The following is a 56,814-nucleotide window of genomic DNA, read 5'->3' as shown; positions in this document are numbered from 1 at the left end:
CACCGGCACATCGGCGTCACGGTCCCGGCCGGGCGGCTGCTCAGCCTGGAACGGCGGGGCTGGCGACGCGGCACCCCGCAGGACGCCGGCATCCAGAGCTGGCTGGAGCGCGAGGTCCCCGGCGGCCGGGCCGTGGTGATCGACCTCGATCCCGGCATCGCGGTCGGCGTGGTGGACATGTTCCCCGACCAGAAGATCGAGGCGATCTGGGTCAACGACGTGCCCTACGGCGACTGGTACCAGCGCGGCGGCAAGGTCCGCCTCGGCGACCTGGACGACGTCACCGTCTCCGAGGTGCTGCGCGACCTGGCGGAGGTGACCCGGTGACCGCCCTCGACCCGGCCGCCGACCGAGCCCAGCGGCCCCCGGCCGCCGAGCGGGCGCAGCGCCCGCCGGCCGAGGTGCGGTACGCCGACGAGCTGGCCGCGCTGGCCGCCGACGACGGTGACCCGCGCCCGCCGGGCTGGCGGCTGAGCCTGCGTGCCGCGCGGCGGTTCATCCTCGGCGACCCGGCGGCCGGGATCCGGCGCAAGTTCGTCGGCGACCCGTCCCTGATCGACCGGGCCCTGGTGGCACTGGCGACCAGCCGCGGGCTGATGCTCGTCGGCGAGCCCGGCACCGCCAAGTCGCTGCTGTCGGAGCTGCTCGCCGCCGCGGTCAGCGGCGACTCCACGCTCACCATCCAGGGCGGCGCGGCCACCACCGAGGACCAGATCCGCTACTCGTGGAACTACGCGCTGCTGGTCGCGGACGGCCCGACGCCGCGCGCGCTGGTGCCGGCGCCGCTGCTGCGCGGCATGGCGGAGGGGCGGGTGGTCCGGTTCGAGGAGATCACCCGCTGCCCGCTGGAGGTGCAGGACTGCCTGCTCTCCCCGCTGTCGGACCGCGTGCTCGCCATTCCCGAGCTGCCCGGCGCCGACGCCATGGTGTTCGCCCGCGAGGGGTTCAACGTGATCGCCACCGCGAACACCCGCGACCGCGGCGTCAACGAGATGAGCGCCGCGCTCAAGCGGCGGTTCAACTTCGAGACCGTCTTCCCGATCCCCGACCTGGGCACCGAGCTGGAACTGGTCGAGGCGGAGGCGGGCGAGTTGCTGCGCCGTTCCGGCGTGGCCGCGCCGCCCCGGCGCGACCTGCTGGAGGTGCTGGTCACCACGTTCCGGGAGCTGCGGACCGGGATCACCGAACGCGGCGACGCGATGGAGCGGCTGTCGGCGGTGATGAGCACCGCGGAGGCGGTGTCGGTGGCGCACGCGGTCGGGCTGCGCGGCTGGTTCCTGCGCGGCGAACCCGGCGACGCCGCCGACCTGGTCGCCTGCCTGGCCGGCACCGCCGCGAAGGACGACGCCGAGGACCTGGCCCGGCTGCGGCGCTACCTGGAGCAGCAGGTGCCCCGCCGGTCCGGCGCGCAGTGGCGGGCGGTGCACGACGCCCGGCACCTGCTGCCCGGGTGAGCGCCGTCGAGGCGCCCGGCGGCGTCACGTTCCTCGGCGTCCGGCACCACAGTCCGGCCTGCGCCCGGCTGATCGCGGCCACCGTGGCGCGGCTGCGGCCGGCGTACGTGCTGGTGGAGGGGCCGGCGGACCTGAACGGGCGGATGGACGAGCTGCTGGCAGACCACGAGCTGCCGATCGCCGTGTTCACCGCGCACCGCGACGGCACGCGGCGGCACGCCTCCTGGAGCCCGTTCTGCGCGTACTCGCCGGAGTGGGTGGCGCTGACCGCCGGGCGGGAGGTGGGCGCGCAGCTGCGCTTCATCGACCTGCCCGCGTGGCATCCCGCGCTGTCCGACCGGGCCAACCGGTACGCCGACGCCGACCAGCGGTACGCCGAGGCGGTCCGCCGGCTCTGCGCCACGCTCGCCGTGGACAACGTGGACGCGCTCTGGGACCACCTGTTCGAGATCGGCCCGGACGACGGGCTGGCCGAGCGCCTCGACACGTACTTCGACGTGCTGCGCGGCGAGTCGGCGGCCGGGGCCGACGACACCGCCCGGGAGGCGTACATGGCCCGCTGGGTACGCGCCGCCCGGCGCCGCGCCGCCGGCCGCCCGGTGCTGGTGGTGACCGGCGGCTTCCACCGTCCCGCACTGGTCCGGCTGACCGCCGGCGACGACGGGGCGGACGACGACTGGCCGGAGATCCCCGCCCCGGCGCCCGACGCGGTGGCGGGCAGCTACCTCGTGCCGTACTCGTTCCGGCGCCTCGACGCGTTCGTCGGCTACCAGTCCGGCATGCCGTCCCCGGCGTACTACCAGCGGGTCTGGGAGGACGGCCCGCGCCGGGCCGCGGAGGCGCTGACCGAGGCGGTGGCGGCCCGGCTGCGTACCCGGCGGCAGCCCGTCTCCACCGCCGACCTGATCGCCGCCCGGAGCATGGCCGGCGGCCTGGCCCGGCTGCGCGGCCACGCCCACCCGGGCCGGGTCGACGTGCTCGACGGGCTGGTGTCCGCGCTGGTCACCGACGCGCTCGACCAGCCGCTGCCGTGGGCGACCCGGGGCACGCTGGCGCCGGGCGCGCACCCGGTGGTGGTGGAGATGGTGGCCGCGCTCAGCGGCGACCGGGTGGGCCGGCTGCACCCGGACACGCCGCTGCCACCGCTCGTGCACGACGTCGACGCCGAGCTGGCACGGCACCGGATCGATCCGCGCGAGGCGGTCGAGCTGGACCTGACCGACGCCGACGACCTGGGCCGGAGCCGCCTGCTGCACCGGCTGCGGCTGCTCGACGTGCCCGGTCACACCCGGGAGAGCGGCCCGCGGGTGGGCGCGGACGCGCTGCTCACCGAACGCTGGTCGCCCGCGCCGTCGGCGGACCGGCTCGCCCGGGTGATCGAGGCCGGCGGGTACGGCCCGACGGTCCTGGACGCGGTCACCGCCCGGATCGAGGAGCGGGTGACGCTGCTCGGCGCGGACGTGGACGGGCTCGCCACGACGTTGTTCGACACCGCACTGGCCGGGCTGCCCGAGCACTCCACGCGCACGCTCACCGCGATCGGCCGCGCCGCAGGCGGGGTCACCGACCTGCGGGCGCTGGGCCGGGCGCTCGCCGTGGCACTGGCCCTGTGGCGGCACGACCGGCTGCTCGGCAGCGCCGGGACCGCACCGCTGGGCGCGCTGATCACCGCCGCCGTACGCCGGGCGCTCTGGCTCGTCGAGGGCGTGCGGGCCACGGCCGCGCCGGCCGACCCGGGCCGGCTGACCGCGCTCGTCGCGGTCCGGGACGCGCTCCGCCACGCCGGGCCGACGCTGGGGCTCGACCGGGACGGCGCGCTTGCCGTGTCCGGCCGGGTGGCGGCCGACCCGGCGGCTCCGCCGGACCTGCGCGGCGCCGCGCTGGGCCTGGCCTGGTCGCTGGGGGACGTGCCGGACGCCGCCCGCGCGGTCCGGGCCGTGGCCGCTCCGGACACGCTCGGCGACTGGCTTGGCGGGCTGTTCGCGCTGGCCCGGGAGGAGGTGGTGTCCGGCGACGCGGCGCTGCTCACAGTCGTGGACGAGCTGCTCGCCTCGATGGGCGCGCACGAGTTCCTGGTGGCCTTGCCGGCGCTGCGGCAGGCGTTCGGCTGGTTCCCGCCCCGGGAGCGGGCCGAGGTGGCCCGGCACGTGCAGGCGCTGCACGGCGGTGACATGCCGCCCGGTGACCTGCTGCGGCTGGACGCCGACCCGCTGCTGGTGGCCGCCGCCCGTGCGGTGGAGGAGCGGGTCGACGAGCTGCTGGCCCGGGAAGGGCTGTGGGAGGGGGACGGGGCGTGAGCGACCCGATGCGGGAACGCTGGCGGCTGGTGCTCGGCGACGCCGCGCAGGACAGCCTGGGCGGCCTGTCGGCCGAGGCGGCCGGCCGGGACGCGGCGCTGGACTGGCTCTACGGCCGCGACGCCGACCTCGGCCGCCGCGACGTGCGGCGCGGCGGGTCCGCGCCATCCGCGCTGACCACCGTGGACTGGCTGGACGGGATCACCAGACTGTTCCCGAAGGAGACGGTGCAGCGGCTGGAACGCGACGCGGTCGAGCGGTACGGCATCCACGAGGTCGTCACCGACCCGGCGGTGCTGGCCCGGGTAGAGCCGAACCCGGCGCTGCTGCGCGCGGTGCTGCGCACCAAGCACCTGATGGACCCGCAGGTGCTGGGGCTGGCCCGCAAGCTCGTCGAGACTGTGGTGCGGCAACTGGTCGAGCGGCTCGCCGCCGACGTCCGGCAGTCGTTCTCCGGGCCCCGGGCGCGCCGCCCCAGCCGGTTCCGGCAGGCCCGCAACTTCGACGTCCGGCGCACCATCCGGGCCAACCTGGCGCACTGGCGGCCGGACGAGCGCCGGCTGCACGTACGGCAGCCGCACTTCTTCTCCCGCACCCGCCGCCACCTCGACCGCTGGCAGGTGATCCTGCTGGTGGACCAGTCCGGTTCGATGCTCGGCTCGGTCATCCACGCCGCGGTGACCGCCGCCTGCCTGTGGGGGTTGCCGGGCGTACGGACCCACCTGGTCGCCTTCGACACCGAGGTGGTCGACCTGACCTCCGACGTGGACGACCCGGTGGAGTTGCTGATGAAGGTTCAGCTCGGCGGCGGCACCGACATCGCCCGCGCGGTCGCGTACGGCGCGCAGCTCGTGGAGAACCCGCGCCGGACGATCGTCGCGCTGGTGTCCGACTTCTACGAGGGCGGGGACGCCGGTCGTCTGGTCCGGTCGGTGAAGCACCTCGTGGAGCAGGGCACGCACGTGCTGGCCCTCGCGGCGCTGGACGAGGAGGCCGACCCGGCGTACGACCGGGCCACCGCCCAGCGGCTGGCCGACGTGGGCGCGGCGGTAGGGGCGATGACCCCGGGCGAGCTGGCCGCGTTCGTGGCCGAGCACGTGGGCCGGTAGGAGGACGGATGGCACGTGACGACCTGATCGCGCTGACCCCGGACGTGCTCGCCGCGCTGAGCAACAGGGGCCTGGTGAAGCGCGCCACGAAGGAGGTCGAGGCCGGTGGGCGGCAGACGCTCACCGAGGACGCCGACGGCACGGTGCGTGCCGCGTACCCGGACGGGGTGGCCGTGACGCTGCCCGTGGGTGGCGGCCTCGCGGCTGGGATCTGCTCCTGCCCGGCGCCCGGGGTGTGCCGGCACCTGCTCGCCGTGGTGCTGACGTACCAGCGCGCGCACGCCCAAGCCGCGGGCCGTGTGACCACGCCCGACCTGGACGCCACGCCGGACCGGGACGACGCCGGAGCCGGTGGGGAACCGTGGCGGTGGTCGCCGGGCGACGTCAGCGACGACGAGCTGGCCGCCGCTATCAGCGCGCCCGCGCTCGCCGCCGCGCAGCGGCGCCGGCGGCGCGGCTACACCGCCGTCGTCCACCGGCCGGACGCCGCCGACCCGGTGCCGCGCGTGGAGCTGCCCACCGGCACGGTCCGCTTCCTGGTGCCCCGCCAGATCGGGTACGCGCGCGGCGACGCGGCCGACGACGGCGGTGAGGCGGTCGCGCTCGCGGTGTGGGCGTGCCGGGCGGCCGACCGGGAGCACCCGGACCGCCCCGAGGCCCAGGTGCGCGTCGGCGGACCGGCCACCGTCACGGAGCATCCGGCGCTGGACGCGGCGGTGACGCTGGCCGCCGACGTGCTGCTGACCGGGGCCGCGCACCTGGGCTCCGGCGTGGACGCCCGGCTCGCGGCGGTCCGGCGTGACCTCGACGCGGCCGGTCTGCGCTGGCCGCTGCTGGCGGTGGACGACCTGGCCGGGCAACTGGAGGCGTACGCCGCGCGTGGCGCCCGGTACCGGCCGGAGACGTTCGCCGACCTGCTCGCCGAGCTGCCCGCCCGGCGGCGCGCGGTGGTCAACGCCGGCGCCACGCCACCGGAGCGGGTGCTCGGCACCCACGAGCCGGCGGAGACGCCGCTGCGGCGGGTACGCCTGACCGGCCTCGGCGCCCGGGTCCGCGACAGTGGCGGCGAGGCGGGCGTGGATGTGGTGCTCGCCCACCCGGCGGCCGTCTCGGTGCTCGTGCTGCGCCGCGCCTACCCGGTCACCGACGACGGCCCGCCCACCGGGCACGAGCTGGCCGGGCGGCGAGTCGCCGGCACCACCCTGGGCGCACTGGCCACCGGCAACGTCGTCTCCGAGTCGGCGGTGCGCAGCGCCGCGCACCAGCTCCGGTTCGCCGCCGGGCGGCTCGCCCGCACCACAGTGACCCCCGGCGCGGGGGAGTGGTCCGGGCTGCCGCCCGGCCTGCTCGTCCGTGACCCGGACGCGCTCGCCGCCGAGCTGGCGGGACGGCCACCGCGGCTGCTGCGTCCCCGCACCGCCGCCGAGTCGGTTCGGGTGCTCGCGCTCGGCGCGGTGCGCACCATCGGGTACGCGGCCGGCGACCAGCGCCTCGACGCCACGGTGACCGGGGCCGACGGCGGCACGGCGACGATCAGCGCCACCCACCACGGCGCCGCCCCTGGTGCACTCGACGCGCTCGCGGCGGCGTTGGACGGTACACACGGGCCGCCGCGCTACGTCAGCGGGACGGTACGCCGCGGCGCGGACGGGCTCGTCGTCGAGCCGCTGGCGGTGGTCGCCGACGCGGTGGTCGTACCCGATCTCTCGCCCGGGGTGGGCGACGGCCGGTTGGCCGGTGCGGTCGGCGCCCGGCCCGACCCGGTCGCCGCCGCGCTGGGTACGGCCTCGGCGCTGCTCGCGCAGGCCGCGCACACCGGTCTGCGGCACCTGCCGGCGGGCTTTCCCGACCGGCTGCGCGCGACGGCCGCCGCGCTCGCCGGAGTCGGCCTGGACCGTTGCGGCGCGGCGTTGTCCGGGCTGGCCGGTGCGCTCGGCGCCGACCCCGGCGAACCGGCGGTACGGGCCTGGATGGACACCTGGATCCGGCTGTCGGTGACGGCGGAGTCCCGGTGAGCCGGTCCCCGCGGCCGGGAAGGGTCGCTACCCTGTGGCGGTGGCGACCACGGCGGCGCAGGAGATCCAGGTGGGGGAGCGGCTGGTCCGCGTCTCCAGCCCCGACAAGCCCTACTTTCCGGAGCGCGGGCTGACCAAGCTGGACGTGGTCCGTTACTTCCTGTCCGTCGGCGACGGGATCCTGCGCGCGCTGCGGGATCGGCCGACCATGCTGGAACGGTGGCCGCGCGGCGTGTTCGAGGGTGCCACGGTCGCCACCCGGCAGACGAACAAGGGCGACGCCTTCTACCAGAAGCGGCTCCCGGCCGGCGCGCCCGACTGGGTCCGCACCGCGCACATCACGTTCCCCAGTGGCCGAACCGCCGACGAGGTCGCCCCGGACGAGCTGGCGGTGGTGATCTGGGCGGCCAACCTGGGCACGCTGCGGTTCCACCCGTGGCCGGTGTCGAAGGACGACGTGGAGCACCCCGACCAGCTGCGCATCGACCTCGACCCGATGCCGGGGGTGGACTTCGCGCAGGTGGTGCCGGTGGCGCACGAGGTACGCGCGTTTCTCGCCGAGCTGGGCCTGGAGGGCTTCCCGAAGACCACCGGCGGGCGCGGCATCCACGTCTACGTCTCGATCGAGCCGCGCTGGAGCTTCGGCGAGTGCCGGCGGGCGGTGCTCGCACTGGGCCGGGAGATGCAGCGCCGCCTGCCCGACCTGGTCACCACCACCTGGTGGCGCGACCAGCGGGACCGGCCGGTCTTCGTCGACTACAACCAGATGGCCCGCGACCACACGATGACCTCGGCGTACTCGATCCGGCCGACGCCCGCGGCGCTGGTCTCGGCGCCGCTGGACTGGGCCGAGCTGGACGACGCCCGCCCGGCGGACTTCGACGTGCTGAGCATGCCCGCGCGGTTCGCCGGGCGCGGCGACCCGCACGCCGGGCTGGACGGGCGGCGGTACTCGCTGCGACCGCTGCTGGAGCGGGCCGACGCCGAAGGGCTGGAGTCGCCGCCGGAACGCTGACCGGTCAGTCCCAGGGGCTCTGCGTGCCGTCGAACTCCTCGAACACCAGCCAGGTGCGGGTGGACAGCACCCCGGCGATGCTCTGCACCCGGTCCAGCACCACGTCCCGCAGCGTCGCGTTGTCCGGCGCCCGGACCAGCGCGAGGACGTCGTGCTCGCCGCTGAGCAGTGCCGCGTGCTCGATGTAGCGCACCCGGGCCAGCTCGGCGGAGACCTCCCGCCAGGTGTTCTGCTCGATGGTCAGCGCGATGTACGCCGACGTGCCCAGCCCGGCCGGCTCCGGCGCGACCCGCGCGGTGAACCCGGTCAGCACACCGTCGCGTAGCAGCCGCTCCACCCGGGCGTACGCGTTGGTGCGGGAGACGTGCACCCGTTCGGCGAGCGTACGGATGGACGTCCGGGCGTCGCGGACCAGTTCGCGCAGGATCCGCCGGTCGACCTCGTCCAGCGGCCCGGCCGAACGTCCCGTTCCGCCCGCCGCGCCCGGTGTGGCGCCGGTCTCCTGGCTCACCTCAGCCGCCCTCCCGTGCCATTCGTCCCGCGTTCATCCCGGATGTTGAGTCAATCATCCACGACCGGGAGCATAGGGCCACCACACGTCCAGGAGGTCCCCGCCGTGACGACCACACCCCAGGCGGTCCGCAGGGCATCCCCGCGCACCCGCCGGAAGACCACCCCGGCCGCACCCGACCCGTCGGCCGGCTTCATGCCGCAGCGGGAGCCGGTCCGGCTGCTCGAACCCGACGGGACCCCGCTGCCGGCCCGCGACGACTACCCGGAGCCGCCGGTCGAGGCGCTGCGCGAGATGTACCGGCGGATGGTCGTCGGCCGCCGCTTCGACGTGCAGGCCACCGCGCTCACCAAGCAGGGCCGCCTCGCCGTCTACCCGTCCGCGCGCGGCCAGGAGGCGTGCCAGATCGGCGGTGTCCTCGCGCTGCGCGAGGACGACTGGGTGTTCCCCACCTACCGCGAGTCGATGGCGCTGACCGCGCGTGGCCTCGACCCGGTCGAGGTGCTCACGCTGCTGTGCGGCGACTGGCACTGCGGGTACGACCCGGCCGCCACCCGCACCGCGCCGCAGTGCACCCCGCTCGCGACCCAGTGCGTGCACGCCGCCGGGCTGGCCTACGGCGAGTCGTACCAGGGGCGCGACACGGTGGCGCTGGCGTTCATCGGCGACGGCGCCACCAGCGAGGGCGACTTCCACGAGGGCATCAACTTCGCCGCCGTGTTCAAGGCGCCGGTCGTCTACCTGGTGCAGAACAACAAGTACGCGATCAGCGTGCCGCTGTCCCGGCAGACCGCCGCGCCGAGCCTGGCCTACAAGGGCGTCGGCTACGGCGTACCCAGCGAGCAGGTCGACGGCAACGACCCGGTGGCCGTCCTGGCGGTGCTGGATCGCGCCGTGGCGCACGCCCGTGCCGGCAAGGGCCCCTACCTGGTCGAGGCGCACACGTACCGGATGGAGCCGCACACCAACGCCGACGACCAGACCCGCTACCGCGACGCCGACGAGGTCGAGGCGTGGCGCGACCGCGACCCGATCGCCCGGCTCGAGGCGTACCTGCGGGCCAGGGGCGTGCTGGACGACGCGGCCGTCGCGGCCGTCGCGGAGGAGGCCGAGGAGTACGCCGCGACGCTGCGCCGCCGGATGGACTCCCAGCCGACCGTGGACCCGCTGAGCCTGTTCGACCACGTGTACGCCGAGCCGACGCCGCAACTCGTCGAGCAGCGCGAGATGGTCCGGGCCGAGTTGGCCGCCGACGGGGAGGGGGACGCCTGATGGCCACCATGACCATGGCGAAGGCGCTCAACGCCGCACTCGCCGACGCGATGCTCGACGACGAGCGGGTGGTCGTTTTCGGCGAGGACGTCGGCCAGCTCGGCGGCGTCTTCCGGATCACCGACGGGCTGCAGGCCCGGTTCGGTGACAAGCGCTGCTTCGACACCCCGCTCGCGGAGGCCGGCATCGTCGGGTTCGCGGTCGGCCTGGCCATGTCCGGCCTGCGGCCGGTGGTCGAGATGCAGTTCGACGCGTTCGCGTACCCGGCGTTCGAGCAGATCGCCTCGCACGTGGCGAAGCTGCGAAACCGCACCCGCGGCGCACTCAGCGTGCCGATCGTCATCCGGGTGCCGTACGCCGGTGGCATCGGCGGCGTGGAGCACCATTGCGACTCGTCCGAGGCGTACTACGCGCACACCCCCGGCCTGAAGGTGGTCACGCCGGCGACCGTGGACGACGCGTACTCGCTGCTGCGCGCCGCCGTCGACGACCCCGACCCGGTGGTGTTCCTGGAGCCCAAGAAGCTCTACTTCACCAGCGCCGAGGCCGAGCTGCCCGCCCGCACCGCGCCGATCGGCACCGCCGTGGTGCGTCGCCCCGGCAGCGACGCGACGCTGATCGCGTACGGGCCGGCGGTGCCGGTCGCGCTCGCCGCCGCCGAGGCCGCCCGCGAGGAGGGCTGGGACCTGGAGGTGGTCGACGTGCGCAGCATCGTGCCGTTCGACGACGCCACCGTCACCGCCTCGGTACGCCGTACCGGCCGATGCGTGGTGATCCAGGAGGCGCAGGGCTTCGCCGGTGTCGGCGCGGAGATCGCCGCCCGGGTCCAGGAGCGCTGCTTCCATGCCCTGCACGCGCCGGTGTTGCGGGTGTCCGGGCTGGACATCCCGTACCCGGCGCCGATGCTGGAGCACACCCACCTGCCCTCGGTCGACCGGGTGCTGGACGCCGTGGCCCGCCTGCAGTGGGACGACCAGCCCGACACGCGGTGGGTGGCGGCATGACCGAACGCACCGAGCGGAGCGAGGGCCGTGAGGGCATGCCCGGCCAGAACGGCATGACCGCGGCGGTCGGAACCCGCGACTTCCTCCTGCCCGACCTCGGGGAAGGGCTGAGCGAGGCGGAGATCGTCGAGTGGCGGGTCGCCGTCGGCGACGTGGTCACCGTGGACCAGAGCGTGGTCGAGGTGGAGACCGCCAAGGCCGTCGTCGACGTGCCGTGCCCGTACGCCGGCCGGGTCGTGGCCCTGCACGGCGCGGCCGGTGAGGTCCGCCCGGTGGGCCAGCCCCTCATCACCATCGCGCCGCTCGACGACGCCCCCGACCCGCACGCCACCTACCGTGAGGAGGAGCGGGCCGGGTCCGGCAACGTCCTGATCGGCTACGGCACCGGCCACGGCGGCACGGGCCGGCGGCGGCGCCGCCCGCGACTGGCCCTGACTCCCGGGACCGGCGCACCCGCCTCGGCGGGCCCGGCGGCCGGGACCGGCTCTCCGGCCCCGGCGGGTCCGGCTCCGGCCGTTTCGCCGGTTCCGAGCGGCACGGCCGCGCCGGCGGACCGCACCGCCGAGCGGGCGCAGCCCCACGGACCGTCGGCGCCGCTGGTCATCTCGCCGATCGTGCGGCGGCTGGCGAAGGAGCACGGCATCGACCTGGCGTCGCTGCGCGGCACCGGGCCGGGCGGCGTGATCCGCCGGGCCGACCTGGACGCCGCGGCGGCCGCCCCCGCTCCGGCGGCCCGGCTGGCGGCGGTGCCGGACGTTCCGGCCGCGCACGTCGGGCTCGCCCCGGCCGGCGACGGCGACGCGGTCATCCCGCTCACCGGCATCCGCAAGGTGATCGCCGACAAGCTGTCCCGCAGCCGCCGGGAGATCCCCGAGGTGACCATCTGGGTCGACGTGGACGCCACCGGGCTGCTGGAGACGCGTGCGGCGATCAACGCCGCCACCCCGGACACGCCGGTGAGCATCCTGGCGCTGCTGGCCCGGATCTGCCTGAGTGGCCTGCGGAGGTATCCGCAGCTCAACGCGCACGTCGACACCGAGGGCCAGCGGATCGTCCAGTCCGCGGGCGTGCACCTGGGCATCGCCGCCCAGACCGACCGTGGCCTGGTCGTGCCGGTGCTGCGCGACGCGCAGCGGCTCACCACCCGGGACCTGGCCGCCGCGCTCGCCGAGACCACGGCGGCGGCCCGGGCCGGCACGCTCCCGCCGGCGCGGCTGACCGGTGGGACGTTCACGCTCAACAACTACGGCGTGTTCGGCGTGGACGGCTCCACGCCGATCATCAACCACCCCGAGGCGGCGCTGCTCGGCGTCGGCCGGATCGTGGACAAGCCGTGGGTGGTGGACGGGCAGCTCGCCGTCCGCAAGGTGACCCAGATCAGCCTCACGTTCGACCACCGGGTCTGCGACGGTGGTGTGGCCGGCGGCTTCCTGCGCCACGTCGCCGACTGCGTCGAGCAGCCCGCGCTGCTGGTCGCCAACGTCTGACCCGTCACGTCCGGCCCCGGCCCGCACCACGAGGGCCGGGGCCGCTCGCGTCCCCGCTGCTACCCGTTCGCGATCTTGCACTTGCCGCCCTCGATGCGCCCGATCCTGTGTGTTTGTCGGTCCGGTGCGGCCCCTCGTGCCCTCACGCCCCCTCTCCCAGTCGATCATGAGGTTGGCGGGGACGAATCGGACGCCGGTGCGCTGTCAACTTCATGATCGGCGGACGAGGGGCAGGCAGGCGGGTGGGGTGCGGGGCGCGGGGTGGGCGGGGGTGGGGAACCGGGCGGAGGGGGCGTGGGGCGCAAGCCGGGACGGGAATTACCTGTCCGGCACAATTCGCGCAGCTGTTTCCGAGCAATTCCGCCGAAGGTGCCACGGCGCGATCCCGGGCCTACAGAATGTGGGCGAGAGGGTTCGGAAATGGGGGGCGAAATATGTTTGCGAGGCGCCGATTGACGCTTTTCGCGATGACCGTCGCAGCCGCGCCGCTGGCGGTCGGCGCGTGCACCGCCGGCCCGAAGTCGGTGGCGAAGCGGGCCGAGGCGGCGCCGCCGTCGGTCTCCGTGACGCCGGTCGACCGCACGCGGGACGTGCCGATCAGCGCGGAGGTGGGGACGAAGGTCAGCAACGGTAAGGTGACAGCCGTCAAGCTGACCGACGACAAGGGCAACACCGTGCCGGCCCAGCCGCGTGAGGACGGGTCCGGCTGGGTGCCGGACCGGCCGCTCGCCAATTCCCGGACGTACACCGCGGAGGTGACCGCGACCGGCGATTCCGGCAAGACCGCCACGCAGAAGACGACGTTCACGACGATGGCCAAATCCACCAAACCGGCAGTCACCAGCGAATTGTATTTCCGATCGAACCAGACGTATGGGACGGCGATGCCGGTCGTGCTCGGATTCGACCCGCCGATTCCCGAGGAGGCCCGCGCGGACGTGCAGCGCCGGCTGTTCGTGAAGACCGACCCGCCGCAGCCGGGCACCTGGTCCTGGGTGGCCGACGGCAAGCAGGCCGAGTACCGGGCACCGGACCGCTGGAAGCCGGGTACCACGATCAGCGTGCGCAGCGGGCTGCAGGGGCTGCCCATCGGCAAGGACGCGATCGGCGACTCCGACCGGATCGCCACCGCCAAGGTCGGCCGGCAGGTGACGCTCGACATCGACAACGGGACCAAGCAGATGACCGTCTACCAGGACGGCAAGGTGCTCAAGAGGATCCCCGTCAGCCTCGGCAAGCCGAGCACGCCGACGTCCAGCGGCGCGATGGTGATCATGGAGAAGCACGAGCACACCACGTTCGACACCCGCGGTGAGCCCGACGGTGGCTACGTGGTCGACGTGGACGACGCCCAGCGGCTGACCTGGGGCGGCGAGTTCATCCACTCGGCGCCGTGGTCCGAGGGGGACCAGGGCAGCACGAACGTCTCGCACGGCTGCACCAACGTCTCGGCCACCGCCGCGGACTGGCTGATGGGCATCACGCAGGTCGGTGACCTGGTGACGGTCAAGGGCACCGAGGTGAAGCTCGACCAGGGCAACGGCTTCACCGCCTGGAACGTGGGCTGGGACGAGTTCGCCAAGGGCAGTGCGCTGCCCGTACCGGCGGGGCTGAAGCCCACGCAGAGCGCCACGCCGCACCCGGGCGCGGTGGCCGGTGGGTCGTCACCGGCCCCGGCCCCCTCGCGGAGCAACAGCGGCGGCTGAACCTGGGGAGGAACGGCCCCGGGGCCGGCCCGCGTCCGCGCGGGCCGGCCCCGCGCCGTGCTCGGTCCAGGCCGACGAGGGCCACCCCGTTCGCGGTCAGGCTGCCCAGCCAGAGGTGGCGTCCGCGCGGGGCAGCCCGACGGCGTTTCGCCGGCTCCCGCGCGGCGTGGCGTGGCGGCTGCGGGGGCGACCCTGAGACCGCTCGGGGTCGGTTCCCGGACACTACCCGGAACCCCCGCCGCGAGGTCCGGAAATGTCGGTGGGCCCGAGTAGGTTTGGCCGCATGGTACCCAGCGTTGAGCGCTTCCACGTGGCGACGGACGTGCACGATCACGTGGTCGAGCTGCGACCGGTCGGCGAGATCGACATCGCCACCGTGACGGCGTTCCGGGCCGCGCTCTGGGCGGCGCCGGCCCGGCCGGTGCTGCGGGTCGACCTGTCCGGTGTGCGGCTGCTCTCCGCCGCCGGGGTCCGCGCGCTGGTCGCCACCCACCTGCGGGTCCGGGCCCGCGGCGGTGAGCTGGTGCTCACCGACCCCGACCCGGTGGTGGCCCGGGTGCTGCGGGTGACCGGCCTGCACCGGGTGCTTCCGGTGCGCTGCTCCGACCGCTCGCGAGCCCTGCCCGACCGCGACCAGGGCCTGCCCGGCCGCGCCCCCGAACTGGTGGCCTGCGCGGCCTGAACGGCTGCCGGCCCGGGCGCGCGCAGCCGGGCCGGGCGCACGTCGGGCCGCCGGCGCGAGTGCCGACGGCCCGACGGGAAGGGGGCGCTGCTCAGCGCACGCCGAGCAGGTCCACCACGAAGACGAGCGTCTCATTCGGCTTGATGACGCCACCCGCGCCCCGGGCGCCGTAGCCCAGGTGCGGCGGGATGGTGAGCTTGCGCCGGCCGCCCACCTTCATACCCACGACGCCCTGGTCCCAGCCGGCGATGACCTGGCCGCCGCCGAGCGGGAACTCGAACTTCTCACCCCGGTTCCACGAGGCGTCGAACTCGCGGCCGTTGGAGTGGGCCACGCCCACGTAGTGCACGCTCACCAGTTGGCCCGGGCGGGCCTCCGGGCCGTCGCCGACGGTGATGTCCTCGACGACGAGATCAGCGGGCGGTGCGCCCTCGATCGGGCCGACCTCGGGCTTGTCCATGAGCGGGTCTCCTCGGATGCTGACGGTGTGGTCACCGTCGATCCTGCCGGATCGTGACCGGCCGATACGCGCCGGTCCCCGCACACAGGTGTGGCGGGGACACGGAAGAAGGCGGGCGCCGCCTGCCGGCGGCGCCCGCCCGGGGGCGAACTGGTCACTTCAGCCAGGGGAGACGCTGGACCAGGGGGAGCTTCGCCCAGGCCCGGCCGAGGCCGAGGGTGTTGCCGGCGCCCACCAGGGCCAGGCCGGCCAGCAGACCCGCGTAGATGAGGTGGTCGTCCATGAAGGGGTTGTTCGCCGGGGGCAGCACGGCCGTCCACATCAGGACCAGGAGCAGCCCTCCCGCGGCGGCGGCGATCCGGATGCCGACGCCGAGCATCAGCGCGACACCGATGCCGAGCAGGCCGACCATGAACAGCCAGTCCGCCCAGGCCGCGCCGGCCAGGTTCTGGTAGAAGCCCGCGAACGGTCCCTCGACCGCGTTGCCCAGGAAGCCCCTGGTGGGGCTGCCGCCGTTGATCCAGGCGTTCTTCGCCGGGGTCTCATGGCCCAGGCCGAACATTTTGTCGAGGAAGGCCCAGAGGAACACCCAGCCCAGCGCGAGTCGCAGCCCGGCCCAGACGTACCGGGTGGCCTTCCGGCGGGTGGTCCCGGTGTGCGCCGCCGGAGCGTTGGTGGCGGCGGTGGTCCGCTCGATTGTCGCGGTCATTGTCTCCACGTCCCTTCCTGTGCCTCGCACCGCGCTTCCCGGTGGCACATTCATTCCACCGCCGCGTGACGTCCGGCAGCAGGGCCGAGAGGTGCCCTCGTGACCGGGTCGTTGGTCCCGTCCCCACCCGGTCCGGTCGGCCCGTCGCCGCCGGTCCGCCGCCCCTGACCGGGACCTGATGACCACTCCCGCTGTCACCACCCACGAGCGGGCGTCACCGCCCGGCTGATGGACCACGAGGCGGTCAGGCGGCTCCCGGTGCTCGACGACCTGGGCCGGCTCACCGGCATCGTCACCCGCGGTGACCTTCTGCGCGTGCACCTGCGTACCGACGCGGACATCCGTGCGGAGGTCGTGCACGAGGTGCTGCGCCGGGTGCTGTCCGTGCGCGACGGCCTGGTCACGGTCCAGGTCCGCGGCGGCGAGGTCACCACGGACGGGCGGCTGGACCGGCGCAGCGCCGCCACCCGGGCCGCGCCGGTCAGGTGGGGCCCGCGGTGGCGAGCTGGGCGGCGAGCAGCGCCGGAGCCTCGGCCAGCGACGGGCCGTACCAGGTGAGGTGCCGGCCGGACACCAGCGCCGCCGGCACCCCCGGGAACGCCTCCGGGCCGTCGCCGGCGGTGAACCGGTACGGCTCGTCGGGCAGCACCACGAGGTCCGGTGCCCGGGCGCGCAACTCGTCCAGGCTCGGCCGGGGATAGCGGTCCGCGTCGCCGGCCCAGCCGTTGCGCACCCCGAGCCGGGCCAGCACGTCCCCGGCGAACGTGTCCCGCCCCAGCACCACCCACGGCCGCCGCCACACCGGCACCACAGCCGTGCGGGCTCGTCCCGGCGGGGGCAGCGCGGACCAGGCGTCGCGGGCCGCCCGCAGCCACGACGGCTCGGCCGGTGCGCCGAGCGCGACGACCAGCTCGCCGAGCTGGTCGAGGGCCTCCGGCACGGTGCGCGGGAAGGTGACCCGGACCGGCACCCCGGCCGCGCGCAGCGCCTCGGCGTCGGCCAGCCGGTTCTCCTCCTCGTTGAGCAGCACCAGATCCGGCTCCAGCGCGAGCACCCGGTCCAGGTCCGGGTACTTCGTCCCGCCGACCCGGGCGACGTCCAGCCCGGCCGGATGGGTGCACCAGTCGGTCGCACCGACCAGCACCTCCGGGCGGGTGGCCGCGACCGCCTCGGTCAGCGACGGCACCAGCGAGACCACCCGCACTGCGTCTCCTCTCCTCGACCCGGACCGCCGGTCAGCGGGCCGCCGCGGTCACCGCGTCGGCGGTCTCCGGCGGCAGGCCGGCCACCGGCAGGCCCTTGCGTACCGCCCAGTCGACCGCTGCGCGCAGGTCAGCGGTGGGCAGCGGCCGCCGGGTGGTCACCCCGACGGCCGCGTGCACGGTGTACGCCATGAACGGGTACGACCGGGCCAGCGCGCCGATCGCGTCGTGCAGCCGGCGTACCACCTCCAGCGCGGCCGGTTCGTCGAGCCCCGGCAGGAGGAGCTGGAACTCGTTCTCGGTGACGCGCAGCGCGCGGTCGACCGGCCGCAGCACGGCGGTGATCGCGGTGAGCACGGCGTGCCCCTCGCGGGCGACGCCGCGGCGGCCGAAGCGTTCCGGCGAGCCGGGCGGCGCGTCCACCCGCAGGCCGACCAGCGCCACCGGCAGCGTGCCGGAGGCGGTCACCCCGTCCGCGCCGGACCACCGGGCCAGGCCGGCCTCCTCCAGCATCGTCTCGGCCGGCTCGACCGGCTGGTCGATCCGGTCGCCGCGGCGCGCCAAGAGCCGCAGCGCCGCCTCGGCTCGCGGTTCGCCCGGCCCGGCCGGGATGTCCCGCACCCGGGCGATCGCCTCGTCCAGCGCGGTACGAGCCGCTGCGGGCAGCCGCTCGGCGAGCTGTTCGCGCAGCCGGATCGCCTCGTGCAGCGCCTCGTCGCGGCGGAAGCCCCAGCGTCCCTCGAACAGGCGGCCGGACTCCAACGTCGGCGCGGGCACCACCTCGGCCCGGTCGTGGGCGACGAGTGTGGCGCCGAAACGCGGGCTCAGCGCCACCACCGTCCACTCCCGGGCCAGCGCCTCCGCCTCGTCGAGCGGCACGCCGTAGGCGCCCTCGGGCAGGTCGGGCGGCGGTCCGCCGACCATCGCCACCACCGTCACGGCGGCGCGGCCGGCGATGCGCCGGTAGACCTCGCGCTCCCGGGCGAAGTACGGCAGCCGCTGGAACAGCGCGAGCACGACGAGCGGGCCGTCCTCGGCCTCGGCGAGCGCGGCGCGTTCGATGGCGTGGGACACGGCGACGAGACTGCGTTTGGTGAACTGTTCCGGGGTCCGTCCGCTGGGCACGGGCAGAGCCTAGAGGGACGGGCGTGCCGGCGCACCGGTCGGCCGGACCGGTCGTGCCCCACCACATAGACTCGGGCGTCGGCCGGACGAGGGGGATCGGGGCGAGATGACGAGCACAGGCAGCGTGACCGCGTCCTGGCTGCGGCCGATCCCGCCCGGCGCCGCGCCGTCCCTGGTGCGTGCCGGTCACCTCGGTCACGGCGGGCGACGGCTCGGCGACCTGGTGCAGGGCCGCCCGCCGGGGGTCACCGGCAGCCAGTGGAGCACCGCCGGACGGGCGTCGCTCGACCTGGTGGTCTGCGCCGCCGACACCGGGCTGCCGCGCTTCGCGGTGCGGTTCACCGTGCCCGCCTCCGACGGGTCGCCCGCCCGGCGGTCCGAACGGCTGACCGACGCGGTCTGCGCCGCCGTGGGCCTGCCGCTGCTGCGCGTCGAGTCGCCGGCGCTGGGCGGCGCGGACCAGGTCCGCCGGTTCGTCGCGTACGTGCTGGACGCGCGGGCGTTCGCCGACGGCACCGACCCGGACGCCGGTGACGCGGTCGGGTTCCGGGACATCGTCGGCCGGCTGCCGGACGGCCGGCGCGGGCCGGTGAACGACCTGGGCGCGCTGGCCCGGGTCGAGGCGGTCGAGGCGTACGTGGCCGGCCGCATCGCCGATCCGATCGTGCGTGGCCTGCACGTGCGTTGGACCGGCGGCCCGGCGGAGGGCTGGGCCTGGGCCGAGGTGCGGCCCGGCCGCTGCCTGCTGGAGCGGGTCCGGCTGACCTCGCGCGGCTTCGCCTGCGGCGTCGACCCGGGGCGGCTCGCCGAGGACCTGGCCGCTGCGGCGCTGGGGGAGCGGCTGCGGGACCTCGACGGCGCAGCGCCGTCCCTGGTGGACCGGGACGAGCTTCTCCGGCGGGTACGCGCGCTGGCCGCGCAGCGGGACTCCTTCGACGGTGGGTTCGCCTTCGACCATCTCTGCGCCGACTGAGCCGTCCTCGCCGCCGAGGACGGCGGCTTTCGATTTTTTTCCGATCTCCGGTGAACCTTCGCCGACGGCGCTCCGTACCTCATCGGGAATGGACGCGGATCTTCCCCGCCGCGCCCCGACGGCGCGGAGACGGTGCGGAAAGGGCATCGTCGGCCATTGGCGTGCGACCGAGCGTCGCAGTGATCTCACACCGCGAATTCGTCGGCCCGCCGGGATCACCAGTCAACTACCGGATCGAGAAGGAGAGCAATTCGATGCGCAGGTCCACACGGGCGCGCCGGTCATCCGGTAACGCGCGGAGCAAGCGGATGCTGGCGGTTGTCGGCACGCTCGCGGTATTCGGCGGCGTCGTCGCCGTCACCCAGATCTCGTCCGCCCAGGACCGGCGGACGACCACCCGCGCCGCCTCGGCGTCCTGCGTGCCGGCGAGTCCCGGGGCGACCGCCCCGAAGGGGCAGGGCAGCACCACCCGTACGTGGCAGGACGGCCGCTGGGTCCGCAACCACTGGGGCGACGGCCAGATGTCGCCGGCCGAGTGCGAGCAGACGAACGCGGGCGGTGCCGGCGCCGGCACCCCGACCGTGGCCTGCCCGGACGTCCGCGGCCGGCTGCCGCAGGTGCCCGACCGGGCCCGGGCCGAGGTGGACCGCAACCTGGCGCTGCTGGAGAGTCAGATCGCCGAGGCGAACCGCCGGCTCGCGGCCGACGGCCGCAACGGCGGCGAGTTCATCAACAATGCGATCCTGCGTCCGTTGGCGGACAAGCGGACCGCCACGCTCAACCGGATCGCCACTGCCATCGGCCGGGTCGCGCAGCGCCCGGAGGGGCTGGACCAACTCGCCCAGTGCGCGGTGACCGACATCCCTCAGAACGGCGGCGACAACGGCGAGAACAATGGCGGGAACGACGGCGGCCAGAATGGCGACGGGAACGACAACGGCGGTGGTCAGGACAACGACGGCGGCAACGGTCTGGACGTGCTCGCCAACGACTGCTCCGACAGCCGGCTCGAGGCCCACGACGGCTTCCAGAACGGCAACCGGTGCGTGAGCACCGCGTTCGGTGAGGTGGGCGCCGCGGCGAACAACCCGTCGCTGCTGATCACGCAGTTCCCGGACCAGGTGCGGCGCAACCAGCCGTTCACGCTCCGGGTCACCACCAAGAACCTGGTGCGGGACCGCTTCCTCGCCGCCGGCCAGGGGGGCTACTACCTGGAGAGCTCGCTGCTCAACGGGGAGGGCCTGGTGCGCGGCCACTTCCACACCGCCTGCCGGATGCTCGGCAGCACCCGGCAGCCCCCGAACCCGCAGGACGTGCCGGCCTTCTTCGTCGCCACCGAGGACGGGCGGGGCAGCGAGCAGCCGGACGACGTGCTGATCCAGATCCCGGGTCTGGCGCAGTCGGGCGTGGCGCAGTGCGCGGTCTGGGCCGGTGACGGCTCGCACCGCATCCCGATGATGGAGCGGGCGAACCAGACCCCCGCCATCGACGTGGTGCGCATCCGCGTCAACTGAGCGGGCGAACGGTAGCGGCCGTCCGGAGGGCTCCTCCGGGCGGCTGCTGCCGTTCCCGCGTACGGGCACGGTGGGAGGTGGTCCCGAAAGAAATCTCGGGCGGCGGTATCCGGCGGGATGGAAATCGCCGGCCGTGGAAAGCCGATCGGGGCCACGCCGATTTCTCAGCGTGACCCCGGGATGCCCGACGGTGAACCGGCGGCGGTCAGCGGTTCTTGTACGCCTCGACGACCGACACCGGGATGCGTCCGCGCTCGGAAATCTCGAACCCGTTCTTGGCGGCCCATTCCCGGATGGCGCGGTTCTGCTCGCGGTCCATTCCCGAGGTGCTCGGCCGGGTGGTGCGTCGGGCGCCGCGGGGGGCCTCGGCCGCTCCCCGGCCCATTCGCCTGCCAGCGTTGATGTAGGGATCCAGCGCCTTGCGCAGGACGCCCGCGTTCTCGTCGGAGACGTCGATCGTGTACGCCACGCCGTCCAGGCTGAACTCGACGGTCCGATCGGCCTTTCCGCCGTCGAGGTCGTCGGTCAGAACAGTGATTACTTTCCTTGCCATCGCCATTACTCCCTGTGTCGGGCGGGGTGTGGCTAAGAGTTTGACCTACCATGCCGTAATTCCGCAAGAATAGCCGACTGTTTCCATTCGGCGGGTCCGTGGTAAAGGGTGCCGCCATTGGGCCGCGAGCGCGGGAACGCACCGCCTCGCAGTGGTGTGGCTCACAACCCGGAACAAGGGGCACGGTTTGTTACTTGAGCCAAGCACGCTCAACCAACGTGATGGCAGGTGCTCGATGGCAACTCTTCCGGTACTTCCCCTGACCGACGCCGTCCTGCTGCCCGGGATGGTCATTCCGGTGACCCTCGACCCGACCACCCAGGCCGCCGTCGACGCGGCGCGCGCCACCGGCGACAAGCAACTCCTGGCCGTACCCCGCATCGACGGCGAGTACGGCTCCGTCGGCGTGGTCGCCACGATCGAGAAGGTGGGCCGGCTGCCCAGCGGCGAACCGGCGGCGGTCATCCGCGGTCTGACCCGCGCCCGCATCGGCTCCGGCGTGCCCGGACCCGGCGCCGCGCTCTGGGTCGAGGCGACCACACTCGACGAGCCCGCCCCGGCGGGCCGTGCCCGGGAACTCGCCCGCGAATACCGCGCGCTCATGACATCAGTGCTCCAGCAGCGCGGCGCCTGGCAGGTGATCGACGCGATGGAGCGGATGACCGACCTGTCCGAGCTGGCCGACTCGGCCGGTTACGCGCCCTGGCTCAGCCTGACGCAGAAGACCGAACTGCTCGCCGCGCCGGACGTCACCGCCCGGCTGGAACTGCTCGTCGGCTGGGTGAAGGAACACCTCGCCGAGCAGGAGGTCACCGAGCAGATCAACAGCGACGTCCGCGAGGGGCTGGAGAAGTCCCAGCGGGAGTTCCTGCTCCGCCAGCAGCTCGCCGCGATCCGCAAGGAACTGGGCGAGGACGAGCCGGACGTCGACGCCGGCAACCTGGCCCGCTACCTGGGCCGGCCGAAGTTCACCCCGGAGTCGGCCGAACGCACCGCCGTGCCCGGCGTGGCGACCGGCCTGGCCGTCACCGGCGCCGGCGGCGACGTGCTGTTCATCGAGGCCACCACGATGGAGGGCGAGCCCGGGCTGACGCTCACCGGCCAGCTCGGCGACGTGATGAAAGAGTCCGCGCACATCGCGTGGTCGTACCTGCGGTCGAACGGACGGCGCCACGGGCTGGACCCGAACGCGCTGGCCGGGCGGCGGATCCACCTGCACGTCCCGGCGGGCGCGGTGCCCAAGGACGGCCCGAGCGCCGGCATCACCATGGTGACCGCGCTGGCGTCCCTGGTCACCGGGCGGCCGGTGCGGCCCGAGTTCGGGATGACCGGCGAGGTGACGCTCTCCGGCCGGGTGCTGCCGATCGGCGGGGTGAAGCAGAAGCTGCTCGCCGCGCACCGGGCCGGTCTCACCGAGGTGATCATCCCGAAGCGCAACGAGCCGGACCTGGACGACCTGCCGGCGCAGGTGCGGGAGGCGCTGACCGTGCACACCCTGTCCGACGTGGCGGACGTGCTCGCACTGGCGCTGCGCCCGGCCGAGATCGGCACGGAGTCGCTGGACGGCCCGGCGCTCGCCGCGGCCTGACGACCGTCGCCCCGGCCACCGTACGCGTGGTGGCCGGGGCTCTCGTCGCGTCCGCCCGCCGGGGACGCCGGGCTCAGCGGCGGTCGCGCCGCTCGTAGCCCCGGTCGCGGCGCTCGCCCGGCCCGTCGCCGTCCCGGTCCCGGCGTACCGTGGCCTTGCGCCCCTTGATGGTGGTGCCGCGCAGCCCCGCGATGATCTCGTCGGCCACCGCCTGCGGCACCTCGACCAGCGAGAACCGGTCGGCGATCTCGATCGAGCCGATGTCCCGGCCACTGATCCGGGTCTCCCCGGTGATCGCGCCGACCAGGTCCTGCGGCCGAACCCCGGCCCGGCGGCCCAGCCCGATGAAGACCTGGGTGGTGCCGCCGGTACGCGGCCGGCCCGGGCCGCGGCGCTCGCCCCGCCCGCCGGTCTCCGGCCGGCCCTCGCGCGGGCCGCGGACCGGAACCTGCGGGATCTCCTCCTCGTCGTCCGAGCCCGGCGACGTCGCCTCGTGCGCCAGCTTCACCGCCGCCAGCGCCACCTCGACCAGGTCGAACTCGTCGGTGAGCGACTCCACGATCGCCCGGTACGGGTCGAGGTCGTCCTCCAGCAGGCTCTCCCGCAGCGCGCCCTGGGTCAGCTCCAGTCGCCGGGTACGCATGTCCGCCACCGTGGGAATCTTGTCGATGGCGATCCGCTGCCCGGTGACCCGCTCGATGGTCTTGAGCATCCGGTGCTCACGCGGCTCGGCGAGCGTGATCGCCACGCCCTCCCGGCCGGCCCGGCCCACCCGGCCGATGCGGTGCACGTACGACTCCGGGGCAGACGGTACGTCGTAGTTGACCACGTGGGTGAGCTGCTCGACGTCCAGCCCTCGGGCCGCCACGTCGGTGGCCACGAGCAGGTCCGCCGTTCCGGACCGCAGCCGGCCCATCACCCGGTCCCGCTGCTCCTGGCTCATCCCGCCGTGCAGCGCCTCGGCCCGGTAGCCCCGGCCGTTCATCGTCTCGGTGAGCCGGTCCACCTCCTCCCGGCTGCGGCAGAACACGATCGCCGCGGTGGGCGACTCCACGTCCAGCACCCGGCCCAGCGCGGCCGGCTTGTGGCCCCGGGCCACGATGTACGCGCTCTGCCGCACCCGGGGGGCCTCCCCGGCGACCGGCCGCTCCCGCTCGATCCGGATGCGGACCGGGTCGGTCAGGTGCTGCCGGGCCAGCCCGTCGATGCGGGCCGGCATGGTGGCCGAGAACAGCACCGTCTGCCGGCCGGCCGGGGCGTGCTCCAGGATCGCCTCGATGTCCTCGGCGAAGCCCATGTCGAGCATCTCGTCCGCCTCGTCCAGCACGACCGTGGCCAGCGCGCCGAGCCGCAGCGTGCCCCGGGCGATGTGATCGAGGGCCCGGCCCGGCGTCGCCACCACCACGTCCACCCCGTGGTCGAGGGCGCGTAGCTGCCGGCCGATCGGCTGCCCGCCGTAGATCGGCAGCACCCTCGCCCCCAGGTCCTTGCCGTAGCGGTGGAACGCCTCGGAGACCTGCACCGCCAGCTCCCGCGTCGGCACCAGCACCAGCGACACCGGGTCGCCCTCGGCCCGCCCCACCGGCATCCGCTGCAACAGCGGCAGCGCGAACGCGGCGGTCTTGCCCGTACCGGTCGCCGCCTGGCCCAGGAGATCCTGCCCGGCCAGCAACGGGGGGATGGCCTCCCGCTGGATCGGGGTCGGTTCCTCGTAACCGAGCGCGGACAGCGCGCCCAGCAACTCGGTGCGCAGCCCGAGGTCGGCGAACGCGATGGCCTCCTCGGCGTCGGCGGGAACGGCGGGGTCGGTCGGGGTCGGTGCGGCGGTCATGCGACAAGTTTTTCATCACCGCCGCGCGGCGGTCGCGGCGACCGGGGCAAACGTTCGCCGCGCCACCTGCGTGCCGTCCCGTCCGGGTGATCCGGCGCGGCCCCGTGCCCCCGCCGGATCACCGGCACAGGACGGCCAGCAGCGTGGTGAGGCCCACTCCGACGTCGAACAGCGCGTACCCGCGCGGCACCACCGTGCCGGTGCGGTGGTACCAGGCGTCCCAGGCCGCATGGACGAGCCAGCCCACACCCACCAGCGCCCCGGCGAGGTCGGTGCACGCGGTCTTCGCCACGACCGCCAGCCCGCCCCACACGGCCGCCCGGCGAGCTGCGCCGCCAGCGCGCGCCGGTCGGCCCACTGCCGCCGCCCGGCGGCGGCGAGGTCGCCGCCGAGCTGACCCGGGCCCTGCCCGGCTGCGCCCCGGTGATCCTCACCGGACACGGCCGGCCCGCCCAACTCCGCCCGGCGCTCACCGCCGGGGTGCGGGGTTCCTCGCCGAGGGGGCCCCGGCGGCGCGCTGGCCGACGTGATCCGCCGGGTGCACTCCGGGGCGCGTCACGTCGATCCCGCGCTGGCGGCGGTCCGGCGGGCGCGACGCCGGCTGGCTCTGACGTACGGGGCGTCACGCGCGGTCGCCGGCGACTAGCCTGATCACGTGCGGACGGTCGAACTGCTCTGCTCACCCGAACTGGAAGCGGCGGTTCGCGCCGCCTGGCACCGGCTCGCCGCCGCCGGGCTGCCCAGCCTGGCCCGCAACACGCACCCGACGAACCGGCCGCACCTGACGCTCGCCTCGGTGGAGGATTTCCCGCCCGGCGCCGAGCAGCGCCTGGCCGACCTCTGCGACGCGGCGCTGCCGCTGCCGGTGCGGCTGGGCCGGGTGGCGGTGCTCGACGGCAGCGCGCCACTGGTGTGGCTGGTCCGCCCGGCACCGCAGCTCGTCGCGCTGCACGGCGCGGTCTGGGACGTGCTCGCCGAGGCGTCCGGCGGGCACTCGTGGCACCAGCCCGGCCGATGGGTGCCGCACCTGAGCCTGGCGTTGCGGTTCGGTGCGGCGGACCGGCGCCGGGCCCGGGCGGTCGCCGGGGCGCACCCGCCGGCCGGTGCGTTCGTGGCGGCGCGCAGCTACGACGGCGACACCCGCACGGTCAGCGAGCTGACCACCGCCTCTCCCCGTACCGGCGGCTGAGCCGGGGCGGCCCACAGGGGGACGGCTCCGCGGTCGTGAGCGGTGGAAGCGCGGGTAGGCGGACTCCGCGGTCACCGCTGGCGACGCGCCGCCGTGCGCCACCAGCCCGATCCGTGGCGTCGTGTCCGCCGGGAACGTCCACACCGCGGACTCTTCGGCGCGGCCCGAACCGTGCCCGTGCCAGCATGGGCCGATGACCACTGGCGCCGACGGCCGCGGCCTCGCCGGGTTCGCCGCGCTGCTCGCCGACCCCACCCGGGCCGGCTTCTGCCTCGCCCTGCTCGACGGCCGCGCCTGGACCGCAGGCGAGCTGGCCCGCGCCGCCGGGGTCGCCGCGTCCACCGCCAGCGACCACCTCACCCGGCTGGTGGCCGGCGGCCTGCTCGCCGAGGAGCGGCAGGGCCGTCACCGGTACATCCGCCTCGCCGACCCGGGCGTCGCCCAGCTCGTCGAGGAGCTGGCCGCACGGGCGCCGACCCCGGCCACCCCGCCCCGCACGTTGCGCGCCGCGTCCGAAGGCGCCGCCCTGGCGTACGCCCGCACCTGCTACGACCACCTGGCCGGGCGCCTCGGCGTGCTGCTGCACGACGCCCTGCTCACGCGTGGCGTGCTCGACCGCTCCGGCGGCCTCGCGCTGACCGGCACCGGCGTGACCTGGCTGGCCGGTCTCGGCGTACCCGTCGAGCCGCTGCGCGCCACCCGGCGGCCCCTGGTCCGCGACTGCCTGGACTGGACCGAACGCCGCCCGCACCTGGCGGGTGCGGTCGGGGCGGCACTGTGCGGGCGCTTCCTCGACCTCGGCTGGACCGTGCGCGGCACCGGCCGGGCGATCCGGGTCACCCCGGCGGGGCGGGACGCGCTGGCCGAGACGCTCGGGCTCGACCCGGCGCTGCTGGCCCCGCCCGCGTCCCGCGGCAGCGGTCCCGCCCGCGCCTGACCCGCCCGCGCCCGACCTGCCCGCGCCCCGCGGCACCGGTCCCGCTCGCCCGGACCGCCGGGTGTGCCCGGCCGGATCGTTCGGTCCGGACCGAACTGTCAGCGCCCTACGGTGGGGCGATGGAGTCACCGACGATCCCTGCGATGACCGACCGGTACCGCGTGTTCCGGGAGCTGCACCGGCCCGGCGACCCGCTGCTGCTGCCGAACGCCTGGGACCACGCCTCCGCCGCGGCGCTCGCCGCCCGGGGCCATCCGGCGATCGGCACGACGAGCCTGGGTGTGGCTGCTGCCGCCGGCCGGCCGGACGCGGTCCGTGCCACCCGCGCCGAGACGCTGGAGCTGGCGTACCGGCTGCGAAACCTGCCGGCGCTGCTGACGGTGGACGTCGAGGACGGCTTCCACGACGATCCGGCGGAGGTGGCGGCTTACGCCGGCGAGCTGGCCGCGCTCGGCGTGGCCGGCGTGAACCTGGAGGACGGCCGCCCGGACGGTCGCCTGGCCCCGGCGGAGCACGTCGCCGCCGTGGTCGCGGCGGTCCGCGCCGCGGTACCGCAGGTCTTCGTCAACGCCCGCACCGACGCCTGGTGGCTGGGTGTGCCGTCGCCGCTGGACGAGGCGCTGCGGCGGGCGGCGCTGTTCCGGGCCGCGGGCGCCGACGGGCTGTTCGTGCCGGGCGCGCCCGACGACCTGGTCGGCGTGCTCGCCGCCGAGGTGGGGTTGCCGCTCAACGTGCTGTACCGGCCGGGCGGGCCGGACCTCGCCGCCCTCGGACGGCTCGGGGTGGCCCGGGTCAGCACCGGCTCGCTGCTGTTCCGGGCGGCCCTCGGGGCGGCGCTGCACCTGACCGACGCGATCGGCGCCGGGCGCGACGCGGGCCTGCCGGCAGCGCCCGGATACGAGGAGGTGCAGGCGCTGGCATCGCCGTCCGCCACCTGATCGGGCACATCGGGGGAGATGGGACGATTGCGGACGCCCAGCTCATTACGCTGTATGCAGGCCCAATCACGCCGTGTCCTGACCGAGAGGGGACGGAGACCATGCGAGTGCCCAGCCGCAGCCCCGGTCGCCAGCCCGGTCCCGCCGTCACGTCCACCGCCCCCGCGCGGCGGGTGCCCGCCGCCGGTCCCCGGGCCGGTGCCGAGCCGGACCTCTCCGCATACCGGGCGGCGGTGGCGGAACTCCTGGTCGAGGTGGGCGCGCTCGCCGACGCGCCGTCGGTCACCGCCCGCCAGGTGCTGCTCGACCAGCGGCTGCGTGAACCGGCCATCGCCGCCGTCCTCGACGTCACGCCGCAGGGCCTGATCGGGGCCCGGGAGACGCTGCTGCTGGAGATGGCCCGCTACCAGCCCAACGCGCGCAGCTCGGCGCAGGACCTCACCGCGCTGGTCCGGATCTACCTGCTCTCCCGCGTCGATGTCCTCTGGTGGCGGGACAGCCCGACGTTCCTCACCGACGACCAGGTCAGGGCCAGCACCGAACTGGTCGACCTGGAGTGGCTGCGCCGTCGCGGCCTGATCGAGTTCCGCTACCAGGAACAGCCCGCCACAGTGGTAGGGCGCGGACTGCGGGCGGTGCGGCGGCGGCTGCGCCCGGCCGCCACCCCGCGTACCGCCGGGCTGCTGTTCCGCCGGGCCCGCCGCGAGATGATCGCGTTCCTCAACGACCTGGCCCGGGAGTTCACGGCAGTCGCGCCGGACGGCACGCCGCCGCTGTGGGTGACCAGCCTGGCCCGCAGCGCCGAGCACCAGTACCGGCTGCGCCGCCTCGGGTACGCCGCGATGGTGCCCAGCGGGCACTGCCTCGGCTGGGCCGCCGACGTCGAGCTGGAGTGGTACGACCGGTTCGGCGCCCGCCCGGTGCTCGCCGGGCTGCTGCTGGCCCGCCAGGACGCCGGCGAGGTGAACGTGGTCGACGAGGGCCAGGCCTGGCACGTGTGCCTCGCCCCGGCCGCCCGCCGCCGTTACCGGCGGGCGTACGAGACCGAGATGGGGGTGTGACAGGTGTGCGGCATCGCGCTGAGCATCGGCCCCGACGCGGACCCGGCCACCTTCCGGCGGATGCTCGCCGCGCTCGCGCCACGTGGTGAGGTCACCGAGACCCGGCAGGAGAAAGGCCTCCTGGCGGGCGTACGGCGGCTGCGGATCGTGGACCGGGAACGCTCCGTCCAGCCGTGGATGTCGCCGGACGAGCGGCACCTGCTCTGCTTCAACGGCGAGATCTTCAACCACCACGAGCTGCGCGCCGAGCTGACCCGGCTGGGGCACCGGTTCACGACCGCCGGCGACACCGAGGTGGTGCTCGCCGCCTTCCGCCGGTGGGGCGGGAACGCAGTACGCCGGCTGCGCGGCGAGTACGCGTTCGTGGTCGTCGAACGCGACACCGGCCGGGCGTACCTGGCCCGTGACCCGCTCGGCGTCAAGCCGCTGTACTGGTCCCGCCTGCCCGGCTGTCTGCACCTCGCCTCCGAGGTCAAGGCGCTGGTCGGGCACGGCGCGCCGATCGGCGAGGTGGCGCCCGGGCATCACGGCTGGGTCGAGCCGGGCCGACCGGTCCGGATCGGCCCGCACGTCGACCTGCTCACCCTCGGCGACGGCCTGCCCGTGATCGACGACCCGGACGAGGCGGCGCTACTGGTGCGCGTCGCCCTCACCGACGCCATGCGCGCCCGACTGGACACCGACCTCACCGTCGGCGTGGTGCTCTCCGGCGGCCTGGACAGCTCACTGGCGCTGCTGCACGCCCGGGAACTGCACCCGGACTGCGTGGCGGTCACCATCGGCGTGCCGGAGAGCCCGGACGTCGCGTACGCCCGGCGGCTCGCCGCCGACCTCGGCGTCCCGCACGAGGTGATCGAGCTGCGGCCGCGCGACATCCGGCTCGCCGACGTCCGCGAAGCGATCCGGATCTCCGAGCTGACCGAGTACGGCGACATCATCAACGCTGTCGTCTCGGTGCCGATCTTCCGGCGGCTGCGCGAGATGGGCGTCCGGGTGGTGCTCACCGGCGACGGCTCGGACGAGCTGTTCGGCGGGTACCCGATGTACCGCCGGGTCGGGCCGGAGCGGTCCCGCCGGCTGTTCCTGCACAAGATCCGCAACCTGTGCCGGACCGAGCTGCAACGGGTGGACCGGGCCAGCATGGCGCACGGTGTGGAGGCCCGGGTGCCGTTCCTCGACCTCAGCGTCGTCGAACTGGCCATGCGGCTGCCGCTGGACGTGAAGCTGCGCGACGGGCAGGAGAAGTGGATCGTCCGGCGGGCCTTCGCCGACGTGCTGCCCGCCTACGTGAGGCAGCGGCCCAAGAACCCGATGTCGTACTCGTCCGGGCTGCACGAGCGGGCCCGCCTCTACAAGCCGCTGTTCGCCCGGCTGCACCGGTCCTTCGGCTACGACCTGCTGGAACCGGTCCGCCGGGACTTCGACAGCGTGCTCACCCGGTGCGGCAACGACCTCGACCGGGCCATCGCCGAAGGCATGGCGCGGCCCGACTACACGGTGCTGGAACACGCCCGGGACCTGGTCGGCGCGGCCCGCTGGAACGCCGCCCCGATGGTCCGCCGGCTGGTCAACCCGCGCCGCACCCGAGGCGACGAGGCGCCCCTGCCCGGCTGAGCCCGGTCAGCGACGCAGGTCGACCTCGGCGGCCGTGCCGGACACCGGGTCCATGCAGTGGACGGTCGCACCCGGACGCAACCGGTCGTCCGAGGCGTACCGCCGGGCCAGCTCCCGCCCGGCGGCGGCGTCGCCGCGGTCGGCGGCCACCAGCAGCGCGGCGACCTCGTCGACGAGCGGCAGGTCGGCGTCGGTCAGGTCCTCGGTCATCGCCCCGAAGCCGTCCCAGAGCAGCACCTCGTCCTTCTGCCGGTGGGCCAGCTCCAGCAGCACGTAGTCGTGGACGAACCAGTCGCCCCGGAACGGCAGCGACGGGTCCACGCCGTAGGTGTCCGGGTCGATGCGCCCCGCCCGGTGCGCCAGCCAGACCCGCGCCGCCGAGTCGAAGTGCCCCGCCTCCGGGTCGATGTCGTAGCCGTCGAACGGCCGGTCGTCGGCCGGGTCCAGCTCCGGGTCGGACCACACCCAGCGCCCGCCGTCCCACCACTCCGCCAGCACGTGGTCGTGATGCCACCCGGGGACGAAGTAGCTCGCGAACCCGACCCGGCTGCGGGCCGGGATCCCGTGCTGGCGCAACGCCGCGACGGTGAGCAGGGTGTGGTCCCGGCAGCAACCGGCGACCCGCTCGGCGGCCGGGCGCCCGGCGGTCAGCGGCAGCGGGAACCGGGACTGGTCGGCGTCGAGGATGCGGTCCAGCCAGCGCAGGTTCGCCTCGGCCCGGCGGGCGTCCGGCAGCTCCACGCCACCGGCCCGGTAGTGGACGATCACGTTGCGGGCGGTCGCCGCGACAATGGGCAGGTCGGCCGGAACGGCGTCGAGCAGCGCCGCGTGGTGGCGGGGATCGCTGTACGGGGAGTGGGTCCGGTAGTCGTCGACGTCCATCCACCCATTGTCGGCGCCCGACGCGGCCCGCGGAGGCCCGCTCGAAGCGCAATGTCGCGTACCCGAACGCCAGGTCCGATCGCCGCCAGCGCCGCCGTCGGGGCCGCACCAGACTGGGACCGTGACGACGACCCGGACCGCGTTCCTGATCCGCCCGCTGCCCGCCGCGACGCTCGCCGACCTGCGGAGGAGCTGACCGAGTCCCGGATGGACATCGGCGGTCGCCTCTTCTAGCGTCGCTGTCATGCGGAGGACCCTCATCGCCTGCGGGCTCGCGCTGCTCCTGCTCGGCACGGCCTGCGGGGAGAGCAGCCGGTCCGGCCCGCCGGTCGCGCCCGGCGGGCCGACCGCGTCGCGGCAGGACGCCGGGCAGGTCGAGCGGACCCTGGCCAGCCTCCGTAAGATCGACGATCTGCCGATGTACGAGATGACCTACGACGGCGACTACGACCCGACCGCCGGACTGGCCGGCTCGACACCCCCGAGCCCGTTCGGCTGCTCGCTGTTCGCCGCCCTCGGCGACCGGGACCGGCCGCTGTTCGCCCGCAACTTCGACTGGGAGCCGAACCCCGCGCTGGTGCTGCGCACCGACCCGCCGGACGGGTATGCCTCGATCTCGCTTGTCGACATCTCGTACCTGGGCGTTTCCGCCGACCCGGCGGGGGACCGGCGGCTGCTGGACGCGCCCCTGCTGCCGTTCGACGGCATGAACGAGCGGGGTCTCGCGGTCGGGCTGGCCGCCGACGACGGGGCACGCGCCGAGCCGGTGCCCGGACTGCCGGCTGTGGGCTCGGTGCGCATCCTGCGCCTGGTGCTCGACTCGGCCGCCACTGTGGACGAGGCGGTTGCCGTGTTCCGGCGCTACAATCTCGACTTCGACGGCGGGCCCCCGCTGCACTACCTGCTGGCCGACGCGACAGGCGTCTCGGCGGTGGTGGGGTTCGTCGACGGCAAGCTCACAGTGGACCGGCGGCCGGGCCCGTGGCAGGCGCTGACGAACGTGCCGGCGGCGGGAGTGCCGGACCGGGAACTGCGCCGGGACCACAGGTACGGGGCGCTGGCGAAGGAACTCGACCGCACCGGCGGGGTGGCCGACGCGGCCGGGGCGCTGCGGTTGCTGAACGCGGTACGCCAGTCGCACACCCGCTGGTCGGTGACGTACGGACTGCGCAGCGGTGAGGTGCGGGTGGTGACGGCGGGCGGCGGCTCCCGCGACTACCGGCTGCCGATGAGCGACTGACCGCGACCGCGGCGGTGCCGCCCTCCCGGTCGGTCGTCGATCGTCACTGGCACGGGTCCGTTTCGTCGCGGTACCGCACCGGGCCCGGCGCCCTCCGCGAGGGGAACACCGGGCCCGGCGACGGTCAGCGGGTCACCAGCTCAGGTAACCGGCCTGCGTCTGCACGTTCAGTTCGGGCACCAGCAGGAACTTCGCCAGCCAGGTACGCGGGTCACGCAGCTCCAGCACGTCCAGTCCCTTCTGGATGTCGCTGGAGTAGATGTGGCCGTTGTACCAGTAGGCCGACCAGGACCCGCCGGTACGCAGCTGCGAGGCGTCCAGCGGCCCGCGCTCCCAGTAGGCGATCTCCTTGGGCTTGCGCGAGTCGGTGAAGTCCCACACCGAGATGCCGCCCTGGTACCAGGCCTGGACCATGATGTCGCGGCCGGGTACGGGGATCAGCGAGCCGTTGTGGGCCACGCAGTTCTCGGTGTCCGCGTTCGCGCGCGGGATCTTGTAGTAGCTGCGGAACTCCATCTTGCGGGCGTCACCGCGGCCGGTGATGTCGTAGATGGCGTCCGCGCCGCGGTTCGGGCCGACCACCTCGTTGCAGGTGGCCGCGCCGCCGCCGCCCAGCTCGTCGGTGAAGACGACCTTGGTGCCGGCGTTGTTGAACGTGGCCGAGTGCCAGAACGCGAAGTTCTCCGCGTCGGTGACCCGCTCGATGACCCGGGGCGCCTCACGGTTGGAGATGTCGAACAGGACGCCGTCACCCATGCAGGCGCCGGCGGCGATGTCCTTCGACGGGTACGCGGTGATGTCGTGGCACCCGGTGGTGGCCGACGACTGGCCCGGGACGCCCGGGTAGCCGCCGTCCGGGAAGAGGTTCGGCGTGGCCACCACGGAGGCCGTGGTGGGGTTCTTCACCGGCACCTTGACGATGGAGATGGAGTCGTGCGGCGGCTGGCAGTCCGGGAACTCGGCCCGCGGGCTGTACGAGGAGACGTACAGGTAGACGTTCCGCCTGTCCTTGCCGGGCACCAGGGTGTGGGTGTGCGAGCCGCACGCCGTCTCCACCGACTTGATGTAGCGCGGGTTGCGCTTGTCCCGGATGTCGAAGATCTTGATGCCCTCCCAGGACTCCTTCACCGTCGCCGACTGGCTGGTGCTGGCGCAGGAGTCGTCGTTGCGGGAGGAGTCGGTCGACAGGAACAGCAGGTTCCCGTGGACCGAGATGTCGTTCTGCGAGCCGGGGCAGAGCACCTGGGACACGATCGTCGGGCGACTGGGGCGGGCGATGTCGTAGACGACGAACCCGTCGTAGTTGCCGACGAACGCGTACCGCCCCTGGAAGGCGATGTCGGTGCCGAACGCGGCGGAGGTGTCGAACGGCGCCTGTTTCGGCAGGTTGGCCACCTGGCGCAGGTTGGGGCTGCTGGAGATCTCGTCGACCCCGGGGACGGCGCTGTCCACGGTGGCCGGCGCGGCCTGGGCTCGGGGGATCTCCTGGGCGCTGCTCGGTGGCGCGGTGAACACGCCGGCGAGCAGCAGGCCGGCGGCGGCCAGGCTGACGATCCGGATGCGGGACGTGCGGATGTTGATCATCGGCAACACCCTTCGAAAGGGGGTCATGATTGGCCACACCTTACCTATTGGAGACGGCCATCAATGTGAGCTGGGTCACACTCGGGAACTTTCGTCTATGGATAGGATCGCTGTCACCTTGACCGGAGGAGGCGTCGTATGACCAGCCGGCGGGCACGCGTGTGGGTGGGTGTCACAGCACTGGTGACCCTCGTCGTGGTCGGCGCGATCGCGCTGACCGGGCGCGAGGACGCCCGTACCCCGGAGGCGGCCGGAACCGTCGCGGCGGCCGGGCCGAGTACGAGTGCCGCCGAGCCGGCGCCGCCGGTGGTGGTCCCGGGACGACCGGGGGAGCCCGCCGCGACCCGCCCCGCCGAGCAGGTCCGGGGCGCCACCACGCCGCGATGGAACAGCCTCGACGTCTGGTATGTCCGGATGATGATCCCGCACCACGAGCAGGCCCTGGAGATGGCCGCCCTTGCGCCGGAGCGTGCCGCCGACGCGCGGGTCCGCGCCGTGGCCGAGCGGATCCACGCCGCGCAGGGTCCGGAGGTCGGCCTGTTGCGCGCCTGGCTCAGCACTCGCGACCTGCCCGCCGACGTGCCGGGGCACGACCACGCCACGATGCGCGGGATGCAGTCCGCCGAGGCGATGCGACGCCTGGCGGACGCGCGCGGAGCGGCCTTCGACAGGCTGTTCGTGCAGATGATGTCCGACCACCACCGGGGCGCGATCGTCATGTCCACCGACCTGCTGAAGGTCGGCGTCGACCAGCCGATGCAGGAGTTCGCCACCGCGGTGGCGGTCGAACAGGGCGCTGAGATCAACCGCATGCAGGCCCTGCTGCCCACCCCCTGAACCGCCCCCACCCGGTCGATCATGAGGTTGGCTGCGACAAACCGGGCAGCAGCCACCGTCAACGTCATGATCGACGAGGGGTGGAGGTGTGCGGTCAGCGCTGGGTGGCCGGCTCCCCGCCGGTGTCACCACCGCCGCCGCCGGTTCCGGGGTCGGGATCGGCGGTGGTCGGATCCGGCGCCGGCGGCGTGGTCGGATCCGTCGTCGGTGGAGTGCTGGGCGGCGTGCTGGTCGGCTCGTCCGTCGGGGCCGGCTCGTCCGGCGGGCTCGGCTGGGCAGCCGACGGGGTCGGGGAGGAACTCGGCGTCACCGAGGGCGTGGCCGACGGCCGGCTGTCCGGACCGGCCGAGCGGAAGGTGTACTCGTCGTCCGCCGACGGCTCGTCGGCGACCGGCTCGGCGGCCTGGTCGCTCGGCACCACCGCGGGCGCCGTCTTGTCGATCTTGGTGGCCGGTTCGGCCGTGTCGCTCGCCGCGGCCACCAGCGCGCCCAGCGCGCCCATCGCCACCAGCACCGCGCCGAGCGCCCCGACGAGCGTGCCGCGCCGGCCCCGGCGCCGCGACGTCGCGACCGCGGCGCCCGGGCGGACCGCCGGCTGGTCGTCCCGGGACCGCGCCGGACCCGCCGCGCCGCGCAGCGCCACCGTCGCGGTCGGCGAGTCGGCACGCACGGCCCGGGCCGCGTCGGCCATCGCCGCCGCGCTGGGGTAGCGGTCGGCCGGGTCCTTGGCCAGCGCCCGGGACACCAGCTCGCGCACCGACGCCGGGATCTCCGCCGGCAGTTCCGGCGGCTCGTCGTCGAGATGGCGTACGGCCACCTGGAGCGGGTTGTCGCCGGTGAACGGCGGGCTGCCGGTGAGGCAGCAGTACGCGACGGCACCGAGCGCGTACACGTCGGTGGCGCCCGAGACGGGCCGGCCGGCGGCCTGCTCCGGCGCCATGTAGAGGGCGGTGCCGGGTACCGCGTTCGTGCTGGTGATGCTCGTGACGTTGGTCGATCGGGCGACCCCGAAGTCGACCAGGACCACGGTGCCGTCGTCCTGCACGAGCAGGTTGCTCGGCTTCACGTCCCGGTGGACGATGCCCCGGCCGTGTGCGGCGTGCAGCGCCTGCGCCACCTGGGCCACGATCGACATGGTCTCGGCTACCTCGAGGCTCCCGGCGTCCTCGATCCGCCGCGAGAGCGGCTCACCGGCGACGAACTCCATCACCAGGTAGTCGGCCCGGCCACCGCCGGGCAGGTCGTCCTCGCCGCAGTCGAAGACCTGGACCACGCCGGGGTGGCGCAGCGAGGCCATGATCCGCGCCTCGGCGCGGAACCGGGCGATGAAGTCGGGGTCGGACACCAGGGCGGGGAGGAGCACCTTCACCGCGACCTGACGACCGAGGACCAGGTCCGTGGCACGCCAGACGTCGCCCATGCCGCCGGTGGCGACACGGTCATCCAGGCGGTACCGACCGCTGAGTACGACGTCTGAGGACAGCACCCCCATACCGTACCCACAGCGGGCGCGAAGTATTTTCCCGCGTATCCGCGTCCGGCCCGGCCGGGCCGTTCGGACGGGTGCCGGCAGCCGGAACGCCGATCGGCTGATCGTGACCGGCCCGGTACGATCGGCCAGAAAGTGACGCATCCGCGCGCTCCCGGTCCACCGTGCGGGCGTGATCCGACCTCACCGGAGCGTCGCGCCCGTCCTCGGCGTTACCACGACACGCCGATGCCGGAGCCAGACATTTGTCTCTGTTTTTTCGTCCTCGACGGCTTGCCGGCCCCTCCCGCCCGTCCCGGTGTCGGCCCGGCTCCCGGCCGCCCCCGGCCGCCGGTACGGTATGTCCCGCCGACGTCTGTTGCCGCGCGGCAAGTGTCAATGGCGCACCGCACCCCCGTGCGCGTGCCTGATCAGCTCACGAGGGGGCCGAGTGCGGATGGCGGTGTGGTCACCGGCTCCCGTTGACGCCCCGCGCCGGGCCGGCACGCGGGTGGGGCGGCAGGCGTGACGGCCGAGCTGAACGAGGCGGTCGCCGGGGCGCAGGCGGGCGACGAGGAGGCGTTCCGGTTCCTCTACCGCAGCCTGCAGCCCGCGCTGCTGCGTTACCTGACCGCCCTCGTCGGCGCTGACGCCGAGGACGTGGCCTCGGAGGCGTGGCTCCAGATCTCCCGCGACCTGCCGTCGTTCACCGGCGGCGAGTTCCGCGCCTGGGCGGTCACGATCGCCCGCAACCGGGCCATGGACCACCTGCGCCGGCAGCGGCGGCGTCCCTCGGTGCCGGTGCCCGTGCAGGCGCTCAACGACCTGGCCGCCGACGTCGACACCGCCGACCGCGCCGGTGAGGCCATCGCCACCGAGAGCGCGCTGGCGCTGATCCGTACGCTGCCGCCGGCCGAGGCCGAGGCGGTGATGCTGCGGGCCGTCATCGGCCTGGACGCGGAGACCGCCGGGCGGGTGCTGGGCCGGCGGGCCGGCGCGGTGCGCACCGCCGCGCACCGGGGCCTGCGCCGGCTCGCCGCGATCCTGGAGCGCCCGGCGGCGCAGGCCGACACCCGGGACGCCGTCGCGCCGCGTCCCCGTACCGATCGCCAGGTGCCGCACGCGCCCGAGGCCGAGCCGGCGGAGGGCTGACGTGAGGGGAGACGACGGCATGCACGCTCGCCGGTCCGGCGGGCCCGCCGACCGGGCGGAGTCCGACCGCCTGCTCGACGCCGCGCCCGTCGGCACGCCGCCGGAGACCGACGCCGACCCGCTGACCCGGCTGCTGTCCGCCGCCGCCGCACCGGCGGCGCCCGGCGAGGTCGCCGGGGAGGAACGGGCGCTCGCCGCCTTCCGGGCGGCCCGCGCGGCGGCCGGGACGGCCCCGGCGGCGGCAGCGGTGGCCGCGCCCCGCCCGCGCCGGCGCCTGCGGATCGCCGCCGCGTTGTCCGGGCTGGCCGCCACGGCAGTCGCCGGGGTGGCGTTCGCCGCCGTGCGCCTGGACCACCGGCCCGAGCCGGTGGGCCCGCCCGCGACGACGGCCGGCCCCACCGGACCGTCCGGCGCCGGACCCGCCGTCACCGGGCCCTCGCGGCCGGCGCCGAGCACCCCGGCCGGCGACGCGTCCGGCGCGGCGTCGCCACCGGCGCCGACGCCGTCCGGGACGCCGAGCGCCGCCGCCCCGCCACCCGCACCCCCGGGTGGCGACGGCCGGATGGCCGGCCACTGCCGCGCCTACCTGGCCAAGCCGGAGCGGCAGCGGGACAAGGCGCTCACCAAGCCGGGCTTCGCCGACCTGGTGGCCGCCGCGGGCGGCCCCGAGCAGGTGGAGGGCTACTGCCGGAACCTGGTGGGCACGCCCGCGGAGGACCCGGGCGACGACTCGGACGACGACTCGGACGACGACGACTCGCCCAACGGCACGAGCCCGCAGACGGACGACTGACCGGCCACGGCGCAATCAGATTCCGGACAAAAATTCATCTCCCCGGGCAAGCGGATCTCGTCTGCTAGACAGAGGATGGTGGGACGGCGTCCCGTGCCGTCCCGGCCGGACGCGTCGCGACGTCGCCGCCCATCGCCGAGGAGGAGCCGTCCCATGGTGATGTCACCGGATCTGGACCGGGCAGTCGTCCTGGGGGACGAGGAGGCGGCCCGGGGCCACCTCGCCCGGATCTGCTTCAAGACCGGCCCGCCCGCGCTCGTCGGCGTCGAACTGGAATGGACCGTGCACGACGCCGCGGACCCGGCCCGGCCGGTCGACCGCGAGCGACTACGCGAGGCGCTGGGGCGGCACAGCCCCGTGACGCTCGACCCCACCAGCCCGGCCGACGAGCTCCGGCGCGGCGGCGCCGTGACCGTGGAGCCCGGCGGGCAGGTGGAGATATCCGCGGCACCGCGATCGTCGGTCGCCGTGCTCATCCTGGCCACCGAGGCCGACGTCGCCGAGCTGCGGGCCCGGCTGGACGCCGCCGGCCTAGTGCTCGGCCGCAGCGGCATCGACCCCTGGCGCCGGCCCCGGCCCGTCGTGGAGACCCCGCGCTACCGGGCCATGCGGTGCGCCTTCGACCGCCGGGGCCCGGCGGGACGCGCCATGATGTACAGCACCGCCGGCCTCCAGGTCTGCCTGGACGCGGGCGAGCCGGACCAGGTGGCGCAGCGGTGGGCCGCCGCACACGCCGTCGGCCCGCCGCTGCTGGCCGCCTTCGCCACCGCCGACCGGCATGCGGGGCACCGCACCGGATGGGCGTCCGCCCGGATGGCCACCTGGCTGGCCATCGACCCGGCCCGGACCCGTCCGGTCTGGTCGCCCGGACGCGCCGGTGCGGACCCGGTGGCGGCCTGGACCGGGTACGCGCTCGCCGCGCCGCTGCTCTGCGTACGCGGCGACGGCCCGGACTGGACCGCACCGCCCGGTGTCACGTTCGCCGACTGGCTGGCCGGGGCGCTTCCCCGCCCGCCCACCACCGACGACCTGGAATACCACCTCAGCACGCTGTTCCCGCCGGTGCGCCCGCGTGGCTACCTGGAGCTGCGCTACCTGGACACCCAGCCCGGCCCGCAGTGGACCGTGCCGCTGGCGGTGCTGACGGCGCTCTTCGCCGACCCGGCCACCACCCGGGACGCACTGGCGGCGGCAACCCCGGTCGCCGACCGGTGGCGCGCTGCGGCCCGGTGCGGGCTGGCCGAGCGTCCGCTGGCCACCGCCGCGGCGGCGCTGTTCGACCTTGCCCTGACCGCCCTGCCCCGGCTCGACCTGCCGGCCGGCCTCCACGACGACACCCAGCGAGCGATCCGGCGGCGCCGCGCCGCCGCGGAGAGGGGACACCGGTGACCACCACCACCGAGCGACTACGCGACCGGATCGCCGCCGAACTGGAGCGGACCCGGGCCCGCACCGCATCGCTGACCGACGCGGTGGACGACGACGACCTGGTCCGGCAGCACTCCACGCTGATGTCGCCGCTGGTCTGGGACCTGGCGCACGTCGGCAACCAGGAGGAGCTGTGGCTGGTCCGCGACGTCGGGGGCCGCGACCCGGTGCGCCACGACATCGACGACCTGTACGACGCGTTCAAACAACCCCGCAAGGACCGGCCGGCGCTGCCGCTGCTGCCGCCGGCCGAGGCCCGCGCCTACGTGCGCACGGTACGGGACAAGGTGTTCGACCTGCTCGACGGCATCCGCTTCACCGAGCGTCCCCTGGTCGCCGACGGGTTCGCGTTCGGCATGATCGTGCAGCACGAACAGCAGCACGACGAGACCATGCTCGCCACCCACCAGCTGCGCGCCGGCGCCCCGGTGCTGGACGCGCCGCCCCCGCCGGAGCCCCGGGCCCGGGTCGGCGGGGAGGTGCGGGTGCCGGCCGGGCCGTTCACCATGGGCACCTCCACCGACCCGTGGGCGCTGGACAACGAGCGCCCGGCCCACACCGTCGACCTGCCCGCGTTCTTCATCGACGCCGCGCCGGTGACGAACGGGCGGTACCGGGAGTTCATCGCCGACGGCGGGTACGACGAGCCGCGCTGGTGGAGCGAGGCCGGCTGGCGGCACCGGGTCGAGGCGGACCTGAGCGCGCCGATGCACTGGCGGCGGGACGGGGACGGCTGGGCGTACCGCCGGTTCGGCCGCTGGTCGCCGGTGCGCGACGACGAGCCGGTGGTGCACGTCTGCTGGTACGAGGCGCAGGCGTACGCGGCCTGGGCCGGCAGGCGACTGCCGACGGAGGCGGAGTGGGAGAAGGCGGCCCGCTGGGATCCGGCGACCGGCCGGTCCCGGCGTTACCCGTGGGGTGACGAGGACCCGGCCGGCGGGCACGCGAACCTGGGCCAGCGGCACCTGTGGCCGGCACCGGTCGGCGCGTACCCGGCCGGCGCCTCCCCGCTGGGCGTGCACCAGCTCGTCGGTGACGTGTGGGAGTGGACCTCGTCGACGTTCCGGGGCCACCCGGGCTTCACCGCGTTCCCCTACCGGGAGTACTCGGAGGTCTTCTTCGGCGACGACCACCGGGTGCTGCGGGGCGGCTCGTTCGGCACCGACCGGTCCGCCTGCCGGGGTACGTTCCGCAACTGGGACTACCCGATCCGGCGGCAGATCTTCAGCGGGTTCCGCTGCGCCCGTGACGCCGGACCGGGGGAGTGAGCCGGCCCGATGTGCCGTCACCTCGCCTACCTCGGTCCACCCGTGTTCCTGTCCAGCCTGCTGACCGACCCGCCCTACGGGCTGCTGCGCCAGTCGTGGGCGCCGCGTGACATGCGCGGCGGCGGCACGATGAACGCCGACGGTTTCGGCGTCGCCTGGTACGCCGGCGACGGCGTACCGGTGCGTTACCGGCGGGCCCAGCCGATGTGGAGCGACACCACGCTGCCGGAGCTGGCCGCCGTGACGCGGGTGCGGGCGGTCCTGGCCGCGGTCCGCTCCGCCACCGTCGGGATGCCGCTGCACGAGACCGCGGCGGCGCCCTTCGCCGAGGGGCGGTGGCTGTTCAGCCACAACGGCGTGGTCCGGGGCTGGCCGGACAGCCTGGTCCCGCTCGCCGCCGGCCTGCCCGTCCGCGACCTGATCACCCTCGACGTGCCCACCGACTCGGCGCTGCTGTGGGCGCTGGTCCGGCACCGGCTGCGGGCCGGCGCGCCACCCGGCGAGGCGGTGGCGGACACGGTCGCGGCGGTCGCCGCCGCCGCTCCCGGCTCGCGGCTGAACCTGCTGCTCACCGACGGTACGACTGTGGTGGCGAGCACGGCCGGGCACGCGCTGTCGGTGCGCCGCGGCCCGGACTCGGTGCTGCTGGCGTCCGAACCGTTCGACGACGACCCGGCCTGGCGGGCCGTGCCGGACGGCCGGCTCGTGGTGGCGACCACGGGCGGGCTCGACGTGCGGGACCCGTCCGCCGCCCGACGATCCGTACCCACCGCAAGAGAGGACACTCGATGAGCGCGGAGCCGCTGGAGATCCACCTGGAGCAGCAGGACCTCGACCGTGGGCTGCGGGAGGACGTGCGGGTCGGGCTGGCCGCGACGCCGAAGTGGCTGCCGCCGAAGTGGTTCTACGACGCCCGGGGCAGCGAGCTGTTCGAGGAGATCACCCGCCTGCCGGAGTATTACCCGACCCGGGCCGAACGGGCGGTGCTGGCCGGGCACGCCGACGACATCGTCTCGACGACCGGCGCGAAGACGCTGATCGAGCTGGGTTCGGGCTCGTCGGAGAAGACCCGGCTGCTGCTCGACGCGTTCACCCGCCACGGCGACCTGGGCACGTTCGTGCCGCTGGACGTCTCGGTGAGCGCGTTGCGGTCGTCGACCGAGCAGATCGCCGCCGCGTACCCGGGTCTGCGGGTGCGGGGGATCGTCGGCGACTTCACCCGGCACCTGGACCGGCTGCCCACCGGCGGCCGGCGTCTGGTGGCGTTCCTCGGCGGCACGATCGGCAACCTGCTACCGGTGGAGCGGGCCGGGTTCCTCACCTCGATGCGCGCGTCGCTGGAGACCGGCGACTGGCTGCTGGTCGGCACCGACCTGGTCAAGGACCCGGGCGTGATCGTGCCCGCGTACGACGACGCGGCGGGCGTGACCGCCGAGTTCAACCGCAACGTCCTGCGGGTGATCAACCGTGAGCTGGGCGCGGACTTCGACGTCGACGCGTTCCGGCACGTGGCGGTCTGGGATCCCGACCGGGAGTGGATCGAGATGCGGTTGCGCGCCGAGCACGCCACCCGGGTGCGGGTTCTGGGCACCGATGTGGCCTTCGCCGCCGGCGAGGAACTGCGGACCGAGGTGTCGGCGAAGTTCCGGCCGGCGGGGATCGCCGCCGAGTTGACCGCTGCCGGGTTCGACAGGCGCGCGTTCTGGACCGACCCGGACGGGCTTTTCGGGGTGAGCCTGGCGCGGGCCGACTGAGGGCCGCCGTGGCCCCACCCGCACCCGGTGACCGGGCCGGCCGGTGATCGGCTAGGCTGGCGACGCGAAGGGGAGTAGCCCCCAATGTCGTGGTCGACACACTGGTGCGTTCCGCATCCGGCCACGCGGCCCCGGTCTCCGGGGCGGGCGAGACCTTCGACTCAGGCTGTCGCAGCCGGGTCGAGGGCGCCCCCGTTCCTCCTCCCGGCTTGATCGGGAAGGTTCACATGGAGGGTTTCCTCGTCGCGCTGGTGGTCAGCTTCGGCGTCATCTTCGTCGCCGAGCTGGGCGACAAGTCCCAGCTCATGGCTCTGACGTTCGCCACGCGGTTCAAACCGGTGCCGGTGCTCATCGGCATCACGATCGCCACCGCCGTCGTCCACCTGGCCTCGGTGGCCATCGGGTACGGCCTGAACGCCGCCCTGCCCACCGAATGGATCTCGTTGATCGCCGGTCTGGCGTTCCTCGGCTTCGGCGCGTGGACGCTGCGCGGCGACCGGCTGACCGAGGAGGAGAAGCGCAAGGCCGAGCGCGGCGGCCGGTCCGCCGTCATCGCCGTGGGTGTGGCGTTCTTCCTGGCCGAGCTGGGCGACAAGACCATGCTCGCCACGATCACGCTGGCCACCAGGTACGGCTGGTTCGGCACCTGGCTCGGGTCGACGCTCGGCATGGTGGCCGCGGACGCGCTGGCGATCCTGGTGGGCCGGATGCTCGGCCGCCACCTGCCGGAGCGGACCATCCGCTACGGCGCGGCGGTGCTGTTCGCCGTCTGCGGTCTCTGGCTGATCTTCGAGGCGGTCACCGAACTGAACTGACCGGCCCGGCAGGCCGCCGCCGTCCCGCGACGGGGCGGCGGCCTGCGTCGTGTCGGTCAGACGGTGTCGCCCTGGTAGACGTCCGGGACGCCGTCGCCGTCGGCGTCCCGGCTCTCCCGCTCGCTGATCCGGCGGTAGACCCGGTTGCGGCGGATCAGCACCACCGAGGCGAGCAGGGCGGAGATCAGCGAGCCGAGCAGCACCGCCACCTTGACGCCGTCCTCCTCCGGGCTGCCGGGGCCGAACGCCAGTTCGCCGATGAGCAGCGACACGGTGAAGCCGATGCCGGCCAGCAGCGCCAGCCCGAGCAGGTCGGCCCAGGTGATCTCCTCGTCCAGTTCGGCGCGGGTGAACCGGGCGAGCAGGTACGACGACCCGAACACGCCGATCACCTTGCCGAGCACCAGTCCGGCGGCCACCGCGAGAACCACCGGGCTGGTCAGCACGCCGCCCACGTCCACGCCGACCAGGGTCACCCCGGCGGCGAAGAAGGCGAAGACCGGCACGGCCAGACCCGCGGAGACGGGCCGCCAGCGGTGCTCCAGCCGCTCGGCCAGGCCGGGCGCGCCGTCGCGGCCGCGCAGCACCGGAACGGTGAAGCCGAGCAGCACGCCCGCCACCGTGGCGTGCACGCCGGAGGCGTGCACCAGCGTCCAGGCGACCACCGCCAGCGGGATCAGCGCCCACCACCAGGTCCGCCGGCGCTGCACGAGAAGCCCGAACGCCGCGATCGGCAGCAGCGCGGCGAGCAGCGGCAGCGGCTGGAAGTCGGCGGTGTAGAAGACCGCGATGATGGTGATCGCGAAGAGGTCGTCGACCACCGCGAGGGTGAGCAGGAAGGCGCGCAGTCCCTGGGGCAGGTGGGAGCTGATGACGGCGAGCACGGCGAGTGCGAAGGCGATGTCGGTGGCGGTGGGGATGGCCCATCCGCGCAGACCCGCGCCGCCGGCGCTGAGCGTCACCGCCAGGTACACCAACGCCGGGACGATCATGCCGCCGAGCGCGGCCACCACCGGCAGCGCGGCCCGCCTGGGGTCGCGCAGGTCACCGGCGACGAACTCGCGCTTGAGTTCCAGGCCGACCACGAAGAAGAAGATCGCCAGCAGCCCGTCGGCGGCCCAGGTGCGCAGGTCGAGGTCCAGGTGCAGTCCGGCGCCGCCGGGCCACGGCACCCAGTGGCTCAGGTCGGCGTACGCCGCGCGCCACGGCGAGTTGGCCCAGATCAGGGCGAGCACCGCGCCGAGCAGCAGCAGGCCGCCGCCGACCGTCTCGGTGCGTAGCACGTCCGCCAGGAAGCGAGCCTCCGGCCAGGAGCGGCGGGACAGCAGGCGGGACCGGTGCGGAGTGTGCTGGGGCATGCGGGGTCCGTTCGGGAGCTGGGGTCGGCGAAACCATCGCCGACCAGGCTTCCCGGCACACCGGGATCAACCCTAACGGGTGCCGCCCCTGGCGGCGAGCGGAGCCGGCCGATGGGACGCCCGTCTCACCACCGGGGCGGGGCGTCCCGTCGGCCGGCGGTCAGCGTTGTCCGGGCAGAGCCGGCAGGGACACCCCGGCCGGGTCGCAGAACGCCGCCATCCGCTTGATCAGCTCGTCCGCGTCGGCGTACGGGTCGAGCCCGCGCACCTCGTCCGGATCCAGTTCCGGCACCGGGACGTGGGAGATCAGCGGGTGCAGCGGCCGGGTGTCGACCTCGTCGGCGCCGAACAGGTGCTCGTGCAGCTTCTCGCCCGGGCGCAGACCGGTGAAGACGATCTCCACCGGGTGGTCCGCCTCGGCGGCGAGCCGGCGTGCCACGTCGGCGATCCGGACCGGCTCGCCCATGTCGAGCACCAGCGCCTCGCCGCCCCGGCCGATCGTTGCCGCCTGGAGCACCAGGTGCACCGCCTCCTGCACGGTCATGAAGTACCGCGTCACGTCGGGGTGGGTGACGGTGATCGGCACCCCGGCCCGGATCTGTGCCTGGAACGCGGTGAGCACCGACCCGCGGCTGCTGAGCACGTTGCCGAACCGGACGCTCAGGTACCGGCCGCCGAGCCGCTGCGCGTGGTACGCCGTGAGCCGCTCGGTGATCCGCTTGGAGTAGCCGAGGACGCTCGCCGGGTTGGCCGCCTTGTCGGTGGAGATGTTCACGAACTCGGCGACGTCCCGGCACGCCTCCAGCACGTTCAGCGTACCCAGGATGTTGGTCTTGATCGCCTCTCCGGGGTGGCGCTGGAGCAGCGTGAGGTGCTTGAGAGCCGCGGCGTGGAACACCACGTCGGGCTGCCGGTCGGCGATCACCCGGGCGATGCCCTCGGCGTCGCGGATGTCGGCCAGGACCAGCTCCGGCCCGTCCAGCAGCGCGCGCCCGTGCAGCGACATCTGCAGGGCGTGCAGCGCGGACTCGTCCCGGTCGAGCATCATCAGCTCGTCCGGCTCGCAGCGGGCGATCTGCCGGCACAGTTCCGAGCCGATCGAGCCGCCGGCGCCGGTGACGAGCACCCGGCGTCCGGCCAGCCCGCCGCGCTCGACGCTCAGCTCGGCCACCCGGTGCGCGCGGCCGAGCAGGTCGGTGAGCTGGAGGTCGCGTACGTCGGTGGCGGCCACCGGACGGTCGAGGACCTCGCGTACCGGCGGCAGGACCTTGAACGCCGCCCCGGCCTCCAGCGTGCGGGAGCGCACGTCGCGCAGCAGCTGCGGGTCGGAGCCGCTCATCGAGAAGATCACAGTGCTCGCCCGGGTGGCCCGGACGGCGACGCCGATCTGCTCCCGGCCGCCGAGCACGCGCAGCCGCTCCAGCCGCAGGCCGCGGCTGTCGGGTGCGTCGTCGAGCAGCCCCACCGGCCGGTAGCTGCTGTCCGGGTCGTGCAGCAGCGCCCGGACGAGCCGCTCGCTCGCCGCGTCCACCCCGTAGATCAGGCAGCGCTCGGCGTGTCGCGCGGCGGGTGGCCGGCGGTCGACGTGGGCCCGCCAGAGTCCCCGGGCGGTCGCCATCACCACGAGCGCCACCGCACCGCCGACCAGCGGTGTGCTGGCCGGTACCGGGTGCCGCGCCCACGGCAGCAGGGCGACGAAGCCGACAGCCGCGACGAGCGCGACGGTGGTGGCCAGGCCCTGCGCGTCGCCGGCGCTGCCGATCGGATACCGGCCGTAGAGCCGGGACCGCAGCAGCGTGAGCGCGGCGTACAGCGCGGCGCAGGCCAGCGCCATGCCGAGCGCACGGGCGCTGGCGGCGGCGGTGAGGGCGAACTCGTACCGCGTCCAGGCGGCGCCGAGAAAACCTCCGCACCACGCGGCCGTGTCCAGCGTTAACAGGGAAAGGGTGGCGGCGCGGTGGGTGATCCGGCCGGGAGGTCGAACGGCTGTGATCGCGTCACGATCCATGGGCTGCCCTCTGTGTCCTATCCGTATTGAAAGGATTAGACCGTCTGTGCCTGTTCGGTCGTTTACTGTCGTGCTATCACGTAACGTCGTGAATAGGCGATTCGATCCTGGCATGGCAACTGGGGTTTTTAGGGGGCTTTCGTGCAGTTTCATCGGCAGACCGGCGTGTCGCGAGGGGGAGCGTGATGGACGTTCTCGGCTACCTGCGCCTGGTCCGACGCCACTGGTGGATCGTGCTGGTGACGGTGATGCTCGGCCTGGGCGCCGCCGCGCTGATGACGGTCCGGACGACGCCCCGGTACGAGGCCTCGGTGACCTTCTTCGTCACCACGCCCAGCCAGGGGGTCACCGACGCCTACCAGGGCAGCCTCTTCCTCCAGCAGCGGGTGAAGTCCTACGGTGACCTGCTCACCAGCGACCGGCTGGCGCAGAGCGTGGTCGCCGACGCGCCGCTCGGACTCACCGCCGACCAGGTGCGCAGCCGGATCCAGACCACCGCCACGACCGGCACGGTTCTGCTCCGGGCGACGATCACCGACACCGACCAGACCCGGGCGCTGAAGACCACCGAGACGCTCGCGACCAAGTTCACCGAGCTGGTACGCAAGGTCGAGACGCCGCCGGACGGCAACGCCCCACCGATCAAGATCGAGGTGGTCAGTGGTCCCCGGGTCACCTCCGCCCCGGTCTCCCCGCAGCCCACCCGCAACCTGGTCCTGGGCGGCCTGCTCGGCCTGCTGCTCGGCGTCGGCCTGGCCGTGCTGCGCGGGGTGGCCGACGTCCGGATGCGCGACGGCGCCGGTCTGCAACGGGTGACCGGCAGTCCGCTGCTCGGCGAGATCCCGTACGAGACCGGCGCCCGGTCGGCGCCGCTGATCGTCGGCGACGCGGCCACCTCCGCCCGGGCCGAGGCGGTCCGCAAACTGCGCACCAACCTGCGCTTCGTGGACGTGCACGAACCGGCCCGGGTCATCGCCGTCACCAGCGCGTTGCAGGGCGAGGGCAAGACCACGATGGCCTGCAACACCGCCATCGCGCTGGCCGAGGCGGGCTGGCGGACGCTGCTGATCGACGCCGACCTGCGCCGCCCGAAGGTCGCCGACTACCTCGGGATCGACGGCGGCATCGGTCTCACCGACGTGCTGGTCGGCGACGTCCAGGTCGGTGACGTGGTGCAGCGCTGGGGGGAGAAGTCCCTGCTGGTGCTGCCCAGCGGCGCCACCCCGCCCAACCCGAGCGAGCTGCTCGGCTCCAAGTCCATGGCGGACCTGCTGGTCGCGCTGCGGGACTCGGCGGACATCGTGGTCATCGACACCGCACCGCTGCTGGCGGTCACCGACGGCGTGGTGGTGGCGGTGCAGGCCGACGGCGCGCTCCTGGTCACGCAGCAGGGGCGTACCTCCCGCAGCCAGGTCGCGGCGGCGGCGAACGCGCTCAGCTCGGTCTCGGTGCGCCTGCTCGGCTGCGTGCTCAACATGGCCAAGGTGACCAAGTCGGACGCCTACCAGTACGAGGCGTACAAGGTGGGCGTACCGCCCGCGGTGCCGTCCGTGCCGGCCGACCGGGCCGGCACCCGGCGGGGCGCTAAGGCCGTGGGCGACCGGACGCAGGAACTCACCCGGCTGTCACGATGAGCGCGAGCACGGGCCGGATCGACCGCTCGATCTCCTCGGCGCAGCGCCGGAAGTCGGCCGGCGAGCCGCCGATCGGATCGCGCAGCTCCTCCGCGCCGGGGGCGGCGGGTTGCAGCCGCCCCCGGGCGCGGACCGCTGCCGACACCGCCGCCCGCAACGGCGTGGCCGCATCCGCCTCCGCCTCGGCGGGCCGGGCGGCGGCGGCCAGCCGGGCGAACTGCCGCAGCGTGAACGTCCGGGTCAGTGCGGCCGGCGCCAGCGCGGCGCAGGCCGAGCGTTGCCTGCGGGTCGCGGTCAGCACGAGCGCCGCCCGGGTCAGGTGCTCCGGGCGCAGCCGCCGGGTGCGGAAGGCCGCCGGGTCCGCGCCGGCGGCCGCGGTCACCTCGACCGCGTACGGGTGCATGGCCGCCCCGTCGATCGCGTCGGTACCCGCGCTGGCCACCGCCAGCGGCAGGCCGGCCAGCATCCGGCGGGCGATGAACTCCGCCATCGGTGACCGGCACATGTTCGCGTGGCAGACGAAGAGCACCTCGTCGACCATCTGCACCCCTCTCGTCGGCACGGTCGCGACGGAGGGTGCCGCGACGGCGATCTTCCGGCGATCGCGGCCGGACGCAGAGGGGATGCGGGAATCGTACGCGGTGCGGCGCCCGGCCGCCCGGAAAACCGCGCCGGGAGCGCGGTCATGAGGGTCGGCATCCTCACCTACCACTTCCCGCCGGAGCCGGCGTTCGTCCCGGGCAGCCTGGCCGAGGAGCTGGTGGCCCGGGGCCACGAGGTGCGGGTGCTCACCGGCTTCCCGGACTACCCGGGCGGCCACGTCTATCCCGGCTGGCGGCAGCGCTGGCGGCACCAGACGCACAGCGAGCGGCTGACCGTGCGCCGGGTGCCCCGGTACGCCGCGGGCGACGACTCCGCCCGTGCCCGCGCGGCGGGCTGGCTCTCCTTCGCCGGCAGCGCCGCGCTCGCCGGCCGGGGCCTGCTCCGCGACGTCGACGTGCTCTACGTCCACGGCCACCCGGCGGTCACCTTCGCGGCCACCGGGCTGCTGCGGCTGCTCGGCCGCACGCCGACCGTCCTGCACGTGCAGGACGTGTGGACGGAACGGGACGGGCGCGCGGCGCGGGACAGCGGTTGGCCGGCCCGGCGGGAGGCCGCCACCCGCCGCCTGTACCGGGAGGCGGCGGTGGTGGCGGTCGGCTCGCCGGCCATGGCGGATCTGATCCGTGCCGGCGGGGCGGAGCCGGGCCGGGTGCGCACCGTGCCGAACTGGACCGACGAGCGCATCTTCCGCCCCACCCAGGCCGGCCCTGCGGTGCGCCGGCTGGTCCGCCGGGACGACCGCTGCGTGGTGATGCACGCCGGGACGATCGGCGCGCGCCAGGATCTGGACACGGCGGTCCGCGCGGCGGCGGCGCTCGGCGACCGGTTGGACCTGGTGCTCGTGGGTTCGGGTCCGCAGGAGCGGCGGGTGCGGGGGCTCGCCGCCGACCTCGGCGCGGACAACGTCCGGTTCCTGGAGCGTCGGTCCGCCGTGGACATGCCGCAGCTCTACGCCGCCGCCGACTACCAGCTCGTGGCCCAGCGCGGACTGCCGGAGCTGCGCGGCCGGGTGCCCGGCAAGCTCCAGGCCGCGCTCTCCTGCGCCGCGCCGGTGGTCGCGTCCGCGGCGGGGGAGGCGGCGAAGGTGGTGGAGCGGGCCCGCGCCGGTCTGTCCTGCCCGCCGGAGGACTGGGCGGCGTTGGCCGACCGCTTCTGGCTGGCCGCCGCGATCCCGCCGGCGGCCCGGATCGACATGGGCAGGCGGGGTCGCGACGCGTACCTGCGGGACATGTCGATGCAGGCCGGTGTGGACCGGATCGAGGCGCTGCTGCACGAGGCGGTTGAGGCTACGGCTGGCCGAACGAAACTCATACACAGCGGTTGAATCGTCAGAGTTTCGGATAACGCGGCGAAAATGCATTTTCCCGTGCTAAAACGACTCGATCGCGAATTGTGCCGATGAGACCGACACGTAGGGGGAATCCGTGACCGGACCTGGTGCCACGCCCGTCCGGCGGCGCCGCTCGCGCCGGCGCGCCCGGGTCCGCCGGATCCTGCTGACCGGGCTGGTCGTCGTGTCGGTGCTGCTCAGCGCCGGCGGCTGGGTCGCGTTCCGGGGCTGGCAGGCCCGCGCCCACCTGGTCAACGCCGCCGGGCTGGCCCGGGAGCTCAGCGCCCAGGTGCTCGACGGTGATGTGGCCCGGGCCCAACGCACACTCGCCGCCCTGCAGGGGCAAGCCGCCGCCGCGCGCGGCGAGACCGGGGATCCGGTGTGGTGGGTCGGCCAGCAGACCCCCTACGCGGGAGACAACCTCGCCGCGGTACGGCAGATCTCGGTAGCGGTGGACGAGTTGGCCAGGCTGGCGTTCCCCACGCTGCTGCGCGTCGACCTCGCCTCGCTGGTGCCGAAGCAGGGCAAGCTGGATCTGGCCCGCCTGCGCGCCGTCTCGGCCGAGGTGTCCGCCGCCGACCAGGCGGTACGCCGGACCGCCGACCGGCTGCGGCAGGTGCCCACCGGCGACCTCGTGACGCAGGTACGCGACGCCGTCACCGCGCTGCGGGCGGAGCTGGACCGGCTCGGCGAGCTGACCTCGGCGGCTGAGCGCGGCGCCCGGCTGCTGCCGCCACTGCTCGGCGCGGACGGACCGCGCAGCTATCTGCTGGTCTCGCAGAACCCGGCCGAGCTGCGTGCCACCGGCGGCATGTTCGGCGCGTACGCCGTCCTGCGTGCCGACGGTGGACGGATCCGCCTCGTGTCGCAGGGCAGCTCGTCCGACCTGCGGTTCTTCGACCCGCCGCTCACTGTCGACGCGGAGGCGAAGCGGCTCTGGGGTGACCTGCCGGGCATCTATCCGGCGGACGTGAACCTCAACCCGGACTTCCCGGCCGCCGCCGCGCTCTACCGGGACATGGTGCGCCGCCGGACCGGCACCACCGTGGACGGGGTGCTGGCGGTGGACCCGGTGGTCCTGTCGTACCTGCTCGGCGTCGTGGGCCCGGTGAACGTGCCGGACGGGCCGTCGCTGGGCGCCGCCACCGCCGTGCGGACGCTCCTCAGCGACTCGTACCGGGATCTGGGCACGAAGGACCAGGACGAGTACTTCACCAAGGCCGTCTCGGGCGTCTTCGACGCCCTGTTCACCAAGGCGGTCGACCCGCGTGCGCTTCTGACCGTTTTTACCCGTTCAATCAATGAACGTCGGATATTGTTCTGGAGTGTCCGATCCGAGGAGCAGCGCGCACTGGCCGGCAGCCGGCTGGCCGGTCAGCTCCCGGAGCAGGACTCCGTACCGACTGTCGGCGTGTTCCTCAACGACGGCAGTGGCGCGAAGCTCGGCTACTACCTCAGGTTCTCGGCCACCGTGACGGTCGGCGAATGCCACCCGGACGGGCGCCGCGAGCTGCGGCTGCGGATCACGGTGCACTCCACCGCCCCGAAGTCGGGCCTGAGCAAGTCCGTCACCGGGCTGGCCCTGGCCGGCGACAAGTACACCGCACGCACCTTCGTCTCCGTCCACACGCCCACCGGCGGCGCCGTGCTCACCGGTCGGCTGGACGGGCGGGACACCGCGATGGGCAGCGGCACTCACGGCCGTCGCCAGGTGGCGGTGGCGAACGTGGAGACCGGCCCGGGGCAGACCCGGACGCTCGACGTCACGGTGCTCACCGGCAGGACCGGCGCCGGGACGGCCGAACTGGTGCACACACCCACCGTCACCCCATGGACCACTCACGTAGTCAAGGCACCAAGCTGTGAACAGTAGGAGGGAATCCATCATGCGGCTATCCCGCATCATCATGGCGCTCACGGTGGGCCTGGCCGTAGCGGCCGTGCCGACCGCGGCCGGAGCGGCGCAGCCGCAGCCTCCGGTCTACCCGCCCGAGATCGCGTCGCTGACCGTCTCACCGCCCACCATCCGGCTCGGCGAGACGTTCAAGCTGCGGGGTTCGGGCTTCCTGGCGAACGAGTCGGTCCGGATCGACGTGGCGATCTCGGGCCTGCCCGCGGCCGCCCCGGTCGAGGGGACCGCGCGGCGCAGCGACGGCAGCACGGTGGCGATGGCGCCCGTGGCGTACACGCCCAACCGGGCCCAGCCGCAGCCCGCGCCGACCACGTTCACCGTGACGGCCGACGCCAGCGGCAACTTCACCGTCCCCTACCGCCCGACCCGGCCGGGTCGGCACACGTTCACCGCCACCGGCCTGACGTCGGGCCGTACCGCCAGCGCGACCGGCACCGTCCTGCCGCCGCGGCCGACCCAGCCGCCGCACAAGGGTGGGCTGCCGGTCACCGGTGACAGCATCGGTACGCCGCTGAAGCTCGGTGGTGGCCTCGCCGCCGCCGGTGCGGTGCTGCTGCTCGGCTCCATGGCCTGGCGCCGCCGTCGCGCCGGCTGATCCGGCACGCCGGAATCAACCGGCCCGATCGTGAGTGCCCGCCGGACCTCGTCCGGCGGGCACTCACGTGTCCGGGCGACGGGACACAATGAGCCATGGACGCGACACCGTGGACCGACCAGGCCGGGCTGCTCACCCTGCCCGGAGGCGCCACCGTGCGCGGGCGCCGGGTCGCCGGGCCCGCGTCGCCCGCCGACTTCGCCCTGCTGCTGGCGCCCGGTCCCGAGCCGGCGTGGCCGGCCCGCCGGGTCCGCTGGCCCGACTTCTGGATCCCGGCCGACCGCGCCGACGCCCTCGACGCGCTGCGGGAGGCGTGGCGGCGCGCGTACGCGGGCGAGCGGGTCGAGGTGGCCTGTCTCGCCGGTCACCGGACGGGACCGCGCGATCGACACACCGTCACGACACCGGTGAGCCGGCCGGACCTGATCATCGGGCTCGGTAGGGTGCCTTCTCATGAGAGCCCGGGTCCTGGCCGCCGCCACCGCCGTCACCCTGCTCGCCGCCGGGACGCCCGCCCCGGCCGCCGCCCCGGCGGCCGTACCCACCACACCCGCCCCCGCCGTCACGGCTGTCTGCCCGCGCCTGCCCGCACCGAAGGTCAGCCGGCCGCCCCGCCCGACGCCGCCGGCCACGACGCCCGAGCAGGCGGCGGTGGGCGGCGAGGCGCTGGCCGGCGCCGGGCTGGTCACGCCGTCGGGCAGCCCCGCGCCCCCGGCGGTCACCGCCACCACCTGGCTGGTGGCCGACCTGGACACCGGCGCGGTCCTCGGCGCGTGCGGCGCGCACGTCCCCGGCACCCCGGCCAGCACCCAGAAGCTGCTGCTGGCCGCCACCATGCTGAGCCGGCTGGACCCCGCGCAGGTGGCCGTCGCGACCCGCGCCGACCTGGACATCGAACCGGGCAGCTCGGCTGTCGGCCTGCTCGTCGGCGGCCGCTACAGCGTGCAGACGTTGTGGCTGGGCCTGCTGCTCCAGTCCGGCAACGACGCCGCGAACATGCTGGCCCGACTCGGCGCCGGCAGTGCGCAGGCCGGCGTCGCCGAGATGAACGAGCAGGCCCGCCGGCTCGGCGCCGGGCAGACGCACGCGGTCACCCCGTCCGGCCTGGACGGGCCCGGCCAGTTCACCAGCGCGTACGACCTCGCGCTCATCGCGCGGGCCTGCTTCGCCGACGCCGCGTTCCGCCGGTACGCGCTCACCGAGCGTACGCAGATCCCGGCCCAGCCCGCGTTGAAGAAGGGCGGGTTCCAGATCCAGAACGAGAACCAGCTCGTCTACCGCTATCCCGGCGCGCTCGGCGGCAAGACCGGCTTCACCGAGCTGGCCCGGCACAGCTACGTCGGTGCCGCGCAGCGGGGCGGACGCCGCCTCGTGGTGACGCTCCTCGGCGCCGAGGCCCGCCCGGTACGCGGCTGGCAGCAGGGCGCCCAGCTGCTCGACTGGGGATTCCGGCTGCCCCGCGACGCCTCCGTCGGCCGGCTGGTCGAGCCGGGCGAGCGGGAGGCCGAGGCGGCGCAACCCCGGCCGGCGGCAGCCGCCGAGCCCACCCGTACCGTCTCCCCGCCGTGGCGAGGGCCGGCCGGGACGGCGCTGCACCGCGTCGGCGACGGGGACTGGCGGGTGATCGTGCCGGTCGCCGGTCTGCTGGCGCTCACCGTCGGCGGGGTGGCGGCGCTGCTCGCCGCCCGCCGGGGCCGCGCCCGCAGGCGGCAACGCCGCCGCACCTGACCGGGCACCTTACCGCGCGGTCTCGACGCCGGAACGCGAATCCCGGAGCCGGTGACCCGTTCGGGTCGGCGTGGCTAGCGTCCGGGTCATGAGGACCTGGGGACCCTTCGCGGCGCTGGCCGCCGCCCTCCTGCTGCCGGTGCCGGCGACACCTGCGGCGGCCGCCGTCCGCGCGCCGGTACGCCGGCTGCCGGCCGCGCCGCCCTGCCCGAACGTGCCGGCCCCGTCGACGGTTTCCCCGCAGCCGCCGCCGGCGCCCGACCCGGCCGCGCGGGCCGTCGGCGGCGCCGCGCTCGACACCGCGGGCCTGGTCGTCCCGCCCGCGTCGACCGCGCCGCCGGCCGTGACCGCCACCTCCTGGGTGGTCGCCGACCTGAACAGCGGCGCGGTGCTCGGCGGCTGCGGCCCGCACGAGTACGGCGTACCCGCGAGCGTGCAGAAGCTGCTGCTGGCCGCCACCATGCTGCCCCGGCTGGACCCGGACCGGGAGGTGACAGTGACCGCCGGGGACCTGGCTGTCGAACCGGGCAGCTCGGCGGCCGGGCTGGTGGAGGGCGGGCGCTACCGGATCGAGACGATCTGGCTGGCACTGCTGCTGCGTTCCGGCAACGAGGCGGCCAACGCGCTCGCCCGGCTCGGCGGCGGACCGGACGGGCCGGCCGGCGGGGTACGGGCGATGAACGAGGAGGCGCACCGGCTCGGCGCCCGGCAGACGCGCGCGGTCACCCCGTCCGGGCTGGACGGGCCGGGGCAGTTCACCAGCGCGTACGACCTGGCGCTCATCGCGCGGGCGTGCTTCGCCGACCCGGCGTTCCGCAGGTACGCCGCCACCCGGTCCGCGCGGATCCCGGCCCAGCCGGCGCGGCGGGCGAAGGCGTTCGCCATCTCCAACGACAACATGCTGCTGGACCACTATCCGGGCGCGCTCGGCGGCAAGATCGGCTTCACCGACCTGGCCCGGCACACGTACGTCGGTGCGGCCGAGCGCGGCGGGCGGCGCCTCGTGGTCACGCTGCTCGGTGCCGAGGTGACCACGCAGCGGAGCTGGCAGCAGGGCGCGGCGCTGCTGGACTGGGGCTTCGCGCAGCCCCGCGACGCCGCGGTCGGGCGGCTGGTCGAGCCGGGGGAGCTGGACCGGTCCGCGCCACCGGCGGGCGGGGCGGCCTCGGCCCTGGCCGGGCCCGCCGGTCTGGCCGGCGGCGCGGCGGCGCCCGTCCCGCCGCCGGGCACGGGTGTCACGGTCGCGGTGGGCGCGGTGCTGACGGCCGGGGGAGCGCTGCTGCTGGCCCGGCGGCGCCGCCACGCCGCCGCCGTAGCCATGTCGACCGGCCCGGTCCTCCGGGAGCCGGAAGTTCCGGAGCAGGACTGAAAGAGGCGGCCCGGATCAGCGGAGGGCGGGCCCGGCGGTGCTGTCCCGCACCACGAGTTCGGTGGCCAGCTCGACCCGGGGCGAGTCGATCTCCTCGCCCTGGGCCAGCCGCAGCACGGTACGCGCGGCGAGCCGGCCCATCTCCACGAGCGGCTGGCGCACGGTGGTCAGCGGCGGTGAGGCCCACCGCGCCTCGGGCAGGTCGTCGAAGCCGACCACGCTCACGTCGTCGCAGACCCGCAGCCCGCGGCGGCGTACGGCCTCGTACACCCCGAACGCCATCTGGTCGCTGGCGGCGAAGATGGCGGTCGGCGGGTCGTCGAGGTCGAGCAGCGCGCCACCGGCGGTGAAGCCGGAGGCATGGTAGAAGTCGCCGGGCTGCACCAGCCGGTCGTCGGCGGCGACCCCGGCGCCGGCCAGCGCGGCCCGGTAGCCGTCCAGCCGGGCCCGGCTGCAGAGCAGGTGCGGCGGGCCGGCCACGAAGCCGATCCGGCGGTGGCCGAGCTTGAGCAGGTGCTCGGTGGCGGCCAGGCCGCCTGTCCAGTTGGTGGCGCCGATCGCCGGCACGTCCGTGGCGGCCACGCCGGCCGCCGGATCGACCACCACCACCGGCACGTTGAGGCGCCGCAACTGGGCCTGCACCGGCGGGCTCAGGTGCGAGGTCACCACGATCACGCCGTCGGACGCGCGGGCGCGCAGGTTGTGCAGCCACTGCCGGGTGGAGCTGGACTCGCGGTGGATCGCCGAGACGACGGTGCCCACCCCGGCGGCGTGGCTGACGTCCTCGACGCCGCGGATGATCTCCACCGC

The 56,814-nt window shown here is 74.8% G+C and carries 50 protein-coding genes (2 of these 50 cut by a window edge); 35 read left to right on the top strand and 15 right to left on the bottom strand.

Annotated elements, in window-relative coordinates; all coding sequences use genetic code 11:
* The 6 genes in view from GA0070215_RS08385 to GA0070215_RS08360 are tightly spaced (at most 34 nt apart) and all read left to right on the top strand, a layout consistent with a single transcriptional unit that may run on beyond the window.
* Window positions 1-327, top strand: partial view of a DUF4132 domain-containing protein gene (locus GA0070215_RS08385; protein WP_091043608.1) — the final stretch only. 3,357 nt of this gene lie to the left of the window's left edge; only the last 327 of its 3,684 coding nucleotides appear in the window; the start codon falls outside the window, past its left edge; the stop codon is at window positions 325-327.
* A complete protein-coding gene (locus tag GA0070215_RS08380) occupies window positions 324-1,454 on the top strand; it encodes an ATP-binding protein (RefSeq protein ID WP_091043605.1) in 1,131 nt (376 codons plus the stop codon). The genes GA0070215_RS08385 and GA0070215_RS08380 overlap by 4 nt, the downstream gene beginning before the upstream one ends.
* Complete coding sequence (locus GA0070215_RS08375) at window positions 1,451-3,751, top strand: DUF5682 family protein (protein WP_091043602.1); 2,301 nt, start codon at window positions 1,451-1,453, stop codon at window positions 3,749-3,751. The genes GA0070215_RS08380 and GA0070215_RS08375 overlap by 4 nt, the downstream gene beginning before the upstream one ends.
* Window positions 3,748-4,860 carry a VWA domain-containing protein gene (locus GA0070215_RS08370; RefSeq protein WP_091043600.1) on the top strand — a complete coding sequence of 371 codons (1,113 nt, stop codon included), beginning with the start codon at window positions 3,748-3,750 and terminating at the stop codon, window positions 4,858-4,860. Before GA0070215_RS08375 ends, GA0070215_RS08370 begins: the two co-directional genes overlap by 4 nt.
* Window positions 4,861-4,868: 8 nt before the next feature.
* Entirely contained in the window at window positions 4,869-6,875 is a 2,007-nt protein-coding gene (locus GA0070215_RS08365) for a hypothetical protein (protein ID WP_091043597.1), read from the top strand.
* Window positions 6,876-6,909: 34 nt separating this feature from the next.
* Window positions 6,910-7,890: a DNA polymerase domain-containing protein gene (locus GA0070215_RS08360; RefSeq protein ID WP_091043593.1), complete on the top strand. Its 981-nt coding sequence runs from the start codon at window positions 6,910-6,912 to the stop codon at window positions 7,888-7,890.
* A 4-nt stretch (window positions 7,891-7,894) separates the two neighbouring features.
* Here GA0070215_RS08360 and GA0070215_RS08355 read toward each other — a convergent pair whose 3' ends face one another.
* A complete protein-coding gene (locus GA0070215_RS08355) occupies window positions 7,895-8,401 on the bottom strand; it encodes an Lrp/AsnC family transcriptional regulator (RefSeq protein WP_013286599.1) in 507 nt (168 codons plus the stop codon).
* Window positions 8,402-8,473: 72 nt separating this feature from the next.
* On the opposite strand from GA0070215_RS08355, the gene pdhA reads away from it, so the two are divergent.
* The 5 genes from pdhA (at window position 8,474) to GA0070215_RS08330 (ending at window position 14,552) form a co-directional block, all read left to right on the top strand.
* Window positions 8,474-9,673 carry a pyruvate dehydrogenase (acetyl-transferring) E1 component subunit alpha gene (pdhA, locus tag GA0070215_RS08350; protein ID WP_091043749.1) on the top strand — a complete coding sequence of 400 codons (1,200 nt, stop codon included), beginning with the start codon at window positions 8,474-8,476 and terminating at the stop codon, window positions 9,671-9,673.
* Entirely contained in the window at window positions 9,673-10,677 is a 1,005-nt protein-coding gene (locus tag GA0070215_RS08345; RefSeq protein WP_018784122.1) for an alpha-ketoacid dehydrogenase subunit beta, read from the top strand. Before pdhA ends, GA0070215_RS08345 begins: the two co-directional genes overlap by 1 nt.
* Window positions 10,678-10,730: 53 nt before the next feature.
* Window positions 10,731-12,164 carry a dihydrolipoamide acetyltransferase family protein gene (locus GA0070215_RS08340; RefSeq protein ID WP_091043745.1) on the top strand — a complete coding sequence of 478 codons (1,434 nt, stop codon included), beginning with the start codon at window positions 10,731-10,733 and terminating at the stop codon, window positions 12,162-12,164.
* 434 nt (window positions 12,165-12,598) lie between these two features.
* Complete coding sequence (locus GA0070215_RS08335; RefSeq protein ID WP_167361496.1) at window positions 12,599-13,870, top strand: L,D-transpeptidase; 1,272 nt, start codon at window positions 12,599-12,601, stop codon at window positions 13,868-13,870.
* 283 nt (window positions 13,871-14,153) lie between these two features.
* Entirely contained in the window at window positions 14,154-14,552 is a 399-nt protein-coding gene (locus GA0070215_RS08330; RefSeq protein ID WP_051090433.1) for an STAS domain-containing protein, read from the top strand.
* Window positions 14,553-14,643: 91 nt separating this feature from the next.
* Here the strand turns inward: GA0070215_RS08330 and GA0070215_RS08325 are convergent, their stop codons facing one another.
* Together GA0070215_RS08325 and GA0070215_RS08320 are read right to left on the bottom strand one after the other, a co-directional pair.
* Complete coding sequence (locus GA0070215_RS08325) at window positions 14,644-15,012, bottom strand: FKBP-type peptidyl-prolyl cis-trans isomerase (protein WP_091043586.1); 369 nt, start codon at window positions 15,010-15,012, stop codon at window positions 14,644-14,646.
* A gap of 154 nt (window positions 15,013-15,166) precedes the next feature.
* Window positions 15,167-15,730 (bottom strand): DoxX family membrane protein, encoded by a 564-nt coding sequence (locus tag GA0070215_RS08320; RefSeq protein ID WP_026267586.1) that lies wholly within the window; start codon window positions 15,728-15,730, stop codon window positions 15,167-15,169.
* A 219-nt stretch (window positions 15,731-15,949) separates the two neighbouring features.
* Between GA0070215_RS08320 and GA0070215_RS08315 the strand changes: the two genes are divergently transcribed.
* A complete protein-coding gene (locus tag GA0070215_RS08315; RefSeq protein ID WP_026267587.1) occupies window positions 15,950-16,279 on the top strand; it encodes a CBS domain-containing protein in 330 nt (109 codons plus the stop codon).
* On the opposite strand, the gene GA0070215_RS08310 is transcribed toward GA0070215_RS08315, so the two are convergent.
* Window positions 16,203-16,925: a helical backbone metal receptor gene (locus tag GA0070215_RS08310; protein WP_091043582.1), complete on the bottom strand. Its 723-nt coding sequence runs from the start codon at window positions 16,923-16,925 to the stop codon at window positions 16,203-16,205. The two genes, GA0070215_RS08315 and GA0070215_RS08310, sit on opposite strands and share 77 nt — an antisense overlap.
* 31 nt (window positions 16,926-16,956) lie before the next feature.
* Window positions 16,957-18,048, bottom strand: coding sequence for a DICT sensory domain-containing protein (locus tag GA0070215_RS08305; protein WP_026267588.1), 1,092 nt, complete (start codon window positions 18,046-18,048; stop codon window positions 16,957-16,959).
* A gap of 106 nt (window positions 18,049-18,154) precedes the next feature.
* Here GA0070215_RS08305 and GA0070215_RS08300 point away from each other — a divergent pair, with 106 nt between their 5' ends.
* Window positions 18,155-19,021, top strand: coding sequence for a PDDEXK family nuclease (locus GA0070215_RS08300; protein WP_091043578.1), 867 nt, complete (start codon window positions 18,155-18,157; stop codon window positions 19,019-19,021).
* A 308-nt stretch (window positions 19,022-19,329) separates the two neighbouring features.
* On the top strand, window positions 19,330-20,535 hold the full coding sequence (locus GA0070215_RS08295; protein ID WP_051090434.1) for a hypothetical protein: 1,206 nt from the start codon (window positions 19,330-19,332) through the stop codon (window positions 20,533-20,535).
* Window positions 20,536-20,740: 205 nt separating this feature from the next.
* Here GA0070215_RS08295 and GA0070215_RS08290 read toward each other — a convergent pair whose 3' ends face one another.
* Window positions 20,741-21,088, bottom strand: a complete 348-nt coding sequence (locus tag GA0070215_RS08290; RefSeq protein WP_026267590.1) for a histone-like nucleoid-structuring protein Lsr2 — start codon at window positions 21,086-21,088, stop codon at window positions 20,741-20,743.
* A 235-nt stretch (window positions 21,089-21,323) separates the two neighbouring features.
* On the opposite strand from GA0070215_RS08290, the gene GA0070215_RS08285 reads away from it, so the two are divergent.
* The gene (locus GA0070215_RS08285) at window positions 21,324-22,676 is read left to right on the top strand and encodes a S16 family serine protease (RefSeq protein ID WP_091043575.1); all 1,353 of its coding nucleotides are present in this window, start codon (window positions 21,324-21,326) and stop codon (window positions 22,674-22,676) included.
* A gap of 73 nt (window positions 22,677-22,749) precedes the next feature.
* Here the strand turns inward: GA0070215_RS08285 and GA0070215_RS08280 are convergent, their stop codons facing one another.
* The gene (locus GA0070215_RS08280; RefSeq protein ID WP_091043571.1) at window positions 22,750-24,507 is read right to left on the bottom strand and encodes a DEAD/DEAH box helicase; all 1,758 of its coding nucleotides are present in this window, start codon (window positions 24,505-24,507) and stop codon (window positions 22,750-22,752) included.
* Window positions 24,508-24,625: 118 nt separating this feature from the next.
* Entirely contained in the window at window positions 24,626-24,799 is a 174-nt protein-coding gene (locus tag GA0070215_RS08275; RefSeq protein ID WP_244166914.1) for a hypothetical protein, read from the bottom strand.
* Between the two features lie 363 nt (window positions 24,800-25,162).
* On the opposite strand from GA0070215_RS08275, the gene GA0070215_RS08265 reads away from it, so the two are divergent.
* From GA0070215_RS08265 to GA0070215_RS08245, 5 genes are all read left to right on the top strand, one after another.
* Window positions 25,163-25,696 (top strand): 2'-5' RNA ligase family protein, encoded by a 534-nt coding sequence (locus tag GA0070215_RS08265; protein WP_018784135.1) that lies wholly within the window; start codon window positions 25,163-25,165, stop codon window positions 25,694-25,696.
* Between the two features lie 193 nt (window positions 25,697-25,889).
* A complete protein-coding gene (locus GA0070215_RS08260; RefSeq protein WP_091043567.1) occupies window positions 25,890-26,633 on the top strand; it encodes an ArsR/SmtB family transcription factor in 744 nt (247 codons plus the stop codon).
* Window positions 26,634-26,776: 143 nt separating this feature from the next.
* Window positions 26,777-27,571, top strand: coding sequence for an isocitrate lyase/PEP mutase family protein (locus GA0070215_RS08255; RefSeq protein WP_018784137.1), 795 nt, complete (start codon window positions 26,777-26,779; stop codon window positions 27,569-27,571).
* Window positions 27,572-27,672: 101 nt separating this feature from the next.
* On the top strand, window positions 27,673-28,632 hold the full coding sequence (locus GA0070215_RS08250) for a hypothetical protein (protein ID WP_091043564.1): 960 nt from the start codon (window positions 27,673-27,675) through the stop codon (window positions 28,630-28,632).
* 3 nt (window positions 28,633-28,635) lie between these two features.
* Complete coding sequence (locus GA0070215_RS08245; RefSeq protein ID WP_018784139.1) at window positions 28,636-30,246, top strand: asparagine synthetase B family protein; 1,611 nt, start codon at window positions 28,636-28,638, stop codon at window positions 30,244-30,246.
* A gap of 6 nt (window positions 30,247-30,252) precedes the next feature.
* Here GA0070215_RS08245 and GA0070215_RS08240 read toward each other — a convergent pair whose 3' ends face one another.
* A complete protein-coding gene (locus GA0070215_RS08240; RefSeq protein WP_091043560.1) occupies window positions 30,253-31,128 on the bottom strand; it encodes a transglutaminase domain-containing protein in 876 nt (291 codons plus the stop codon).
* 244 nt (window positions 31,129-31,372) lie between these two features.
* Here GA0070215_RS08240 and GA0070215_RS08235 point away from each other — a divergent pair, with 244 nt between their 5' ends.
* Window positions 31,373-32,368: a carcinine hydrolase/isopenicillin-N N-acyltransferase family protein gene (locus GA0070215_RS08235; RefSeq protein ID WP_091043556.1), complete on the top strand. Its 996-nt coding sequence runs from the start codon at window positions 31,373-31,375 to the stop codon at window positions 32,366-32,368.
* A gap of 132 nt (window positions 32,369-32,500) precedes the next feature.
* On the opposite strand, the gene GA0070215_RS08230 is transcribed toward GA0070215_RS08235, so the two are convergent.
* Window positions 32,501-33,952: an LVIVD repeat-containing protein gene (locus GA0070215_RS08230; protein WP_091043553.1), complete on the bottom strand. Its 1,452-nt coding sequence runs from the start codon at window positions 33,950-33,952 to the stop codon at window positions 32,501-32,503.
* A gap of 138 nt (window positions 33,953-34,090) precedes the next feature.
* Between GA0070215_RS08230 and GA0070215_RS08225 the strand changes: the two genes are divergently transcribed.
* Window positions 34,091-34,789 carry a DUF305 domain-containing protein gene (locus GA0070215_RS08225; protein ID WP_091043551.1) on the top strand — a complete coding sequence of 233 codons (699 nt, stop codon included), beginning with the start codon at window positions 34,091-34,093 and terminating at the stop codon, window positions 34,787-34,789.
* 94 nt (window positions 34,790-34,883) lie between these two features.
* Here GA0070215_RS08225 and GA0070215_RS08220 read toward each other — a convergent pair whose 3' ends face one another.
* Window positions 34,884-36,275, bottom strand: coding sequence for a serine/threonine-protein kinase (locus GA0070215_RS08220; RefSeq protein WP_244166913.1), 1,392 nt, complete (start codon window positions 36,273-36,275; stop codon window positions 34,884-34,886).
* Window positions 36,276-36,782: 507 nt separating this feature from the next.
* Here GA0070215_RS08220 and GA0070215_RS08215 point away from each other — a divergent pair.
* The 7 genes from GA0070215_RS08215 to GA0070215_RS08185 all read left to right on the top strand — a co-directional run bounded on the left by GA0070215_RS08215 (window position 36,783) and on the right by GA0070215_RS08185 (window position 43,467).
* The gene (locus GA0070215_RS08215) at window positions 36,783-37,409 is read left to right on the top strand and encodes an RNA polymerase sigma factor (RefSeq protein ID WP_026267592.1); all 627 of its coding nucleotides are present in this window, start codon (window positions 36,783-36,785) and stop codon (window positions 37,407-37,409) included.
* Between the two features lies 1 nt (window position 37,410).
* Entirely contained in the window at window positions 37,411-38,202 is a 792-nt protein-coding gene (locus GA0070215_RS08210) for a hypothetical protein (RefSeq protein WP_244166912.1), read from the top strand.
* A gap of 153 nt (window positions 38,203-38,355) precedes the next feature.
* A complete protein-coding gene (gene egtA, locus GA0070215_RS08205; RefSeq protein ID WP_091043544.1) occupies window positions 38,356-39,591 on the top strand; it encodes an ergothioneine biosynthesis glutamate--cysteine ligase EgtA in 1,236 nt (411 codons plus the stop codon).
* Complete coding sequence (egtB, locus tag GA0070215_RS08200; protein WP_091043542.1) at window positions 39,588-40,898, top strand: ergothioneine biosynthesis protein EgtB; 1,311 nt, start codon at window positions 39,588-39,590, stop codon at window positions 40,896-40,898. The genes egtA and egtB overlap by 4 nt, the downstream gene beginning before the upstream one ends.
* A gap of 9 nt (window positions 40,899-40,907) precedes the next feature.
* The gene (gene egtC / locus GA0070215_RS08195; protein ID WP_091043539.1) at window positions 40,908-41,690 is read left to right on the top strand and encodes an ergothioneine biosynthesis protein EgtC; all 783 of its coding nucleotides are present in this window, start codon (window positions 40,908-40,910) and stop codon (window positions 41,688-41,690) included.
* Window positions 41,687-42,652 (top strand): L-histidine N(alpha)-methyltransferase, encoded by a 966-nt coding sequence (gene egtD / locus GA0070215_RS08190; protein WP_091043536.1) that lies wholly within the window; start codon window positions 41,687-41,689, stop codon window positions 42,650-42,652. The genes egtC and egtD overlap by 4 nt, the downstream gene beginning before the upstream one ends.
* A 227-nt stretch (window positions 42,653-42,879) precedes the next feature.
* On the top strand, window positions 42,880-43,467 hold the full coding sequence (locus tag GA0070215_RS08185) for a TMEM165/GDT1 family protein (protein ID WP_018784151.1): 588 nt from the start codon (window positions 42,880-42,882) through the stop codon (window positions 43,465-43,467).
* Window positions 43,468-43,523: 56 nt separating this feature from the next.
* Here the strand turns inward: GA0070215_RS08185 and nhaA are convergent, their stop codons facing one another.
* Window positions 43,524-44,825: a Na+/H+ antiporter NhaA gene (nhaA, locus tag GA0070215_RS08180; RefSeq protein WP_091043532.1), complete on the bottom strand. Its 1,302-nt coding sequence runs from the start codon at window positions 44,823-44,825 to the stop codon at window positions 43,524-43,526.
* Window positions 44,826-44,985: 160 nt separating this feature from the next.
* Window positions 44,986-46,833, bottom strand: coding sequence for a nucleoside-diphosphate sugar epimerase/dehydratase (locus tag GA0070215_RS08175; RefSeq protein ID WP_091043529.1), 1,848 nt, complete (start codon window positions 46,831-46,833; stop codon window positions 44,986-44,988).
* 185 nt (window positions 46,834-47,018) lie between these two features.
* Between GA0070215_RS08175 and GA0070215_RS08170 the strand changes: the two genes are divergently transcribed.
* Window positions 47,019-48,467, top strand: a complete 1,449-nt coding sequence (locus GA0070215_RS08170; RefSeq protein WP_091043526.1) for a tyrosine-protein kinase domain-containing protein — start codon at window positions 47,019-47,021, stop codon at window positions 48,465-48,467.
* Here the strand turns inward: GA0070215_RS08170 and GA0070215_RS08165 are convergent.
* A complete protein-coding gene (locus GA0070215_RS08165) occupies window positions 48,448-49,008 on the bottom strand; it encodes an arsenate reductase/protein-tyrosine-phosphatase family protein (RefSeq protein ID WP_026267593.1) in 561 nt (186 codons plus the stop codon). The two genes, GA0070215_RS08170 and GA0070215_RS08165, sit on opposite strands and share 20 nt — an antisense overlap.
* A gap of 144 nt (window positions 49,009-49,152) precedes the next feature.
* On the opposite strand from GA0070215_RS08165, the gene GA0070215_RS08160 reads away from it, so the two are divergent.
* From GA0070215_RS08160 to GA0070215_RS08135, 5 genes are all read left to right on the top strand, one after another.
* A complete protein-coding gene (locus GA0070215_RS08160; RefSeq protein WP_091043522.1) occupies window positions 49,153-50,394 on the top strand; it encodes a glycosyltransferase family 4 protein in 1,242 nt (413 codons plus the stop codon).
* A 100-nt stretch (window positions 50,395-50,494) separates the two neighbouring features.
* A complete protein-coding gene (locus tag GA0070215_RS08155; protein ID WP_091043519.1) occupies window positions 50,495-52,273 on the top strand; it encodes a DUF4012 domain-containing protein in 1,779 nt (592 codons plus the stop codon).
* A 13-nt stretch (window positions 52,274-52,286) separates the two neighbouring features.
* Entirely contained in the window at window positions 52,287-52,907 is a 621-nt protein-coding gene (locus GA0070215_RS08150) for a hypothetical protein (protein WP_026267594.1), read from the top strand.
* Between the two features lie 453 nt (window positions 52,908-53,360).
* Complete coding sequence (locus tag GA0070215_RS08140; protein ID WP_091043515.1) at window positions 53,361-54,635, top strand: D-alanyl-D-alanine carboxypeptidase family protein; 1,275 nt, start codon at window positions 53,361-53,363, stop codon at window positions 54,633-54,635.
* Between the two features lie 88 nt (window positions 54,636-54,723).
* Complete coding sequence (locus GA0070215_RS08135; protein WP_091043512.1) at window positions 54,724-56,004, top strand: D-alanyl-D-alanine carboxypeptidase family protein; 1,281 nt, start codon at window positions 54,724-54,726, stop codon at window positions 56,002-56,004.
* 15 nt (window positions 56,005-56,019) lie between these two features.
* Here GA0070215_RS08135 and GA0070215_RS08130 read toward each other — a convergent pair whose 3' ends face one another.
* Window positions 56,020-56,814, bottom strand: the 3' portion of a protein-coding gene (locus GA0070215_RS08130) for a LacI family DNA-binding transcriptional regulator (protein WP_018784161.1). 231 nt of this gene lie beyond the right edge of the window; 795 of the gene's 1,026 nt are visible here — the last part of the coding sequence; the start codon falls outside the window, past its right edge — the gene reads right to left on this strand; the stop codon is at window positions 56,020-56,022.

The sequence above is a fragment of the Micromonospora marina genome (assembly GCF_900091565.1).
GTDB classification, from domain to species: Bacteria; Actinomycetota; Actinomycetes; order Mycobacteriales; family Micromonosporaceae; genus Micromonospora; species Micromonospora marina.
The sequence above is the reverse complement of the archived record's forward strand: the minus strand, read 5'-3'. Positions and strand labels throughout refer to the sequence as shown.

What these genes read in the sequence shown, in the direction of transcription:
- GA0070215_RS08345 (WP_018784122.1), top strand. Translation starts at nt 9,673, where the DNA reads ATGGCCACCATGACCATGGCGAAGGCGCTCAACGCCGCACTCGCCGAC.
- GA0070215_RS08230 (WP_091043553.1), bottom strand. Translation starts at nt 33,952, where the DNA reads ATGATCAACATCCGCACGTCCCGCATCCGGATCGTCAGCCTGGCCGCC.
- GA0070215_RS08255 (WP_018784137.1), top strand. Translation starts at nt 26,777, where the DNA reads ATGACCGACCGGTACCGCGTGTTCCGGGAGCTGCACCGGCCCGGCGAC.
- GA0070215_RS08240 (WP_091043560.1), bottom strand. Translation starts at nt 31,128, where the DNA reads ATGGACGTCGACGACTACCGGACCCACTCCCCGTACAGCGATCCCCGC.
- GA0070215_RS08340 (WP_091043745.1), top strand. Translation starts at nt 10,731, where the DNA reads ATGACCGCGGCGGTCGGAACCCGCGACTTCCTCCTGCCCGACCTCGGG.
- GA0070215_RS08170 (WP_091043526.1), top strand. Translation starts at nt 47,019, where the DNA reads ATGGACGTTCTCGGCTACCTGCGCCTGGTCCGACGCCACTGGTGGATC.
- GA0070215_RS08165 (WP_026267593.1), bottom strand. Translation starts at nt 49,008, where the DNA reads ATGGTCGACGAGGTGCTCTTCGTCTGCCACGCGAACATGTGCCGGTCA.
- GA0070215_RS08140 (WP_091043515.1), top strand. Translation starts at nt 53,361, where the DNA reads ATGAGAGCCCGGGTCCTGGCCGCCGCCACCGCCGTCACCCTGCTCGCC.
- GA0070215_RS08225 (WP_091043551.1), top strand. Translation starts at nt 34,091, where the DNA reads ATGACCAGCCGGCGGGCACGCGTGTGGGTGGGTGTCACAGCACTGGTG.
- GA0070215_RS08260 (WP_091043567.1), top strand. Translation starts at nt 25,890, where the DNA reads ATGACCACTGGCGCCGACGGCCGCGGCCTCGCCGGGTTCGCCGCGCTG.
- GA0070215_RS08290 (WP_026267590.1), bottom strand. Translation starts at nt 21,088, where the DNA reads ATGGCAAGGAAAGTAATCACTGTTCTGACCGACGACCTCGACGGCGGA.
- GA0070215_RS08335 (WP_167361496.1), top strand. Translation starts at nt 12,599, where the DNA reads ATGTTTGCGAGGCGCCGATTGACGCTTTTCGCGATGACCGTCGCAGCC.
- GA0070215_RS08330 (WP_051090433.1), top strand. Translation starts at nt 14,154, where the DNA reads ATGGTACCCAGCGTTGAGCGCTTCCACGTGGCGACGGACGTGCACGAT.
- nhaA (WP_091043532.1), bottom strand. Translation starts at nt 44,825, where the DNA reads ATGCCCCAGCACACTCCGCACCGGTCCCGCCTGCTGTCCCGCCGCTCC.
- GA0070215_RS08160 (WP_091043522.1), top strand. Translation starts at nt 49,153, where the DNA reads ATGAGGGTCGGCATCCTCACCTACCACTTCCCGCCGGAGCCGGCGTTC.
- egtA (WP_091043544.1), top strand. Translation starts at nt 38,356, where the DNA reads ATGGTGATGTCACCGGATCTGGACCGGGCAGTCGTCCTGGGGGACGAG.
- GA0070215_RS08150 (WP_026267594.1), top strand. Translation starts at nt 52,287, where the DNA reads ATGCGGCTATCCCGCATCATCATGGCGCTCACGGTGGGCCTGGCCGTA.
- egtD (WP_091043536.1), top strand. Translation starts at nt 41,687, where the DNA reads ATGAGCGCGGAGCCGCTGGAGATCCACCTGGAGCAGCAGGACCTCGAC.
- GA0070215_RS08235 (WP_091043556.1), top strand. Translation starts at nt 31,373, where the DNA reads ATGCGGAGGACCCTCATCGCCTGCGGGCTCGCGCTGCTCCTGCTCGGC.
- GA0070215_RS08250 (WP_091043564.1), top strand. Translation starts at nt 27,673, where the DNA reads ATGCGAGTGCCCAGCCGCAGCCCCGGTCGCCAGCCCGGTCCCGCCGTC.
- GA0070215_RS08325 (WP_091043586.1), bottom strand. Translation starts at nt 15,012, where the DNA reads ATGGACAAGCCCGAGGTCGGCCCGATCGAGGGCGCACCGCCCGCTGAT.
- GA0070215_RS08315 (WP_026267587.1), top strand. Translation starts at nt 15,950, where the DNA reads ATGGACCACGAGGCGGTCAGGCGGCTCCCGGTGCTCGACGACCTGGGC.
- GA0070215_RS08185 (WP_018784151.1), top strand. Translation starts at nt 42,880, where the DNA reads ATGGAGGGTTTCCTCGTCGCGCTGGTGGTCAGCTTCGGCGTCATCTTC.
- GA0070215_RS08300 (WP_091043578.1), top strand. Translation starts at nt 18,155, where the DNA reads ATGACGAGCACAGGCAGCGTGACCGCGTCCTGGCTGCGGCCGATCCCG.
- GA0070215_RS08135 (WP_091043512.1), top strand. Translation starts at nt 54,724, where the DNA reads ATGAGGACCTGGGGACCCTTCGCGGCGCTGGCCGCCGCCCTCCTGCTG.
- GA0070215_RS08280 (WP_091043571.1), bottom strand. Translation starts at nt 24,507, where the DNA reads ATGACCGCCGCACCGACCCCGACCGACCCCGCCGTTCCCGCCGACGCC.
- egtC (WP_091043539.1), top strand. Translation starts at nt 40,908, where the DNA reads ATGTGCCGTCACCTCGCCTACCTCGGTCCACCCGTGTTCCTGTCCAGC.
- GA0070215_RS08295 (WP_051090434.1), top strand. Translation starts at nt 19,330, where the DNA reads ATGCTGGCGGTTGTCGGCACGCTCGCGGTATTCGGCGGCGTCGTCGCC.
- GA0070215_RS08285 (WP_091043575.1), top strand. Translation starts at nt 21,324, where the DNA reads ATGGCAACTCTTCCGGTACTTCCCCTGACCGACGCCGTCCTGCTGCCC.
- GA0070215_RS08365 (WP_091043597.1), top strand. Translation starts at nt 4,869, where the DNA reads ATGGCACGTGACGACCTGATCGCGCTGACCCCGGACGTGCTCGCCGCG.
- GA0070215_RS08175 (WP_091043529.1), bottom strand. Translation starts at nt 46,833, where the DNA reads ATGGATCGTGACGCGATCACAGCCGTTCGACCTCCCGGCCGGATCACC.